The sequence below is a fragment of the Allobosea sp. GW821-FHT03A12 genome (assembly GCF_058986765.1).
The window spans coordinates 620,444-676,329 of sequence record NZ_JBYSVZ010000003.1; the positions used below are offsets into that span (position 1 = coordinate 620,444).

Here is a 55,886-nt window from a genome sequence, read left to right on the forward strand (position 1 = left end):
AAGTCCGAAGGCTGGATCAACATCAACGCCAAGAGCGGCCTCTTCGACCAGCAGAAGGAGAAGCTCAAGCTGGTCGACGACGTGAAGATCCGGACCGACTCCGGCTATGATGTCCGCATGCGCACCGCCGATGTCGACTTCAAGGCTGGAACCGTCAATTCGCGCGAGCCGGTGAAGGTCAATCTCGGCACGACGACGGTTGACGCGGACACGCTCGACGTGAAGGACAATGGCGCGCTCATCACCTTCGAGGGGCGCGTGCATGTCCTGATCGAGAATGCGCCGGCGCGCAGTCTGGCCGGGCCGGAGCGCGAGGGCAGTACGCCCAATCTCGAAGCCCTTCGTCCGGCTGCCAAGCCGTGAGGCCGTTGCATCGAGCCATGTGGAGCAATGACGGAACGCCGATGAAACCTCTCGTTTTTGCCCTTGCGGCCTTGATCGCGCCGGCGCTGTCCGTCGCGGCGCTGGCCCAGCAACAGCCGGCGCGATCCGGCTCGGCTCCCGCGGCTGCTCCGGCTGCTGCGAGCGCGACGCCGGCCAAGCCGGCCAAGCCGCGCGGCGGCGCCCCTGGTTCGCCCTTCGGCGGCATGGGCGGCGACAGCAAGGAGCCGATCAAGATCGATGCGAACAAGCTCGACGTGCTCGACAAGGACAACAAGGCGATCTTCTCGGGCAACGTCGTCGCCGTGCAGGGCGAGACGACCGTGCGTTGCTCGGTGATGACGGTGTTCTATGAGGGCCGCGGCCAGGGTGGTCAGGGCGCCGCGCCGAAGCCGGCACAGCCTGCTGCACAGCAGGGCCAGGGCACCAATGACGGCGCGATCAAGCGAATCGAATGCACCGGCCCGGTCACGGTGGTCTCGAAGACCCAGGCCGCGACCTCGGACAATGCCGTCTTCGACCGCGCCAACAATCAGGTGATCATGACCGGCAATGTCGCGCTGAACGACGGCCCGAACATCACCCGCGGCGACAAGCTCGTTTACAACACGCAGACCGGCATCGCCAACGTGACGTCGAGCGGGCGCGTCCAAGGCTTCTTCGTGCCGAACTCCGGCGAGGAAGGCAAAGACAAGAAGGACAAGGCGGGGGCCAAGCCGGCCGCCACGCCGACCAACTGATCTTCCCTTACGGCAAGGTTAGCCGCAGGAAGGCGTTGCCAGTTCGGCGCGCCTCGCATACCAGAGCGGACCCATGTCGAACGCCAGCGGATCGTACCTCTTCCTGTGACGATATCCATGTCCCCGCCCCCCGAGGCTGCCCAGCAGGCGCAGCCCAGCCAGACGCGGCCGGCCAAGGCGCCTGCGGCGCGTAGCGGGCTGTTCGGCCGGCTCGGCGGACTTTTCGGCCGAGGCAAGGGCAAGCCGGCGGCTGAGGAGGAGGTCCAATCCGGCCGCATCGCGAGCGCGGTCGGCGGCACCGGCATCCTCGCCGTCAGCGGGCTGCGCAAGACCTATGGCGCCCGCAATGTCGTCAGCGAGGCTTCGCTCTACGTCCGCAATGGCGAGGCGGTCGGCCTGCTCGGTCCGAACGGCGCCGGCAAGACCACGATCTTCTACATGATCACCGGCCTGGTCAGTGCCGATATGGGCGTGATCTCGCTCGAAGGGAACGACATCACCAATCTGCCGATGTACCAGCGCGCCCGGCTCGGCATCGGCTACCTGCCGCAGGAAGCTTCGATCTTCCGCGGCCTCTCGGTCGAGGACAATATCCGCGCTGTGCTCGAAGTGGTCGAGCCGAACCGCAAGAAGCGCGAGCGCGAGCTCGACAAGCTGCTCGACGAGTTCAACATCAGCCGTCTGCGCAAGGCGCCCTCGATCGCGCTGTCGGGCGGCGAGCGCCGCCGCTGCGAGATCGCCCGCGCGCTGGCCGGCCGTCCGTCCTTCATCCTGCTCGACGAGCCCTTCGCTGGCATCGACCCGATCGCGGTTGGCGACATCCAGGAACTGGTGCGGCAATTGACCGATCGCGGCATCGGCGTGCTGATCACCGACCACAATGTCCGCGAGACGCTCGGCCTGGTCGATCGCGCCTACATCATCCATTCCGGCCGGGTGTTGACCGAAGGCTCGCCCGCCGAGATCATCGCCAATGCCGATGTCCGCCGCGTCTATCTCGGCGAGGATTTCCGCCTCTGAGGCGGCAAGCCCAGCATCCTCGCGGGTGTTGCAGTGCATTAACTTCCCGGCGCAAAAGCCCGCTCGGGGCTTTGACGCGGCAGCGGTCGGCGGTTAGTCTGTTCCACAGGCAAGAACCGTGCCGAATTGCCGCAGGCTAAGGAGTCGGGATCGCGATGGCGATGATGCCACGCATGGAGCTGCGCCAGGGCCAGTCCCTGGTGATGACGCCGCAATTGCTGCAGGCGATCAAGCTGCTCCAGCTCTCCCATCTCGAATTGCAGAGCTTCGTCGAGGGCGAGCTGGAGCGCAATCCGCTGCTCGAGCGCAGCGACGAGGCTCCGGAGCCGGCCATGGCCAATGGCGCCGGCGAAAGCCCGCACGCCGCCGATGCGGAGACCTATGCCCGCGCCGAGAGCCTCAACACCCAGGAAGGCATCGAGGGCAGGCTCGGCACCGGGCTCGACAACGTCTTCCAGAACGAGCAGCCCAAGGCGGCGCGGCTGGAGGCGCAGGGCACCGATAGCCTGCCGATCATCGGCGGCGCCTATGGCGGTTCCGGCGGCTCCTTCGAGGATGGGCCCGACAGCTTTGAGAACGGGCTGACCAGCGAGCTCTCGCTGCATGAGCATCTCAGCGCCCAGCTCGACCTTGCCGTCACCGCGCCGGCCGAGCGGTTGATCGGTAGCCACATCATCGATGGCGTCGACGATTCCGGCTACCTGACCGAGCCGCTGGCCGACATCGCCGAGCGCCTCGGCGTCGATCTCCCGCGGGTGGAGAAGGTCCTCGCCATCGTCCAGGCGTTCGACCCCAGCGGCATTGCCGCGCGCGATGTCGGCGAGTGCCTGGCGATCCAGCTGCGCGATCGCAATCGCTATGATCCCGCCATGCAGGCGCTCGTTGCCAATCTGCCGCTGCTCGCCAAGCGCGACTATGCCGCCCTCCGCCGCATCTGCGGCGTCGACGACGAGGACATCGCCGACATGGTCGCCGAGATCCGGCGGCTCGATCCCAAGCCAGGGCGCGCCTTCGGCGGCTCGGCGGCCGAGACCGTGGTGCCGGATGTCTTCATCCGTGCCGCGCCGGACGGCTCCTGGCTGGTCGACCTCAACCCCGACACCTTGCCGCGCGTCTTGGTCAATCAGACCTATCATGCTCGCGTCTCGAAGGCGGCCCGCAGCGATACCGAGAAGGCCTTCATCGCCGAATGCCTGCAGACGGCGAACTGGCTGACCCGCTCGCTCGAGCAGCGCGCCCGCACCATCCTCAAGGTCGCCAGCGAGATCGTGCGCCAGCAGGACGGCTTCTTCGCCCATGGCGTCGAGCATCTGCGTCCGCTCAACCTCAAGACCGTCGCCGACGCGATCGGGATGCACGAATCGACGGTATCGCGCGTCACCTCGAACAAGTACCTCGCCTGCTCGCGCGGGGTCTTCGAGATGAAATACTTTTTCTCCGCCGCTATCGCGGCGACCGGTTATGGCGAGGCGCATTCGGCCGAAGCGGTGCGTCACCGCATCAAGCAGATGATCGATGACGAGCCGCCGAAGGACGTGCTCTCGGACGACGCCATCGTCACCAGGCTGAAGGAAAGCGGTATCGACATCGCCCGCCGTACCGTGGCGAAATATCGGGAATCGCTGCGTATTCCCTCTTCGATGGAACGCCGCCGCGAGAAGGCGGCGATGGCGCACGCCGGACGCTGACCCGCGCGCTTCGCGAGGGCGAGTTTGCGCTGCAGCACAACATGCGCGTCACCTCATGAGCCGCTCGCAGCTTCGCCCTGCTGCCCGTGCAACTGCGCGGGTCCGCACATTGACAACCCCATGAGGGCGTTCTTACCTCCTCAGGATGGTCGGCTACTGACCATGGCGACAAGAAGGGGAAGCACTCCATGAGCTTGCGAATCTCCGGCAAGAATCTCGATGTCGGCGAGGCCCTCCGCGGCCAGGCCGAAGCCAGGGTCGCCGCAGCGCTGGGCAAGTACTATGAGGGCGGCTATCAGGGCCACGTCACCGTCGGCAAGGATGGCACGGCCTTCAAGACCGACGGCGTCCTGCATCTTTCTTCCGGCATCACCCTCGAAGCCTCGGCCACTGCGCATGATCCCTATGCCAGCCTCGACAAGATGGCCGAGCGCATCGAGAAGCGCCTGCGCCGCTACAAGCGACGGCTGAAGGATCGCGCCGCTGCCGCCAATGGGCGTGAGCCCGCTCTGGAAATCCCCAGTTATGTGATCGCCGCTCCCGATGAGGATATCGAGGAGCACGAGGCGGATCATGCTGGCGAGAACCCGGTGATCGTGGCCGAATCGACCAAATCCCTGCACCAGATGACGGTTGGCGACGCGGTCGCCGAGCTCGATCTGACCGGCGCGCCTGTGGTTATCTTCCGCCATGCTGGCAATGGCCGCATGAACGTCGTATACCGCCGCCGCGACGGCAATATCGGCTGGATCGATCCGCCGGCTTCTCTTTCTTGAAGTCCCGCCGCTGATGGGATTCGGGTGCCGGCCGGGATGCCGGTGGCGCCCGCGTTCCGGCACGGGACATGCATGGATTGGCCTATGACGCTGACCGATCTTCTCCGGCCCGATGCGGTGATCTCGCCGTTGCGCGCCAACTCCAAGAAGCAGGCCCTGCAGGAGCTGGCGCAGCACGCTGCCGTGCTCACCGGCCTGCCCGAGCGCGAACTGTTCGAAGCCCTGCTCCAGCGCGAGCGCCTGGGCTCGACCGGCATCGGCGACGGTATCGCCATCCCGCACGGCCGCATGGCCGGCATCGATCGTCTCGTCGGCCTGTTCGCCCGCGCCGAGAAGGCGATCGATTTCGAGGCGCTGGACGGCCAGCCGGTCGACATCATCTTCGTACTGATCGCGCCGGAAGGGGCGGGGGCCGATCATCTCAAGGCGCTGGCCCGCGTCGCCCGCGTGCTGCGCAACCAGGCGGTGCTGGAGCAGGTGCGCCATGCGCATGACCCGGCCGCCATTTACGCCATCCTGGCGGAGACGGCTGCCAAGGCGGCCTGAAGGCAGGCCGCACCAGGCGGCGTCTTCCTTTGAATGATGACAGTCTAGGCTTGGAGGCCTTGCCCCGAGCGGCTATGACGCGGCCGAAGCTGTGAGGCGCCGTGCGCGGCGCCATCGAACCGCGGAGTGCCGCCGATGGCCTATACCCATGTCGATCTCTTCCCCCTCGGCGAGGACAAGACACCCTACCGTTCGCTCGGCAGCGACGGCGTCAGCGTCGAGACGGTCGGCGGCCGCGAGGTCCTGAGCGTCTCGCGCGAGGCGATCAAGCGGCTCTCCGAGCAGGCCTTCATCGACATCAACCATCTGCTGCGCCCGGGCCATCTCGCCCAGCTCGCCAAGATCCTCGACGACCCCGAGGCGACCTCGAACGACCGTTTCGTCGCCTATGACCTGCTCAAGAACGCCGGCATCGCCGCCGGCGGCGTGCTGCCGATGTGCCAGGACACCGGCACGGCGATCATCATGGGCAAGAAGGGCCGCAAGGTCTGGACCGATGGCGAGGACGAAGCGGCCCTCGGCGAGGGCGTCTACGACGCCTATCTCAAGCGCAATCTGCGCTATTCCCAGGTCGCGCCGCTCTCCATGTTCGAGGAGAAGAACACCGCGACCAACCTGCCGGCGCAGATCGACATCTATGCCGAGGGCGAGGACGCCTACAAATTCCTGTTCGTCGCCAAGGGCGGCGGCTCGGCCAACAAGACCTTCCTCTTCCAGGCGACGCCCTCGCTCCTGACCAAGGACCGGATGATGGCGTTCCTGAAGGAGAAGATCCTGACGCTCGGCACGGCGGCTTGCCCGCCCTATCACCTCGCCATCGTCATCGGTGGCACCTCGGCCGAGCAGAACCTCAAGACGGTCAAGCTCGCCTCGACCAAGTACCTCGATGCGCTACCGACCAAGGGATCGCCCTCCGGCCACGCCTTCCGCGATCTCGAGATGGAGGAGGAGGTCCACAAGCTGACGCAGGCGCTCGGCGTCGGCGCGCAGTTCGGCGGCAAGTATTTCTGCCATGATGTGCGCGTCATCCGCCTGCCGCGCCATGGCGCCTCGCTGCCGATCGGCCTCGGCGTCTCCTGCTCGGCCGACCGCCAGGCCAAGGGCAAGATCACCAGGGACGGCATCTTCCTGGAGGCGCTGGAGACCGATCCGTCGAAGTATCTGCCCGAGATCGACGAGGCCAAGCTCGGCGGCGACGTCGTCAAGGTCGACCTCAACCGGGCGATGAGCGAGATTCTCGCCACATTGACGCAATACCCGGTGAAGACCCGGCTCTCGCTGACGGGGACGATCATCGTCGCGCGCGACTCGGCCCATGCCAAGATCCGCGAGCGGCTGGAGAACGGCCAGGGCATGCCGGATTATCTGAAGAACCACCCGGTCTATTATGCCGGCCCGGCCAAGACGCCTGAGGGCTTCGCGTCCGGTTCCTTCGGCCCGACCACGGCCGGCCGCATGGATTCCTTCGTCGACCAGTTCCAGTCCTTCGGCGGCTCGATGGTGATGCTGGCCAAGGGCAACCGCTCGGCCCAGGTCCGCGAGGCCTGCAAGGCCCATGGCGGCTTCTATCTCGGTTCGATCGGCGGCCCGGCGGCGCGCCTCGCCCAGGACTGCATCCGCAAGGTCGAGCTGCTCGAATATCCCGAGCTCGGCATGGAGGCGGTCTGGCGCATCGAGGTCGAGGATTTCCCGGCCTTCATCGTCATCGACGACAAGGGCAACGACTTCTTCAAGGAGCTGAACCTCGGATGATCGCTCGCGCTGCCGTCGCCGTCCTGCTGACCCTGGCTCCTGCTCTCGCTTTGGCACAGCCGCGTCCCGTTCCGGCGACGTGCACGCGCGACCTGTTCCAGAACGAAGCGGCGATGCGCCAGCGCCAATACAAGATGCAGCAGGTGGCCACGGCCGACCAGGCGACGCAATGCGCCGCCTGGCGTGATCACGTGACCTTCATGCAGAAGGCGCGCTCTGTCTTCGCGACGTGCCAGACCGGTCGGCAGCGCGAGGAGAACGTCGCCCAGATGGACCAGTCGCTCGCCGACTACCGCGTGCTGCTCGCCAATCGCTGCGGGCGCCGATAGACAGCTCCGGCTCTCCTGACGAAAGGCGTGTGATGACCGACCAGACAGAAAGCCCGCTCGGCATCGCCGTCGTGCCGGTGACGCCGTTCCAGCAGAACTGCTCGATCGTCTGGTGCACGCGCACCAAGGAAGCCGCGATCGTCGATCCCGGCGGCGATGTCGAGCGCATCCGCGGCGCGCTGAAGGAGCTCGGCGTCACGCCGGTCGCGATCTGGCTGACCCATGGCCATATCGACCATGCCGGCGGCGCGACCGAGCTCGCTGGCGTCTTGAACCTGCCGATCATCGGCCCGCACGAGGCCGACAAGTTCCTGCTCGACGCCCTGCCGCAGCAGGGGCTGATGTTCGAGATGCGCGGCGTGCAGGCGGTGACGCCGACGCGTTGGCTCGCCGAGGGCGACAGCGTCTCGGTCGGCGATATCGAATTCGCCGTCCAGCATGTGCCGGGGCATACGCCCGGCCACGTCACGCTGTTCCAGAAGGATCTGCGCTTCCTGCTCGCCGGCGACACCGTCTTCGCCGGCTCGGTCGGCCGCACGGATTTCCCCTATGGCAACCACAAGGACCTGATCTCCGGGATCAAGGGCAAGCTGCTGCCGCTTGGCGATGACGTCCAGTTCCTGGCCGGCCATGGGCCCGCGAGCACGCTCGGCGAGGAGCGCAGGACCAATCCGTTCCTGCAGGGGAATTCGCATTAGGAGGCGTCATTCTCGGGCGGAGCGAAGCGCAGACCCGAGAAACTCTGGACGAGAGGGTGGGAAGCCTCTTTCGGACTGAGATGCTCGGGTCAGGCCCGAGCATGACGTTGAAGGCTCCAGAAACGCCAACGGCCATGTCCGGAAGGGCGCGCGTACATCCGGCGTCGCTACCTTGGGGCTCATGGCCGTCTTCAACGGGACGGAGGGCTGTGGAACGCCCTCGACATCCGCGTGACCAGGATATGGGATTATGATCCTGCGATTGCAAGGGGGGCCCGCCATGAAACTCGGCGCGTCTCGATAAGCGGCTGATCGCATTGCCGGTTTCGTGTCCCATGCGATAGTCGCGGGCATGTGGGAGATTCTCTCCGCCTATTGGCCGCATATCCTCGGCTTCGTCTCGCTGGCGCTGACCGTGGTCGCCGCCAGCCATGCCGCGATGACCAAGGACGAGGTCCGCGCCGCCATCGGCTGGGTCGGCGTCATCGTGCTCTCGCCGATCATCGGGCCATTGATCTATGCGGTCGGCGGCATCAACCGCATCCGCCGCGCCTCGATCGTATCGCAGCGCCGGCACGGATTCGGTGCCTTTTCCAAGGCGCAGACCTTCGAGGTCTCCGATGCCGAGGTCGCCGGCGATGTCGGGCGCCGCTTCGCCGCGCTGAAGACGCTGGGCGACAAGGCGACGCGGCGCCATCTCAAGACCGGCAACGCCATCACGGTGCTGAGGACCGGCGACGAGGCCTATGCCGCGATGATCGCGGCGATCGCGGCGGCCGAGCGCTCGATCATCCTGGAGACCTATATCTTCGACCGCGATCCCCTCGGCCTGCGCGTCGCCGATGCGTTGATCGCGGCCGTCCAGCGCGGCGTCGCAGTCCGCGTGCTGATCGATGCCGTCGGCGCGCGCTATTCGGTGCCGAGCATCGTCGGCTACCTGCAGAAAGGCGGCGTGCCGGTCGATGTCTTCAATGGCAACATCATCATCGGCCTCCGGCTGCCCTATGCGAACCTGCGCACCCACCGCAAGCTGCTGATCGTCGACGGGCGCATCGCCTTCGCCGGCGGCATGAACATCCGCCAGGGCTTCACCACCGAGTTCGCCGGCGAGGCCGCCGCGCATGATACGCATTTCCGTGTCGAGGGCCCGGTCGTCGAGGACCTGTTCGGTGTCGCCGCCGAGGATTGGCGCTTCGCCTCGCGCGAGGAACTCGCCGGCGAGACCTGGGCGATTACGCCCCGCGCTGCGGCGCAAGGCCCGACCGTGCTGATGCGCGCTGTCGCTTCGGGGCCCGATGCCAGCCTGGAGACCAACCACAAGCTGCTGATCGGCGCCTTCTCGGTGGCGCGCGAGTCGATCCGGATCATGTCGCCTTATTTCCTGCCGGATCGCGAACTGATCAGCGCGCTGGTCACGGCGGCCCGGCGGGGCGTCGCCATCGACATCGTCGTGCCCGACGTCAACAATCTCGTCCTGGTCGATCGTGCCATGCGGGCGCAGTTCGACCAGGTGCTGAAGGATGGCTGCAAGATCTGGCGCGCGACCGGCTCCTTCGACCATTCCAAGCTGCTGGCGATCGATGGAACCTGGGCCTATGTCGGCTCGTCCAATCTCGATGCCCGCTCGCTCAGGCTGAACTTCGAGATCGATCTCGAAGTGCTCGACGAAGGCTTTGCCCGCGGCATCGAGGAGCGCATCGATGCCGCGATCGTCGGAGCGCATCCGGTCACGTTGAAGGAGCTGCGGGCACGGCCCTTCCCCTTGCGCCTGCTCGACCGGATGCTCTGGCTCTGCTCGCCGTATTTGTGAGGCCGGCGGACTTGTGGGCGGGCCGAGCCGTCATGGTCGGGCTTGTCCCGACCATCCACGTCTTCCTTCGACAGATGCGGTGTTCAAGACGTGGATGCTCGCCACAAGGGCGAGCATGACGCTGTAGGCTTCACGCCTCGAACACGCCCTTCAAAAAGTCCTGCTTGCCGATCTGGAAGCCGTTCTCGCGCAGGATGTCGTAGGCCGTCGTGGCGTGGAAATAGAAGTTCGGCAAAGCGAAGCGCGTAAGGTAGTCGGCGCCCTTCATCGTCACGGTGGCAGAGGGGCCGCGCGGGAAGGTCACGTCCTTGTCGAGCCCGGCATCGAGCGCCGCCTTGTCGATCGAGGCGATGAAGTCGAGCGTCCTGGCGATCCGCGCCTTGAGCTCCTCGAAGCTCTTCTCCTCGTCGGGGAAGCGCGGATTCTCCGCTCCGCTCACCCGGGCTGCGGCATTCTTGGCGAAATCCGACATCAGCTGGATCTGCCGGGTGAAGGAGAGCATGTCCGGCGCGAGCCGGCTCGAGAGCAGCACCTCCACCTGGATTTTGCGTTGGGAGGCTTCGGCCGTGGCCTTGTCGAGGATGGCGTCGAGCGCCTTCAGGGTCTGGATGAAACCGGGAAAGACGGCGTCATAGGCGGAAAGCGGCATCGGGGAACCTCACCAACGAAAACGGGCCCGGAAAAGGGCCCGCTGTCATCATCGATATAAGGCTTCGCCGCCGCTGTCAGCGGGCGCCGAGGTCAATCCTTGGCGCGCTCGACATAGGAGCCGTCGGCGGTCATCACCACGATGCGGGTGCCGACGCCGACATGCGGCGGAACGGCGCTGCGCACGCCGTTGGAGAGGATCGCCGGCTTGTAGGAAGAGGAGGCCGTCTGGCCCTTGGTCACCGGCTCGGTCTCGGCGACTTCGAGCGTGACGCGCTGCGGCAGCTCGATCGCGACGGCACGATCGTCGAAGACCGAGAGCGTGACCTTCATGCCTTCCTGGAGATAGGGCGCCATGTCGCCGACCACGTCGCCATCGACCGGGAGCTGGTCGTAGGTCTCGGGGTTCATGAAGACGTACTGCGCGCCGTCCTGGTACAGATAGGTGAAGTCGCGATCCTCGACATAGGCGCGCTCGACCTGCTCGGTGGTCTTGTAGCGCTGCGTGACCTTCACGCCGTCGGCGATGCGGCGCATGTCGATCTGCGTCGTCGGCGTGCCCTTGCCCGGGAAGAAGCTCTCGGCCGAGAGCACGGAGCAGAGATGCCCGTCGACTTCGAGGACGTTGCCCTTGCGGACGGAAGAGGCGATGACCTTGACCACGTGACTATTTCCTTGGCTGGCGCGGGCGCTGTCCGCGCGCTATGCAAAATCCTGTGCCGCGCCACTACCGCATTCGGGGCGCGAACGGAAGCGTGCAGGCCGGTTTGCGCGGCTTTCTATAGAGAGATGTAATGAGCCAGACCTACCCGCCCTTCTGGCGGACGGACATCCATGCCGACCGGCGCCCGGCGCTGCTGGCGCGCGGGCGGATCAAGGCGGCGCTGCGACGCTGGTTCGAGGCGCGCGACTTCATCGAGGTCGAGGCGGCGATCCTGCAGCTCTCGCCGGGGAACGAGACGCATCTGCACGGGTTTGCCACCACGCTGATCGACGATGCCGGCGCCCACCATCCCTATTATCTGCACACCTCGCCGGAATTCGCTGCCAAGAAGCTGCTGGCGGCCGGCGAACCGCGCCTGTTCGATTTCGCTCGGGTCTTCCGCAATCGCGAGCGCACGGCGCTGCACCATCCGGAATTCACCATGCTGGAGTGGTATCGCGCCGGGGAGGATTACGAGGCGCTGATGGATGACTGCGCGGCCTTGCTGGCCGAGGCAGCACGCGCGGCAGGGGCAAGCGTGCTGCGTTGGCGCGGCGCCGAGGCCGATCCGTTTGCGGCACCAGAGCGGCTAACCGTGCAGGACGCCTTCCGTCGTCATGTGGGTATCGATCTCAAGCGCACGATCGCGGCTGACCTCTATCTTGATCGTCCGGCGCTCGCAGCCGATGCCACTGAAGCTGGCATCCGGGTTGCCGAAGACGACAGCTGGTCCGACATCTTCAGCCGCATCCTCTCTGAAAAAGTCGAGCCTGAGCTCGGCCGCGGCCGCGCCACCATCCTGTGCGAGTATCCGATCTCGGAGGCGGCGCTGGCCCGGCCCAAGCCCGGCGATCGGCGCGTCGCCGAGCGCTTCGAGCTCTACGCCTGCGGCGTCGAGCTCGCCAACGCCTTCGGCGAACTGACCGACCCGGCCGAGCAGCGCCGGCGTTTCGAGGCCGACATGGACGAGAAGCAGCGCATCTATGGCGAGCGCTATCCGATCGACGAGGATTTCCTCGCCGCGCTCAGTGTGATGCCCCAGGCCTCGGGCATTGCGCTCGGCTTCGATCGCCTCGTCATGCTCGCCACCGGGGCGCGCCGGGTCGAGGATGTGCTCTGGACGCCGGTCGCGGAACCGGGCAGGGGAGGGCGATGACGATCCACCAGCCGCCCGGCCAGCCGCTCAGGACGGTCGACGCCCTCGTCGAGCGGGGCCTCGTCGCGCCTGAACGGCGTGAGGCGCTGGCCGAGGTCGCCAAGCGCTATGCCGTCTCGGTGACGCCGGCGATCGCGGCGCTGATCGACCCCGCCGACGAAGCCGATCCGATCGCCCGCCAGTTCATTCCCGCCCCGGCCGAGCTGACGACCCTGCCGGAGGAACTCGCCGATCCGATCGGCGACGAGGCGCATTCGCCGGTCGAGGGTGTCGTCCATCGCTATCCCGACCGGGCTTTGCTCAAGCTGGTCCATGCCTGTCCGGTCTATTGCCGCTTCTGCTTCCGTCGCGAGATGGTCGGCCCCGGCGGCGATGCCTTGACCGGCGACAAGCTCGAGGCCGCGCTCGCCTATCTCACCTCCCGCCCGGAGATCTGGGAGGTGATCATGACCGGCGGCGACCCGCTGATCCTCTCGGCCCGCCGCGTGCGCGAGATGGCGAAGCGTCTTGCCGCGATCGCCCATATCAAGGTGGCGCGCTGGCATACGCGCGTGCCGATGGTCCAGCCCGAGCGCATCACCGAGGACTATGCCCGCGCGCTGCGCATCCCCGGCAAGGCGAGCTATATCGCCGTCCACGCCAACCATCCACGCGAGTTCACCGCGGACTCGCAGGCCGCGCTGGCGCGCCTCGCCGATGCCGGCCATGTCCTGATCAGCCAGAGCGTGCTGCTCAAGGGCGTCAACGCCGATGTCGCGACCTTGTCGGCGCTGATGCGCGCCTTCGTCGAGAACCGGGTGAAGCCCTATTACCTGCACCATCCCGACCTCGCGCCGGGAACCTCGCAGTTCCGGCTCTCGCTGGCGGAAGGGCAGGCCCTCGTCAAAAGCCTGCGCGGCAACCTTTCGGGCCTGTGCCAGCCGACCTATATCCTCGACATCCCAGGCGGGGCCGGCAAGATTCCGGTCGGGCCCGCCTTCCTTTCGGGCTGCGAGACGCCCGGCGCGCAAGGCTTCGCGGAGGATCGCCATGGCGAGCTCCACGCCTATCCGCCGGTCTGACGTAAGCCCCGTCGCGGCGCTCCGCGAAGGATTAAAAGGCCATGCTGACCCCCTCCGCGCCCGACAAGCTGCCGCTCGCGATCGTCTCCGACATCGCCTGCCCCTGGTGCTTCATCGGCAAGACCCGGCTCGAGACCGCGCTCGCCAACCACAATCTCACCGAGCGCGTCGCCATCACCTGGCTGCCCTATGAGCTCAATCCGGAGATGCCGGCCGACGGCATGGACCGCACCGCCTATCTCGACGGCAAGTTCGGCCCGGGCAAGCGCCGCGAGATCGAACTGCGCTTGTCCGAAGCAGCGCTGGAGAGCGGCGTCACCTTCAACTGGGCGAAGGTGACGAAGAGCGTCAACACCCGCATGGCGCATATGCTGGTCGCGGCCGCCGCGACCGTGCAGCGCGGCGGCGAGATGACCGCGGCGCTGTTTAAGGCCTATTGGCAGGATGGGCGCGATATCGGCGAACTCGAGACGCTGGTCGCGATCGCCGTCGAGCAGGGTTTCGACGAGCAGGCGGCCCGCGACGAACTCGCCAATGATGAATTGCGCGAGACCATCATCGGGCTGGAAGCCCACGCCCAGAAGGTCGGCGTCACCGGCGTGCCCTTCTTCATCGTCGACGGCAAGCTCGCCGTGTCCGGCGCCCAGCCGCCGGAGGTCTGGACGCAGGTGTTCGCGCAGGTGCTGGCGGGCCGGCAGCAGGGTGACGACGACGAGAGCTGACACGCTTGGCGCACTGCCTTTACGGTGAAGTGCTTGCCTTCCTGATCGAATCGTGCGCCATCCCCGCCGGGCAGCGAGGAGGGCAGGGCGATGACGCAGAAGATCAACGATCTCCGGGACCGCATGATCGTCGCGCTCGACGTGCCGACGGTCTGGGACGCCTATCGCATCGTCTCGACGCTCGGCGACGGCGCGAGCTTCTACAAGATCGGCTACCGGCTCGCCTTCGCCGGCGGGCTCGACCTCGCTCGCCAACTGGTGACCGAGGGCAAGAAGGTCTTCCTCGATCTCAAGCTGCACGATATCGGCAACACCGTCACCGAGGGCGTGGAATCGCTGACCAAGCTCGGCGTCACCTTCCTCACCGTGCATGCCTATCCGCAGACCATGCGCGGCGCGGTCGAGGGCCGCGGCGAGGCGGCGCTGAAGCTGCTCGCCGTCACCGCTTTGACCTCCTATGACGACGGCGACCTCAAGGATGCCGGCTACGGCCTCGCGGTGCGCGATCTCGTGCGCCTGCGCGCCCAGCAGGCCCGCAGCGCCGGCGTCGACGGTATCGTCTGCTCCGCCGCCGAGACCGAGTTGGTGCGCGACGTCATCGGGCCGGACATGGTGATCGTCACGCCCGGCATCCGCCCGGCCGGCAGCGCCGTCGGCGACCAGAAGCGCACGCTCACCCCGGCCGAGGCGATCCGCGCCGGCGCCGACCATCTCGTCGTCGGGCGTCCCATCATCCGCGCGGCTGACCCGCGTGCAGCGGCGGCCGCGGTCATGGACGAGATCGCGGGCGCCGCTTAGTCTGCCGCTCCTTTCCATCGGATACGGACACGGCAATGCCCAAGGGATATGTGATCGGTCGCGCCAAGGTGACCAATGCGACGCAATGGGCGGTCTACGCTGCCAAGGCCTCCGAGGTGATCAGGCAATATGGCGGCACGCCTCTGGTGCGCGGCGGCCAGATGTCGGTCGGCGAGGGCGAGGGCCGGGCTCGCAACGTCGTCCTCGAATTCCCCGATTACGCGGCGGCCAAGGCCTATCTGTTCTCGACTGAATATGCCGAGGCGCGCAAGCTGCGTGAAGGCGCCGGCGAGATCGACCTGATCGCCGTCGAGGGGGCGTGACCATGGCGAAAGGCTATTGGATCGCCCGCGTCGACGTGCAGAGCGAGTCGGAATACGCCACTTACCGCTCGCTCAACGCCATCGCCTTCGCCAAATACGGCGCCAAGTTCATCGTCCGCGGCGGCGAGTACAAGCTCGCCCGCGGCGAGGGCCGCAAGCACAACGTCGTCATCGAGTTCAAGGACATCGAGACGGCGCGCGCCTGCTACGAATCGCCGGAATACCAGGCGGCGGTGCAGCACCTCGCCAAGGTCGGCCCGGTCGATCTCGTCATCATCGAGGGCTATGAGGGCGCGCAGCCGGGCGATTGAGCCAGCTGCTTGGAAACACACAGCCTTTTCCGTCATGGTCGGGCTTGTCCCGACCATCCACGTCTTCGCTGGTCGAAGGTGGTGTTCAAGACGCAGATGCTCGCCACAAGGGCGAGCATGACAAACTGGAACAGTGTCGTGTTCATAGGTTCCGGGCTCGCCGCTATGCGGCGCCCCGGAATGACGGCGTGAGGCCGATTCAGCTCTCGAACAGCGTCCGGAAGCGGTTCGGCTGCGAGCGCAGATACTGCTTCGGCGCCTTGACGCTGGCGCCGAGATGAGCGGCGGCATGCCAGGGCCAGCGCGGCTCGTAGAGGATGCCGCGCGCCAGCGCGACCATGTCGGCATCGCCGCCGGCGACGACCGCCTCGGCATGCTCGTAATCGGTGATCAGGCCGACGGCGATGGTCGGCACGCGCGTCGCCGCCTTCACTGCACGGGCCAGCGGCACCTGGTAGCCAGGGGATAGTGCGATCTTCTGCGCTGCCGAGACGCCGCCGCTGGAGACGTGGATGAAGCTGACGCCGCGCGCCTTCAGCGCCTCCGAGAAGGTGACGGTCTGGCCGATGTCCCAGCCGCCCTCGACCCAGTCGGTCCCGGAGACGCGCACGCCGACCGGGATCGCGGCCGGCACCGCCTCGCGCACCGCCTCGAAGACCTCGAGCGGGAAGCGCATCCGGTTCTCCAGCGAGCCGCCATAGGCATCCTCGCGCTGGTTCGCCAGCGGCGACAGGAACTGGTGCAGCAGATAGCCATGGGCGCAATGCAGCTCGATCGCCTGCAGGCCGAGCCGCACCGCCCGGCGCGCCGTTGCGACGAAGGCCTCGCGGATCCGCTTCAACCCGGCTGAATCAAGCGGCAGCGGTAGCCGATCCTTGGCCTGCATCGGCAATGCGGAGGGAGCGAGCGTCTGCCAGCCGCGATCATCGAGCGGGCGCTGCCCGCCGCCGGTCCAGGGCGAGTACACCGAGGCCTTGCGCCCGGCATGGCTGAGCTGGATGCCGATCGGCATGTCGGAATGGCGCCGGACCGCTTCGAGCACGCGCGCCAGCGCCGCTTCGTTCGCATCGCTCCACAGGCCGAGATCGTCCGGACTGATCCGCCCTTCCGCCTCGACCGCCGTCGCCTCGATGATCAGGAGCGCGGCGCCCGACAGGGAGAGGTTCCCGAGATGGATCAGGTGCCAGTCGGTGGCCGAGCCCTCCTCGGCCGAATACTGGCACATCGGCGCGATCACGACCCGGTTCACCAGATGAAGGCCGCCGAGGTCGAAGGGCTGGAAGAGCTGGCTGGGCATGGATGTCTCCGGGCAGGCGATTTCGGACGCGTATGATGGCGGTTCAGGGCGAGATCAGCCAGATCGCTAGCGGGAAGGTGAGGGCTGCGGCGGCAGTCGAGATCACGATCGCCGCCGCGATCGGGCGGCTGCCGGTGTCGAAGCGTTCGGAAATGACGAAGACATTGGCCGCGATCGGCAGCGCCGCATAGAGCACGCCGGCCTGGACCCAGAACGCATCGAGCTTCAGCACCAGCGCCAGCACCACCCAGGTCAGCAGGGGATGCAGAACGAGCTTTCCGACGACCAGCGGCAGCACGCCGCGCAAGGGCAGCCTGCCCTGCCGGCTCCATTGGAAGGCGGCGATCCCCAGGGCGAAGACGCCGACCGGGGCGGCCGAGGCGCCGAGGAAGAGCAGGAATCGGTCGACCGGCTCCGGCAGCGCGACCCCGCTCAGCGACAGCGCGATGCCAGCCATGATCGAGAGCATGAACGGGTTGACGATCGTGCCGCGGACGAGTCTGAGCGCGATCACCAGCGGCGAGCCCTGGCCGCGCCCGGCCTCGATCAGCCCGATCGAGAGTGGCACGATCAGGGCGGTATCGCAGATCAGGCCGATCGCGATCGGCGCCGCGGCGCTGTCGCCGAGAAAGGCGAGCATCAGCGGGATGCCGAGGAAGGCGAAATTGCCGCCAACCAGCGCCTGGCCTCGCGACACGGCATTGGTGAAGGGCAGGCCGAGCAGGCGCCGCTGCAGCAGGATCGCGAGGGCGAGCACCGTGACCCCGATCAATGCCAGCGCCGCGAAGAAGACGCCGTTCCACAATTCCGCGATCGGCTGGCGCGACATCACTCGCAGCACCATCGCCGGCGTCGCCACCATGAACGCGAAGGTGTTGAACACCCTGACCGTGTCGGCCGCGAACATGCCGCGCCAGGCGGTGAAGGCACCGAGCGCGATCACCGCGAAGAAGGGCGTGCTGGTGGCGAGGAATTGCAGCATGGGCGGACCGATCGCCCGCGTGGCGGGCCTGTGCGATCGCGCTAGCAGATTTCAGCAATGCGTGCGGCTGCCATAGACGCATGGGGCCTGCGCTTGGGCGGCGTTTAATGCCGCTCAGCCTCTGCGGCGGCGGTCTTCGCGTCGCTGCCGCGCCGCGCCTTCAGCACCGGCTCGACGATGAAATGCATGCCGACGAGGCAGAGCCCGCCGACCGCGAGCCCGAACACCGCGGACGCGGCGGCGGTGGTCAGCCATTCCAGCAGAGCTGCGAGCGCCGGCCAAGCCTTCCCGACCACGACGGCGACGGCATGGATGGCGTGCTCGATCCCGGCGAGCCCGTAGCCGGCGAGGCCGTGGATGATGATTCCGCCGCCGACCCAGAGCATCGCTGCCGTGCCGACGGCGCTCAGCAGCTTGAGGAAGGGCGGCATGCCGGTGACGAGGCCACGTCCCAGCAGCCGGACCGGGAGGATGCGGCTACGCGCCAGCGCGACGCCGGCATCGTCCGCCTTCACGATCAGGGCGACGACGCCGTAGACCAGAACGGTCATGCCGAGGCCGACCACGGCCAGCACCAGCGCCTGCATCCAGAAGGACGAGGCGGTGATGGTGGAGAGCGTGATCGCCATGATCTCGGCCGAGAGGATGAAATCGGTCTTGATCGCGCCGGCGATCTTCTGGTCCTCGAGCTGCCTGGCGTCGAGGGCGTCGGTGCCGCCTTCGCCGGCCGCTTCGTCGCGATGCGCATGCGGCACCACGAGCTCGTAGACCTTCTCGAAGCCCTCGAAGCAGAGATAGGCGCCGCCCGCCATCAGCAGCGGCGTGATCGCCCAGGGCGCGACCAGGCTGAGCACCAGAGCCGCCGGCAGCAGGAAGATGAGCTTGTTCTTCAGCGAACCGAGCGCGATCTTCCAGATGATCGGCAATTCGCGCTCCGCCGCGAAGCCGACAGCATAGCGCGGTGTGACCGCCGCGTCGTCGATGACGATGCCGGCCGCCTTGGCGCCGGCCTTGGTCGCCTGCGCCGCGGCGTCGTCGAGCGCGGCCGCAGCGACCTTCGCCAAGGCTGCGACGTCGTCGAGAAGGGCGAACAGTCCCGAACTCATGGCGGTCTCCAGGCGAGGCCGCCGGGTGGGCGGCGCACAGCGGATAGGTGATCTGGTTTGCCCCGATATGACAGCAGCGAGCCGCCCGCAGGCAAGCCGGAGCGGATGCGGACTTGACTCCGGCACGTTTTGGAGTCGCTTTATGCATGGAACAAAAAGTGAACATGTATCTCCATGGCAGACGCCTCCACCCGATCCCTGACAGCCTTGCGGCAGAGCCTCGCTCTGGCGGGGCTGGCGCGTGAGCTTGCGCCGGTGGAGCGGGTTGCGTTCGGGACGCCCTCGCTGGATGAGCCGCTGGGGGGAGGGATCGCGCGCGCTGCCTTGCATGAGGTTTATGCCTCGGCCGGGGCCGACCTTCCCGCCGCCACGGGCTTCGCCGCGGCGCTGGCCCTGCGCGCTGCCGGATCGCGGCCCGTGCTCTGGGTCCGGCAGGATTTCCTCGATGCCGAAGCCGGGCGCCTGCATCCGCCGGGCCTGGCCGAGCTTGGGCTCGATCCCGCACAAATCCTCTTGGTCAGGGTCCGCGACGGCGAGGGGGCGCTGCGGGCCGGCGCGGAAGCGGCGCGCTGTGCCGCGCTCGGGGCGACGCTGATCGAACCCTGGGGCGCACCGCGCCAGTTCGACCTGACCGCCAGCCGCCGCCTGGCTCTGGCGGCGGAGACCTCCGGCGTCCTGACCCTGCTGCTGCGGGTGGCGGCTGAGCCGCAGCCCAGCGCCGCCAGCACGCGCTGGCAGGTGCATGCCTTGCCGTCGCGGGCGCGGGAGGCGCAGGCGCCGGGCGACCCCGCTTTCGGATTACGGCTGCTGCGCCATCGCGGCGGCCTTGGTGAGCGTGAGTGGCGTGTGGAGTGGAACCGTGACGAGCGATGTTTCCAGGACAGGATCGGGGGAGAGGGAGGCAGCAAAAATGGAGCGGGGGATGCAGCGCCGCTATCTCGCCCTCTGGTTTCCCTATCTGGCGAGCGAGCGCCTGCGCCGGCGGGGCTCCGCCGGGCCGGGTGAGCGTCCGCTCGTCCTAGTCGAGAAGGATCGCGGCGCGCTGCGCCTCGCCGATTGCGACAGCCAGGCCGTCGGGCTCGGCCTGACGCGCGGCCTGACCCTGGCCGACGCCCGCGCCCGCATCCCGGAGCTGACGGTGGTCGAGGCCGATCCGGCCGCCGATCAGCGCCTGATCGAATGGCTCGCCGCGCTCTGCGACCGCTTCACCCCGCTCGTCGCGCTCGATCCGCCGCATGGGCTGGTGCTCGACATCACCGGCTGCGCCCATCTCTTCGGCGGCGAGGCGGCCCTGCGCCAGCGCGTCGGCCGGAGCATGGATTGGCTCGGTCTCACCGTCTTCGCCAGCATCGCCGGCACGCCCGAAGCGGCCCGCGCCCTCTCCCGTTTCAGCCGCTGCGCCATCTCGTTACCGAGCGAGGATGAGCAACGGACGCTGCCGCTATCGGTCTCGGCATTGGAGGCTTCGGCCGAGACGGTGATCGCCTTGTCGCGTGCTGGGTTGAAGACGCTGGGCGATCTCGCTGGCCGGCCTTCGCACACGCTCGCCGCCCGCTTCGGCGAGGCGCTGGTCACGAAGCTGCGCCGCATTCTCGGCCATGAGGATGCCCGGATCACGCCCTTGCGTCCGCCGCCCGATTGCGTGGTCGAGCGGCATTTCCCCGATCCGCTGCAGGACACCGGGGGATTGGAGGAGATCGTCGCCCGCCTGCTCGGCGAGGCCGGGCGCCTGCTCGAGGCGCGCGGCGAGGGCGGGCGCGCCTTCGAGGTCAGTTTCTTCCGCAGCGACGGCGCCGTGCGAAGGCTTCAGCTGGAGACCGGCCGGCCTTCGCGCGATACCGCCGCGATCCTGCGCCTCTATCGCGAGCGCATCGACAGCCTGGCCGACCCGCTCGATCCCGGCTTCGGCTATGACGCGATCAGGCTTGCCGTCCCGGTCTGCGAACCGCTCGGCACGCCGCAAGCGAGCCTTGACGGACGCGCCGTCGAGGAGGAGGCGGTCGCCGATCTGGTCGACCGGCTGGTTGCTCGCTTCGGCCGTGAGCGTGTCTTGCGCTTCATCGCGCAGGACAGCCATCAGCCCGAGCGCGAGGCGGCGCTTGTCCCGGCCGCAGCTAGCGCACCGGAAGATGCTGCGCCCTGGCCCTTAGCCCAGCCGGACGAGCCGCCGGCCCGTCCGCTCCAGCTCTTCGAGCCGCCGCAGCCGGTCGAGACCCTGGCCGAGGTGCCTGATGGGCCGCCCTTGCGCTTCCGCTGGCGGCGCGTGCTGCACGAGATCGCCCGGGCCGAGGGGCCGGAGCGGATCGCGCCGGACTGGTGGCGCGATGGGCCGGGCGAACATACGCGCGACTATTACCGCGTCGAGGATGCGCAGGGGCGCCGCTTCTGGCTGTTCCGAGCTGGCCTCTATGGCCGCGAGACGACCGCGCCGCGCTGGTACCTTCACGGGCTGTTCGCATGACCGCCTACGCCGAACCCGTCGCTGCGAGCAATTTCTCCTTCCTGCGCGGCGCCTCGCCTGGGCCGAACCTGGTGATGACCGCGCTGCTGCTCGGCCAGAGCGGCCTCGGCATCGCCGACCGCAACACCGTCGCCGGCGTGGTGCGGGCCTGGAGCGCTTTGCGCGATCTACGCGAGGACGGCGTGCTGGCTCCCGAGAAAATCCGCGAGGGCGGCAGTCCCGGCGAATATATCTGGGTCGAGAACCCGACCTTCGCCGATCTGCCGTTCACCTTGCCGCAGCTCCAGGCGATGGCGAAAGGCTTCAAGCTCGCCACCGGCAGCCGCCTCGTCTTCGCCGACGGCACGCCGGACATTGTCGTCTATCCCGCCAACCGTGCCGGCTGGGGCCGGCTCTGCCGCTTGCTGACGTCAGGCAATCTGCGTGGCGCCAAGGGCGAATGCATCCTTTCCCTCGACGACCTCCTAAATGACGCTCGCGACCTCCTCTTGATCGTCATGCCGGAGCGCCGGCTCGACGGTCTCTCCGACACCCTCGCCCGGCTCGATGCCGCCGCGCCCGGCGCGGTCTGGCTCGCCGCGACCATGTCGCGCCGCGGCGATGATCGCCGCCGCCTCGCCCGGCTGAAGGCGATCGCGGCACCGACCTGCACCCCGCTGATCGCCACCAATGACGTGCTCTACGATGCGCCCGAGCAGCGCGACCTGCAGGACCTGCTGACCTGCATCCGCGAGGGCACCACGATCGACAAGGCCGGCCGCCTGCTCGAAGCCAATGCCGAGCGTCATTTGAAGGCGCCGCAGGAGATGGCCCGGCTTTTTAAGGAAGCGCCGGAGGCGATCGAGGAGATCCAGCATCTCTTTGGGCGCATCGAGTTCGATCTCAAGGAACTGAGATACGAATACCCTGACGAACCCATTCCGCCCGGCTGGAGCCCTCAAGCCTGGCTCGAAGACCTCGTCCAGAAGCGTGGTGAAATCCGCTATCCTGAAGGGGTGCCGGACAAGGTCCGCGATCTGCTGACCAAGGAGCTCGCCCTGATCGGCAAGCTCGATTACGCCCGTTATTTCCTTACCATCCGCCAGATCGTCGACTTTGCCGAGAACAGGGGCATCCTTTGCCAGGGGCGGGGCTCCGCCGCCAACTCCGCCGTCTGCTACGTGCTCGGGATCACAGCCGTGAACCCGGCCGAGAGCGATGTGCTGTTCGAGCGCTTCATCTCGACCGAGCGGCGCGAGCCGCCCGATATCGACGTCGATTTCGAGCATGAGCGACGCGAGGAGGTGATCCAGTGGATCTATGAGAAATACGGCCGTGAGCGCGCCGGCATCGCCGCGACCGTGATCCATTATCGGCCGCGCAGCGCCATGCGCGAGGCCGGGAAGGCGCTGGGGTTGACCGAGGACGTCACCGCCCGCCTCGCTTCGACGCAATGGGGCAGCTGGGGCTCCGACATCACCCGCAACCAGATCCGTCAAGCCGGACTCGATCCCGACAATCCGGTGATCGCGCAGGCAGTATGGTTCGCCGTGCGCCTGCTCGGTTTCCCCCGCCATCTCTCGCAGCATGTCGGCGGCTTCGTCCTGATGCGCGGCCGGCTCGACGAGACCGTGCCGATCGGCAATGCCGCGATGGACGATCGCACTTTCATCGAATGGGATCGCGACGACATCGACGCAGTCGGCCTGATGAAGGTCGACGTGCTGGCATTGGGCATGCTGACCTGCATCCGCAAGGCTTTCGACCTGCTGCGCGATAAAGAGGGCATCGATCTGGGCCTCGCCGACGTCCCACAGAACGATGTGGCGACCTACGACATGCTTTGCGAGGGCAAGTCGCTGGGCGTCTTCCAGGTCGAGAGCCGGGCGCAGATCAACATGCTGCCGCGGCTGAAGCCGCGAAAGCTCTACGATCTCGTCATTCAGGTCGCGATCGTCCGCCCCGGCCCGATCCAGGGCAACATGGTGCACCCCTATCTGAAGCGCCGCGCCAAGATCGAGGATGTCACCTACCCGTCTCCCTCGCCGGAGCACGGTCCGCACGACGAGCTCTTCGAGGTCCTCAACAAGACGGAGGGCGTGCCGCTCTTCCAGGAACAGGCCATGCGTCTCGCCATGGTCGCGGCGAAGTTCAGCGACATCGAGGCCAATGGTCTGCGCAAGGCGATGGCGACCTTCCGCAATGCCGGCACCATCGGCAATTACGAGGCGATGATGGTCGAGCGCATGGTCGCGCGCGGCTATGAGCGCGATTTCGCCCAGCGCTGCTTCGAGCAGATCAAGGGCTTCGGCAGCTACGGCTTCCCCGAAAGCCACGCCGCTTCCTTCGCCAAGCTGGTCTATGTCTCCTCCTGGCTGAAATGCCATCACCCGGCGATCTTCGCCGCGGCGCTGCTGAATTCGCAGCCCATGGGCTTCTACGCCCCGGCCCAGATCGTCCGCGAGGCGCAGGAGAATGGCGGCGTCGAGCCGCGGCCGATCGACGTCAATTCCAGCGCCTGGGACAATCTGCTGGAGGCGGGAACGCCGGGCTGGAAAAGCCCCTGGGCCCTGCGTCTCGGCCTGCGTCAGCTCGACGGCTTCAAGGAAGACTGGGCGAAGCGTCTCGTCGAGGCCCGCAGTGAAGGCTATCGCGATGTCGAGGAACTCGCTCGCCGCGCCCGCTTGCCGGCCCGCGCCATGCGCCTGCTCGCCGATGCCGACGCTTTCCGCTCGCTCGGGCTCGACCGGCGCGAGGCGCTCTGGGCGGTGCGCCGCCTGCCGGACGACGAAGCGTTGCCATTGTTCGAGGCGGCACAGGCGCGCGAGCTCGGAGCGGAGCGGGCGATGGCGCTGCCGGCGATGCCGCTCGCCGAGCATGTCGTCGCCGACTACCAGACCGCGCAGCTCTCGCTGAAGGGCCATCCGATGGGCCTGCTGCGGCCCCGTTTCGCCCGCGAGCGCGTCGCCAGCTGCGCACAGATCTCGGCGACGCGTGACGGCTCCTGGGCGAGCGTCGCCGGCGTCGTGCTGGTGCGCCAGCGTCCCGGCAAGGGCAATGCGATCTTCATCACGCTGGAGGACGAGACCGATATCACCAATGTCGTGCTCTGGGCCCGCGATTTCGAGCGCTTCCGCCGCGAGGTCATGGCGGCACGGCTGCTCCTGGTGGAGGGCAGGGTGCAGAAGAGCCCGGAGGGTGTCGTCCACCTGATGGCGAAGCGCGTCGTCGATCGCTCGGCCGAGTTGCTCAGCCTGTCCGAGACGCATCGCGCCGAGATCGTGCTGACCCGCGCCGACGAGTTCAAGCATCCGCAACATCCGCGGGCGCACCACCCCCGCAATGTCCGGATCCTGCCGAAGTCGCGCGATTTCCATTGAAGCCGGGAGCACAGCCGTCATTGCGAGGAGCGAAAGCGACGAAGCAATCCAGGAGAGCGTAGAGCTCTACGATGCTGGATTGCTTCGCTGCGCTCGCAATGACGGTGCAGCTTGAGCGAAAAGCGCCCTAGAATGCCAGGGTCGAATTCACTTTCGAACGCAGGCCTAAAGGAGACAGCCCATGGACATCATCCGCGCCGGTACCCGGCCCTCGGCGAAAGGCCCGGGCGACTGGTTCAGCGGCACCGTCCGCATCGATCCGCTGTTCAATCCGCATGCGCCCGAACGTGTGCAGGGCGCCAGCGTCACCTTCGAGCCGGGCGCCCGCACGGCCTGGCACACCCATCCGCTCGGCCAGACGCTGGTCGTCACCGCCGGCTTCGGCCGCGTGCAGCGCTGGGGCGGTCCGGTCGAGGAGATCAGGCCGGGCGACGTGGTCTGGTTCCCGCCGGGCGAGAAGCACTGGCACGGCGCCGGGCCGGAGACGGCGATGACCCATATCGCCGTGCAGGAGGCCAAGGACGGCAAGGTCGTCGACTGGCTGGAGAAGGTCACCGACGCCGAATATGACGGCCGCGGTCCGGCGGTGATGTGAGGCGCGGGAACCCCTCTCCCTTGTGGGGAGGGGAAGGGGGGGTGTAAAGCTGGAACGATCGGTCGGACTTTATGGCGCCGTCGCTGCCGCCATCCCATTCCCTGCCGCCGCTCGCCAAGCGGCACCACCCCCATCCCCATACCCTTCCCCACAAGGGGGAAGGGAGGCGCCCGGGCGATTGGCCTTGAGCAGAGGGGATTTGAAAAGAAAAGGCGGCCCTCAGGCCGCCTTCTTGCCCGCGTCGAACGGGATCTCGATGTCGACGGCGAGGGTCGAGACCTGGGCGCCGCGCTCCATCCGAACATTGACCTTGTCGCTGTCGACCTGCACGTGCTTGGCGATCACCTGCAGGATCTCGTCGCGCAATTTGGTGACGAGGTCGGAGCCGTCGGAAGACAGGCGCTCATGCGCAAGCAGAACCTGCAGGCGCTCGCGCGCGGCCGGGGCCGACTGCGGCCGGAAGAAGAGACGACGCAGGTTCATGCCGCTTTCCTTCCGAAGAACTTGCCGAAAAAGCCGCGCTTCTCGCCGGGGACGGTGACAGGAAGGCTCTCGCCCTTGAGCCGGCGCACCGCGTCGAAATAGGCGAGGGCCGGGGCGCTGCGCTCATCCGCAAGGGTGACCGGCGAGCCGATATTGGAGGCGCGCAGTACGTCCATGCTCTCGGGGATGATGCCGAGCAGCGGGATCGACAGGATCTCCAGGACGTCGTCGACCTTCAGCATGTCGCCGCGCTCGGCGCGGGCGGGGTCGTAGCGGGTGAGGAGCAGGTGCTTCTCCATGCGCTCGCCGGCCTCGGCCTTCACCGTCTTGGAATCGAGCAGACCGATGATACGGTCGGAATCGCGCACCGAGGAGACTTCCGGATTGGTCACGACGATCGCGACGTCGGCATGGCGCATGGCGAGGGTGGCGCCGCGCTCGATGCCGGCCGGGCTGTCGCAGATGACCCAGTCGAAATGGGTCCTGAGCGCGCCGACGACCTTTTCGACACCCTCGGCGGTGAGGTTGTCCTTGTCGCGCGTCTGCGAGGCCGGCAGCAGATAGAGCGACTCCAGGCGTTTGTCGCGGATCAGCGCCTGCGTCAGCTTGGCCTCGCCCTGGATCACGTTGACGAGGTCGTAGACCACCCGCCGCTCGGCGCCCATGACCAGGTCGAGATTGCGCAGGCCGACGTCGAAGTCGACGACCACGACCTTGTCGCCGGTCCGCGCCAGGGCTGCGCCGAGGGCGGCGGACGAGGTCGTCTTGCCGACGCCGCCCTTGCCCGATGTGACCACGATGACCTTGCCCATTGACCTCTCCTAGTTCCTGGGGACGCGCCGTCTGTCGATTTGGAGGCTCTAAGCCATTGATCCGGCGGTGAAGGTCTCGCCTTCCAGCCAGAATTGCGCGGGCTTGCCGCGCAGGCCGGGCTCGAGCTCCTCGGCCGTCTTGTAGAAGCCGTCGATGGCGACCATCTCGGCCTCGAGCTTGCGGCAGAAAATGCGCGCGGTGCCATTGCCGAGCGTGCCGGCCATCGCCCGGCCGCGCAGCGTGCCGTAGATATGGATCGAGCCGCCGGCGATGACCTCGGCGCCGGAGGCGACCGAGCCGAGAATGGTGATGTCACCTTCGGTGAAGATGGATTGCCCGGAGCGCACCGGCTGCGTGACGACCAGCGAGGCCGGGACGCCGGTGGTGGGCGGCGGCGCCGCGGGCATCTCTGCCGGGCTCTCGACCGGGGTGGGGGCAGGGGCCTCGTTGACCGGAGCGGCGGCGGCCGGCTCCTCGATGTCGCCGGTGGCCTTGCCGCCCGACATGGCCGGCGGCAGGTCGGCCCCGAGCATGGAGGGGCGTGCACCCTCGATCCCCATGATGCGGACATTGCGGGTGCCGAGCTTGCCGACGAGATCGCGCAATTGGGCGCGGTCGATCTCCAGCCCTTCGACGTCCAGCACCACCGGCCGCCGCAGGAAGAAACCGGCGGAACGGCCGGCGAGATCGTCGAGCCGCACCAGCCAGTCCTCGAAGGGCAGCTCGGGTGTCAGCGTCAACGCGAGATAGGAGCGCCCCTTGAGGCGGATCGGCCGGGGTTGGGTTAACACGGCGGTCATCTTGGTAAATTTTCGGTTCCCCAGATGTAGGAATCGAATGGTTAACGAGCGGTAAACCTTTCGCGCGCTTCCCGGGGAAAAGCCGGGCGGGAACTCCGATGTTGAAAAAGAAAAACGTTATTCTCCAATAAGATGAGTTGCGCTGTGTCCTGGGCGCAGCGGACGGGGAGTTCCCGTCGACGGGTGGCGCCGGGCGAATCTCCGCAAGGCGTGAGAGGCGCAGCCAGCGACGACTTTCGTAGGTTCGGGTGGGCCGATATCCCCTGCGGACAAGGCGCTATCGGCGGCCGATGAACGGCATTGGAAGGCCGTGGCCTGCCAGAAAAAGCGCTGACCGAATCGCCTGATTCGATCAGCGCCTCTGCTCAGGCGAGCAACTGCTCGCGGCTGAGACCACCCTTCATCAGCTCGGGCAGGATGTCGTTGTCCTCGGCAAGATCGCGCCCGTAAAGCGCCGAGAAGATCGCCAGGCCCGCCTGGTGCAACGGCATCGCCACGCCGGCGAGGCGCCCGAGCTCGGCGAGCGGCAGCAGCCCGAACGGTACGTCCTCCAGCGTATAGCGGGTGTCGATGGTTGCCGGCCCCAGCGTCGTCGGCTGGCTCTCCGCCAGCATCCGGGAGGTCTCGCCGAGTGGGGCGTCCGGCACGCCATAGGTCAGCGAGTAATGCTCGCGCATGGTCCTGACCGTCAGGCCGAACGCAGCGGCGAGCGCAAGCCGCTCGGCATCGATGGCTTCGAGCAGGCGGCCGACCGCGATGGTCAGGTTCTCGCTCTGGCCCCAGGCCTCGCCCTTCTCCATCCGGGTGAAGTTGGCCAGCGCCAGCGCCATATGGCTCTGCGGGTTGACGTTGCTGAGCGACACCGCGAGGAGGCCATCGACGCTGCGGAAACGGTCGCCGAACAGCGCGCGGCAGAGAGCAAGCCCTTCGTCGGCGAGCCGCCGTGGCAAGGTGGCGATGTCGACCTTGCTGCGGATGGTCGCGATCTTGACCGTGCTCGGCCCGGTGCGGCGCGAACGCAGGATCGTCGTGCTGAGCGCAATGATCGGTACCTCGACGCCGCGCGCGGCGAGCAGCCGCGACAGATAGAAGGCGCCGAGCGAGGCATGCGAGGAGATGATGACCGGTTGTCCCGGGGAGAGCAGCGGCGCCATCGCATCCATGACGTGCTTGTGCCCGTTCGCCGGCAGGGCGATCAGGACGGCGTCCGCGCCAGCGAGGGCGGCCTCGCAGCTTGGTGCCACGCCGGGCCGGAATTCCCCGACGATCTTGCCTTCGCTCACGAGCGGGGCGCCGGCGGCGAGCGCCTCCGTGCTCATGCCCGAAGGCGACCAGAGCACGGCCTCATGCCCGTTCTCGGCGAGAAAGGCGGCGGCGGCGAAGGCGGCTGCCCCCGCGCCCATGGTGGCGACACGCATCGGATCGTCCTCAGTTGAAGAAGCGGCTCGGGCGGAACTCGGCGAGCTCGCCGCGCTCGCGCCCATGGACGAGCTCGTCGGCGACGACCTCGCCGAGGAAGGCGCCGAGTGTCACGCCGCTATGGCTGACCACGGCATAGTAGCCGGACAGGCCGGGCACCGGGCCGACGGCCGAATAGGAATCCCTCGGGATCGGCCGCGTCGCGATCCGGACCGCCTCGACGTTGATGTTCTTCAGCGCCGGAACCGTCTTGATGGCGCGGCGCATCAGCTCCTGCGCCTGCGGATGCGCCGGCACGGCGCCTTCATCGCTCGCCAGCAGGCGGTCGAGCTCGTTCGAGCGCAGCAGGAAGCGCCCGCCGCCGTCGGGACGCATGTTGACCAGGGGCGTGCGCAGCGCACTCCGGAGCGGCGTGCCTGCCGGCGGGGTATAGGCTACGATGCCGAGCGTCGGCGCCAGCGGAATGCGATGCTGGGGCGTCTGGACGAGGTCGTTGAGCCAGCGGCCGGCGCAGTTCACCACGACGTCTGCCTCGATCGCCCGGCCATCGGCCAGCACGACGCCGGTGCAGCGCTCGCCGGTCAATGCCAGCCGGTCGACGCGGCCTTCGACCAGCGTCGCGCCATGCCGCTCCAGGGCGGCAGCGATCAGGGCGCCGGAATAGGGCACCGGATCGAGCCAGCCGTCGCGGGGATAGTGGATCACCGGGGCGTTGCCGATCGCGCCGGGATTGATCTCGGGCTCGAGCTTGCGGACGTCGTCGAGGCAGAGGACCTCGACCGGATAGCCCCAGGCGATCAATTGCTGCAGCTTGGCGAGCGGGTCGGTGCCGTCGCGGCCGCCGGCTTCGGCTTCCGCATCCTGCCATTGCAGCACGCCGGGGCGATGGTACCAGTCCGCGCCCGGAAACTCGGCGAGGATGTCCTCATGCGCCTGGCGTCCGGCGAAGTTCAGCCGGAAATAGGCCTCCGAGGTCAGCTTCTCGCAGGCATTGACCCAGGCATAGGTCACGCTGGAGGTGCCGCCGCCCGGCCTCCGCTCCTCGACGATGGTGACCTCGGCGCCGGCCTGCGCCAGGCGATAGGCCACCGATGAGCCGACAACGCCGGCTCCCACAACGATCGCTTTCATTGTCCAATCCTCGAAAGGTCAGGATCGGCCGGCCGGGCGCTCAGCCCTTGCCGACCAGGATGCGGTCCAGCCCGTAGATGCGGTCCACGATGGCCATGAGCAGGAAGGTGAGGAGGATGACGACGGTCGAGACCGAGGCCACCAGCGGATCGATCGACTCCTCGATGTAGTGGTACATGCGCACCGGCAGCGTCATCGAGGACGGGGTCGCGACGAACACGGTCATCGTCACCTCGTCGAAGCTCTGGATGAAGGAGATGACCCAGCCGCCGGCGACGCCGGGGATCATCAGCGGGAAGAGCACCCGCCGGAACACCGTCCACTGCGAGGCCCCGAGCGAGATCGCCGCCCGCTCGATCGCCGGATCGCTCGTCGTCAGCGCCGCCAAGACGAGGCGCAGGCCATAGGGGAAGATCACCAGCACATGGGCGCCGAGCAGCCCGATGAAGGTCCCGGTCGTGCCGATCTGCGTGAAGAAGCGCAGGAAGGCGACGCCGAGCACGACATGCGGGATGATCAATGGCGACAGGAAGAGCGCGACGAAGCCGTCCCGCCCCGGAAAGCGATGGCGGGCCAGAGCGAGCGCGGCCGGCACGGCCAGCACCATCGCCAGGCTCGCCGAGAGGAAGCCGAGCAGGATGCTGAACCAGAAGGCGTCGATGAACTGGCTATGGCGCAGGATCGCCCAGAACCAGCGCAGCGAGAACGAGGTCGTAGGCAGCGACAAGAGGTTCGAGGGCGTCAGCGACATCCAGATCACCACCACCAGCGGCGCCAGCATGAAGGCGACGAACAGCGTATGGAAGGCGACCGCGAAGGCTCCGTTGCGGCTCATTGCGCGAACCTCTGATAGCGCCGCTCGACGATGCGGTTGTAGGTCAGCATGATCGCGGCGTTGACGATCAGCAGGACGATCGCGATGGCGGCGCCGAGCGGCCAGTTCAGCGTGCCCAGGAACTCGTCATAGGTCGCGGTCGCCACCACCTTGAGCTGGCGCCCGCCGATGATCGCCGGTGTCGCGAAGGCGCTGGCAGCGAGGGCGAAGACGATCAGCGAGCCCGAGAGGATGCCGGGAATGACCTGCGGCAGCACGATGCGCCGGAAGATCGTGAACTCGCTCGCCCCGAGCGAGCTCGCGGCGCGGATCACCTTGGGATCGAGGCGCTGCAGCGCGGCCCAGACCGAGATCACCATGAACGGCACCGCGACATGGACCAGTGCGATGACGACGCCCTGCACGGTGTAGAGCATCGGGATCGGACCCGAGGCGAGGCCGAGCGCGCCGAGGACCTGGTTGATCACGCCGTTGCGGCCGAACAGCAGGGCCCAGCCCAGCGTGCGCACCACCACCGAGATCAAGAGCGGGCTCAAGGTCACGATCAGGAAGATCGAGCGCCAGGGCGCGCGCATGCGCGACAGGAAATAGGCCTCCGGCGCGCCGATCAGGATGCAGATCGCCGTCGTCGCCAGCGCGATGCCGACCGTGCGCAGGAAGATCGTGTGATAATAGGGATCGCCCAGCGTGTCGGCGTAGTTGCCGAGGGTGAAGCCGCCGATCTGGCCGGTGTTCAGGTCGAAGGCCTGGAAGCTGAGGCCTGCGATCATCGCGAGCGGCGTCACCAGCAGTGCCGCGAAGACGAGCAGCGCCGGCAGGCTCAGCCAATAGGGCGCACGGCGCTTCGCACTAGCCACAGGCGGCCTCCGACACCACGGCGGCGTCCTCGGGCGTCCAGGCGATCGAGACGGTATCGCCTTCCTGGAAACGTGGGGCGCCGCGATGCGGTTCGGAGACCAGCACGCTGCCGACACTCGTCTGCACCGAAAACAGCCAGGAGCTGCCCTGGAACACCCGCGACTGCAGGCGGCCATCGACCGCGCCCGTTCCGGGAACTCCGAGCAGGACCTTTTCCGGCCGCAGCGCGATCAGCACGGCTTCGCCCACTGGCACGGGGTGATGCAGCCGCCCACCGACCTCGGCCGGCAGACCCTCGATGCGCAGGCGCGCGATCGACCCGTCGACGGCGGTGACCATGGCCGGCAATTGCGAGGAGCGCCCGACGAAGGCCGCGGCGAAGCGGCTCGCGGGCGCATCGTAGAGCGTCAGCGGGTCGGCGAGCTGGACGATGCGCCCGGCATCCATCACCGCGATCTTGTCGCAGGTCGCGAGCGCCTCGGCCTGGTCGTGCGTGACCATGATCGTGGTCGTGCCGACGCGGCGCTGGATCGCGCGGATCTCGACCTGCATCTCCTCGCGCAGCTTGGCGTCGAGATTGGACAAGGGCTCGTCGAGCAGGAGCAGCGCCGGCTCGATGGCGAGCGCCCGCGCCAGGGCGACGCGCTGCTGCTGGCCGCCGGAGAGCTGGCGCGGATAGCGCTCGCTCATGGCCGAGAGATGCACGAGATCGAGTGCCTGGCGGATCGCCTTGTCCCGCTGGGCACGGCCCATCCCGCGCATCTCCAGCCCGAAGGAGATGTTCTCCGCCACGGTCATGTGCGGAAACAGCGCATAGCTCTGGAAGACGATGCCCATGCCGCGCCGGTTCGCCGGCACGCCCGCAAGGTCGCGGCCGTCGAGCAGGACGCGCCCGCCACTCGGCTCCTCGAAGCCGGCGACGATGTTGAGCGTCGTGGTCTTGCCGCAGCCGGAGGGGCCGAGCAGTCCGACGAATTCGCCCGGCTCGATCGAAAGGTCGATCCCCGCGAGCGCGGTGAAGTTGGCGAAGCGCTTGGTCAGCGCCTCGAGCGCGATCTTGGCCATGGGCTTGGAAGGCTCGTTCGGGAGAGGACAGGCCGGGGCAACCGGCCTGTCGGGATGGTCTTAGCGCTCGACTTCGCGGTTCCAGCGCTGCGTCCAGGCAGCGCGGTTCTGGTTGACGACCGGCCAGTCGATCTTTGCGAGCTTGCCGACGGCCTCGTCGCCGACGGCGAGGCCTTCCTTCTCCTCCTCGGTCAGCTCGGTCTTGCGATTGACCGGGCCATAGCCTGCCTTGGCGAAGACCTTCTGGATCTCGGGCGAGAGCATGTGCTGGATGAACTTCTGCGCCTGCGCTGGCACGTCGCTGTCGACGACCGGGCACATCGTCACCATCAGCGCCGCGGCGCCTTCCTTGGGCTCGACCGCCTGCAGCGGCAACCCTTCCTTCTTCAGCGCGACGGCGCGCGAGCGCGCCACCACCGTCATCGCGATCTCGCCGCTCTGCAGCAATTCCTCCAGCTTCGGCGCGGAGGGGGCGAAGGTCACGATGTTCGGGCGGATTTCGTCCTTGAAGGCCTTGAAGCCGGGATCGATATTGGCCTCGCCGCCGCCCTTGGCGCGCGCGACCATGATTAGGCCGTGCAGGCCAGTGGTGCTGGCGGCACCCAGAAGAGCGAGCTGGCCCTTATAGGCGCTGTTGCCGAGATCGCCCCAGGAGGTCGGGACAGGCAGGCCTTTCTCCTTGAAGATCTTGGTGTTGTAGACCGGCGCGGTGACGCCGATGCCGAAGGCGATCGCCTGGTCGGCGAGCTTCGCGATCGGATAGATGTCGTCCAGCACCGGCGCCTTCTGGATCGGCGCGCAGAAGCCGAACTGCACCGCCTGGTACATCGGCCCATCGTCGACGATCGCGATGTCGATCTCCTGCTTGCTGCGCTGGGCCTGCAACTTCGCCAGCGTCGCGGTCGACTGCCCGGCGACGTACTCGATCTTGACGCTGTTGGCCTTCTCGAAGGGCGGGATCACCGAATCCCGCATCAGACGCTCGAACGAGCCGCCATAGCCGGCGATGTACATGGTGTCCTGCGCAAGGGCGCCGGACGAGGCCCAGCCGGTGGCAGACAGCGCCATTCCGAGCGCGAGTGAACAGATTCCGTGACGCGGAGAATTCATGCCGGCAGCCCCTCTTTCTTGCCTGATTGCCGTCAGGGTTTCGGTCGCAGGGGTATCTGTCAATTGACGAAATATGGATCGATCGATCCGGATTTGATATGGGCATACCAAGGCGCGCGCAGATTGCAGCGCGACGGGGACGGGGGGCCTTGATTTGACGCAAATCGGTCACAAGCACTGGGAAGCCTTCAATGCTGTGCTGCATGTCGGCAGCTTCACTCAGGCTGCACGGCTGCTGCGGACCTCGCAGCCCTCGATCTCCCGCCTGTTGAAGGAATTGCAGGAGCGCCTGGGCTTTGCCCTGTTCACGCGGGCGGATGGGCGCAGCTGGCCGACGGCGGAGGCGCTCGCCTTGCATGACGAGGTCGAGCGCAGCTTCGTCGGGCTGGAGCGCATCGCCGAGCGGGCGGCGCAGATCAAGGAGCGACGCGTCGAGCAGCTCAGGATCGTCAGCATGCCGGCCCTGGCCCACCAGTTCCTGCCGGCCGCGCTCGCCCGCTTCCTCGGGGAGCATGAAGGGGTCGCGGCGGCGCTTCAGGTCCAGCGCTCGGAGACGATCGCCTCATGGGTCTCGACTCGTCAGTTCGACATCGGCTTCGCCATGCTGCCGATGGAGAAGCCGGGGGTCGAGATCGAGCTGTTCGACCCCGCCATCGGGGTCTGCGTGATGCTGCCTGATCATCCGCTCGCGGCGCGCGAGGTGATCACGCCGCGCGACCTGCATGGACAGGCCTTCGTCGGCAAGGGGCGCGACAGCTTCACGCATCTGCCGTTCCAGCAGGCGCTTGACGATGCCGGCTCCGTGCCGGACATCCGCGTCGATACGCCGATCGCCGCCGTGGCCTGTGAGCTCGTGGCCAGTGGCGTCGGCGTCACCGTCACCGACCGGTTCACCGCCAACGCCTTCGCCTCCAGGGGCCTCGTCTGGCGCCGCTTCGAGCCGGACGTGCCCTATAACTTCGGGGTGCTGTTCCCTTCGCACAGCCAGCGCACCCGCCTGGTCGAGGAGTTCATCCGCTTTTTGCGAAGCGAGAGCCTGGCGGCGCAGCAGCAATAGGAGCTGCCAGGACGACAGCCCCATCTCGGCAGGCCATGGCCAGGCATGAGGCTTGGGACGTCATACCCTAAAACCAGTGGTGCTCGGTCAAGCGATGGGTTGACTCGCCCGATCGTTCATCCCAGGATCGTGCACGATCCAAGATGCAGGATGCCAAGTCTTGAACGGTGCACGCAAGATCGAGCGGGTCGTGCTCGGCGACCAGGTCTACGAGGCGATCAAGGAACGTATCCTCGACCAGGCCTATGCGCCGGGCGAGAAGCTCAATGTCGACGGGTTGGCGCGCGAGCTTCAGGTCTCGTCGACGCCGATTCGCGAGGCGCTGGCGCGGCTCGTCGCCGAGGGGCTGGTCAAGGCCGAGCCCTTCATCGGCTTCGCCACGGCGCCGCTGCCGGACAGGCGCTATTACGAGGACGTCTACAATTTTCGCGGCGTGATCGAGCCCTGGGCGGCGGCCGAGGCTGCCAGGCGCAAGCCCGGCCCGGATGTCATCGCGGCGCTGCGCGACGAGGTCGCGGCCATGATGGCCGGCGAGCCGTCGCGCGAATATCGCAGCCATCGTGGCTTCACCGAGGGCGACGACCGCTTCCACCGCATCATCCTGCAGGCCGCCGGCAACCAGGTCGCGCTCAAGAGCTATGACGACCTGCGCTTCCACCTGCACATCTCGCGGCTCTACCTGACGCGCGAGCAGGATGTCGGCCTGACCCATCAGGAACATTTCCGCATCGTCGACGCGCTCGAGGCAGGCGATCCCGACGCCGCAGCGCAGGCCATGCGCCTGCATCTCGAAGGCTCCTACGAGCGGCTGATCAAGTAGCCGAAACGCCCCCGAGGCCGAAAACGGCCCGGTTCAACATCAGGGAGGATCAACATGATCTTGAAACGCATCGCCGCCGCGGCCTTGATCGCCGGCAGCTTCATCGCAAGCGTGGCGCAGGCACAGACCCTGCGCTTCGGCCACGCCAACACCACCGCCGAGATCGCCGGCGAGCTCTTCCAGGAATTCGCCGAGCGCGTGAACAAGGGCACGGGCGGCGCGGTCACCATCCGCGTCTTCCCGGCCGAGCAGCTCGGCAAGGAGGTCGATCTCTTCAAGCAGGTCAAGGAAGGCGCGCTCGACCTCTCCGCGCCCTCGATGGCGGCCGCGTCCTCGCTGGTGCCGGCGCTGGAGATCCCGAGCGCGCCCTTCCTCTGGAAGGACTGGAGCGAGGCGGAAGCGATTATCCGCTCCGACGCCTTCGATCCGGTGTTCGACGAGCTGCGCGACAAGCACAACATCGTGCCGGTCAGCCGCATCTGGTACTGGGGCTGGCGCAACATGACGACGCTCGATCGCGCCGTGAAGAAGCCGGAGGATCTGCAAGGCCTGAAGATCCGCGTGCCGGAGAGTCCGGTCTGGGTCGAGATGATCAAGGCCTATGGCGGAGCGCCGACGCCGGTCCCCTTCGGCGAGGTCTACACCGCGCTCCAGCAGAAGACGGTCGACGGCCAGGAAAACCCGATCCCGACGATCTTCTCGCGCAAGTTCTATGAGGTGCAGGGCTTCGTCGCGATGACCAAGCACATGCTCCAGAACAACATGATCGTCATCAACAAGGACAGCCTTGCCAGGCTGAAGCCCGAGCATCGCGAGGTCCTGTTCGCGGAAGCGGCCCGCGCCTCGGCGATGAACACCTATCTCCAGCAGAAGCGCGAGGCCTCGATGCTGGAGGACATCCGCAAGTCCGGCCGCTCCAAGATCGTCGAGGACGTCGATCGCGACGCCTTCGCCGCCAAGTCGAAGGTCGTCGCAACCGCGATGGAAGGCCGCTGGGGCAAGGCCCATCTCGACCGCGTGCTCGCGGCGATCGACAAGCAGCGCCAGCGTTAGTCCGTAGCGATGACCGGCCTCACCTTGATCCGGCGGCTCGACGACTGGTCGAGCCGCGTGGAGGATGCTGCCCTGGTGGTCCTCCACGCCGCCATCGCGACGCTGGTCTGCGCCGCCGTCGTCTTCCGCTATGTGTTGAGCGACCCGCTGACCTGGTCGGAGGAGCTCATCCTGCTGCTCTTCGCCTGGATGGTCTTCCTCGGCATCGCCAGTGCCTTCCACGTCCGCACGCACATCATCATCGACGTCATCGTGATGTTCGCGCCGCGCTGGCTCGCCCGCGCCTTCGGCCTGCTCGCCTTCCTGGCGACGGCAGTGGTGCTGGGCACGCTGACCTATTTCTCCTGGCGCTATCTCCAGCGCGAGATGCCGAACATCACACCTATGCTCGGCATCTCCGCCGGCTGGATGATCGCGCCGCTCTTCGTCGGCAGTGTGCTCTCGCTGCTGCACCTGCTGCGCAACCTGCTGGATGAGGGGCCCGCAGGGGCGCTCTGGTCCGACATCACGACGCGCGAGTAGCGGCCATGGTGACCTTGCTTCTCGGCGCCTTCGCGCTGCTCATCGTCGTCGGCACGCCGATCTGGATCGCCATGGCCGGCTCGGCCCTGCTGGTGATCTTCATGGAGGGCATCCCGCTCACCGTGGCGGCGCAGCGCATCGTCGCCGGCGTGCAGTCCTTCCCGCTGCTGGCGATCCCGCTCTTCACACTCGCCGGCTCGCTGATGAACGCGTCCGGCATCTCCGAGCGCCTGTTCAGCTTCACCAAGGCGCTGGTCGGCCATATCCGCGGCGGCCCGGCCCATACGCTGGTCGTTGGTGAGGTCTTCCTCTCCGGCATCTCCGGCTCCTCGGTCGCCGATACCGCGGCGGCCGCCCGGGTCTTTGTGCCGCAGCTCGAGAAAATGGGCTATCCGCGCGCCTTTGGCGCGGCGCTCTCGGCCGTCGCGGGCACGCTCGGGCCGATCATCCCGCCCTCGATCCTGATGGTGGTCTACGCCTGGCAGGCCAACATCTCGCTGGGCAGCCTGTTCGTCGCCGGTATCATCCCCGGCCTCGTCATGGCCGGCTGCATCATGGCGACCATCGCCATCATGGCGCTGAAGCGGGATTTCCGCCCGGCTGGCGCCTTCTCCTTCGCCAATCTCTGGAAGGAGTTCAGATACGCTTCGCTGGCGCTGCTGATGCCGGTGCTGATCATTGTCGGCTTCCGCGCCGGGCTCTTCACCGCGACCGAGATCGCCGGCGTCGCCGCCGCCTATTCGCTGGTCGTCGGCATGCTGGTCTACCGCACGATCCGCCTCGCCGACCTGCCGGCGATCCTGGTCGGCACGGCGCGCGAGACGGCGGTCATCCTCGCCATTGTCGCTGCCGCCTCGCCCTTCAGCTGGATCCTCGCCGTCGATCAGGCGCCCCAGCTCGTCACCGACTTCATGAAGTCGATCTCGACCGACCCGCTGGTCGTGCTGCTGATCCTGAACATCGCCCTGCTGATCGCCGGCATGTTCATGGAGACGATCGCCATCATGATCATCCTGGTGCCGATCCTCTTGCCGCTGCTGACGGCGCTGCAGATCGACCTCGTGCATTTCGGCATCGTGCTGCTGGTCAACCTCGTCATCGGCCAGGTCACGCCGCCGGTTGGGGTGCTCTGCTTCGTCGCCATGGCGATCACCCGCGAGAAGCTCGGGCCGCTCTTCCGCGAGCTCTGGCCCTTCCTGATCGCGCTGATCGTTGCCCTCGCCATCATCACCTATGTGCCCGCGCTCAGCCTGTGGCTGCCGCGTGTCGCCGGCTTCTAAGGAAAACCCATGACCAGGATCAGCGAAGTCGAGATCGTCGAGTTCTCGTTCAAGGCGAGGAACATCGGCCGCTCGGCCGAGAACGCCCGCGCCATCTACAATATCGGCTACAAGCCCAATTCCGAGCTGGAGCTGACCAAGTTCGCCGTGGTCATCCGCAGCGAGGACGGCGCCGAGGGCCAGTACGTCATGCACTGGGGCGGCACCCGCGCCACCATGGCGCAGACGCTCTCGCTCGCGCCCAATATCCTCGGCCGCAATCCCGATCACCGCGAGGAGATCTGGAACGACATGAAGCGCGAGCTGCGCCAGCATGACGGCATGGGCATCGGGCCGATCGACATCGCGCTCTGGGACCTCGCCGGCAAGCGCTTCGGCGCCTCGGTCTCGCAGCTCCTCGGCGGTTTCCGCAGCAAGCTCAAGACCTATGCCTCGACCTATCACGGCGACCGCAATGGTGGGCTCGACAGCAAGGAGGCCTTCGTCGACTTCGCCGAGGCCTGCTACGACCTCGGCTACCGCGCCTTCAAGGTCCATGGCTGGCATGATGGCGATGCGCGCGAGGAGGCGGCCAACGTCCTGCATGTCGCCAAGGCGGTCGGCGACCGCATGACCCTGATGCTCGACCCCGCCAATGAGCTCCGCACCTTCGCCGATGCGCTCTATGTCGGGCGCGCCTGCGACGAGGGCAACTACTTCTGGTACGAGGACCCGATGCGCGATTGCGGCGTCTCGGCCTTCGCCCACAAGAAGCTGCGCGAGATGCTGAAGACGCCGATCCTGCAGACCGAGTACCTGCGCGGCTTCGAGCCGAAGGCCGATTTCCTGATCAATGGCGGCACCGACGCGCTACGCTCCGACCCGGAATACGATCTCGGCATCACCGGCGCGATGAAGATCGCCCATCTCGCCGAGGCCTTCGGCGTCGATGTCGAGATCCATGCCTGCGGCCCGGCCCATCGCCACTGCATGGCCGTGACCCGCAACACCAATTTCTACGAATTGGCGCTGGTCGGGCCCGATTGCCCGAACGCGGTGCCGCCGGTCTATGCCTGCGGCTACAGCGACCAGCTCGACGGCGTCGACAAGGACGGCTGCTTCCCGGTGCCGACCGGCCCCGGCCTCGGCGTGACCTATGATTGGGACTACATCCGCGCCCATGAGACGGCGCGGGAGGTGTTCAAGCTGTAGGTCGTTGCGGGTCGCAGTCTTTCGCGCCTGCCATTCGATGATATCACTGCCGCGGGGAGGGGTTTTGCGCCCCGCCCGTTCCGCATCTGGCTTCGTCGATCCCCGCTATGAACTTCGCCTCGCGACAGGACCACGGCATCGTCGTTGCTCCCGGGGATGCCGCCGGGCCGATCATCATCCTCGGCGAGCCCCTGAGCTTCTGGGGCGGCGTCGATCCGGCAACGGGCACCGTCATCGATGTCCACCATCCGGCGCATGGCGTCTCGCTCGCCGGCGCGATCGTGCTGATGCCGACCAGCCGCGGCTCCTGCTCCGGCTCGGGCGTGCTGCTGGAGCTTGCGCTCTCCGGCAAGAATCCTGCCGCTTTGGTCTTTTCCGGTCCCGAGGACACGCTGACGCTCGGAGCGATCGCCGCGTCGGAGATGTTCGGGCGTCCTGTCCCGGTCATCCGTCTCGCGGACGAGGCCTTCGCCGCCTTGTCCCGCGCGAAGGAGGCGACGATCACGCCGGACGGCATCGCGGCCGATGGCGGACGCATTCGGATTCCTCTGGCTACGGCGGCGCCTGAGGAGCTGGCGCTGACGCCTGCCGATCGTCGCATGCTCGACGGAGGCGACGGGATCGCTGCGCAGCAGGCCATGCGCATCCTCGTCGCCATGGCGAGCCAGCAGGGCGCGCGGTCGCTCATCAACGTGACCCGGGCTCATGTCGACGGCTGCATCTATGCCGGCCCGGCCAATCTCGTCTTCGCCGAGACGATGGAGGAGCTGGGCGCGCGCGTCCGCATCCCGACGACGATGAACGCGATCTCGGTCGATCATGCGAACTGGCGTCGCCAGGGCGTCGCGCCCGCATTCGGCGAGCCGGCCGCGCGCCTCGCCAATACCTATGTCCGCATGGGCTGCCAGGCGAGCTTCACCTGCGCGCCCTATATGCTGCCTGAGCCGCCTAGTTTCGGCGAGCCGATCGGCTGGTCGGAATCGAATGCGGTGATCTTCGCCAACTCCGTGCTCGGCGCCCGCACCGCCAAGCATCCGGATTTCCTCGACTTCTGCATCGCGGTCACCGGTCGTGCTCCGCGCGCCGGCGCTTTTCTCGACGAAGGACGGCGAGCGCGCCGTGCGGTCCGGGTCGAGCTGCCGGTCGGCGCGGATAGCGCAGCCTGGCCCTTGATCGGCTATCTCGTTGGCCTCGCTTCGCCTGATCGGATCCCGTTGATCAAGGGCCTGGTGAACACCCGGCCGACGCAGGACGATCTCAAGGCGCTCTGCGCCGCCTTCGGCACGACCTCGGCTGCGGCGATGCTGCATGTCGAGGGCATCACGCCGGAGGCGCAGGCGCTCGGTGGCAGCCCCGATGATGAAGTCGTCATCACCCGCGAAGACCTCATCGCCGGCTGGCGCAAGCTGAGCGAGGGGCCGGCCGGCGTCGATCTCGTCGCCATCGGCAGCCCGCACGCCTCGCTCGACGAATGCCGGGCGTTTGCGGAGCGGCTTGACGGTCGCCCTGTCGCCGCGACCCTCTCAGTCATCATCACGGCGGGACGGGATGTGATTGCGGCGGCGCAAGCCGACGGCACGATGGCCACGCTTGCGCAGAGCGGCGTCGCGCTCATCCCCGATCTCTGCTGGTGCTCGATCACCCGCCCGGTCTTTCCGGAGCAGGCCAAGGTCGTCCTGACCAATTCCGGAAAATACGCCCATTACGGACCGGGACTCTCCGGCTGCACCGTCAGGTTGGGAACGCTCGACGACTGCATCGAGGCGGCCCTGACGGGAGTCGCTCCCGCACGGCTTCCCGCCTGGCTCGCCTGAGGCCTGAAACCAGGAGGCGCTGGCGCTTCCGGTTCCAGGCCCGGGTTCAGAGCGTCAGCCCCATGACCATTCGTGAACGTTCCAGGCGGCGTCGACCACGTACTGGTTGGGCTTGATGCCCTGCAGCGATTTGTGGGCGATCTGACCCTGGAAGACGCCGCCCTGCGGCCCGAACGGCACTTCCTCCAGCAGGATCTCCTGGATGCGGGCATAGGTCTTCTTGCGCTCGGCCTGGTCGGTCTGCTTGACCCCGTCCTCGAGCAGCTTGTCGACCTCGGCGTTCTCGTACTGGGTGTAGTTCGAGCCGCTGCCGGTCTTGACCGGGATCATCTTGGAATGGGCCCGGGCGGTGTAGTCGGGGTCCATGCCGACGGTCGGCTCCCAGGAGACCAGCAGCGTGTCGAACTGCGACTTGGTGGTGTACTCGCCCCAGACCACCGAGGCCGGCATGTTCTTGATCTCCATCTCGACGCCGATCGCCTTCCAGTTCTGCTGGAAGATCGCCTGTGTCGCCTGGCGCGCCGGGAAGCCGGCTGTCGTCGACATCGAGAACTTCATCTTGACGCCGTCCTTCTCGCGGACGCCGTCGGCGCCGACCTTCCAGCCGGCCTCGTCGAGCATCTTCGCCGCGAGCTGCGGATTGGGGCCGGTGTCCTTGAGATCGTGGTTGTAGGCCCAGTGGCTGGTGTGCAGGTAGGAGAGGGTGCGCTTGTAGGCGCCGAAGAAGACATCATCGATCGTCTTCTGCATTTCGAGCGCGATATAGAGCGCGCGTCGGACCTTGGGATCCTTGAACTGCGGCTTGCCGCAATTGAAGTAGACGAACTGCACCCAGGGCTGCGCCAGCGGGAAGAAGGTCCGGTCCGGTAGCTTGGCGGCCTCGCCCCAGCGGTCGAAGGGCACGCCGGAGACGCCGAGATAGTCGATCTCGCCGGTGCGGGCCTGGCCATACGCGACGAGCTGATCCGGCACGAACTTATGGATGAACTGCCGGATCTTGGGCGCGCCACGGTGATAGTTCGGGTTGGCCTCGTAGACCATGTGGCTGCCGGCGGTGCGCGATTTCAGGAGATAGGCGCCGGTGCCAACCGGCTGGGCGTTGAAGCCCGAAGTGTTGATGTTCTCCTCCTTGGAGAGCAGGTGATGCGGCACGATGTGCATGTTCTGCCAGGCCCACATGAAGGGCACGAAGGGGCGCGACAGCACGATCTCGACGGTGTGGTCGTCGACCCGCTTGAAGCTCTCGATCAGGTCGAAGCCGCTGCGCGAGCGCACCGCGACCTTGGGATTGACGATGGTCTGATAGGTGAACTCGACGTCGCGGGCGGTGAAGGGCTGGCCGTCGCTCCATTTGACGTCGCGCTTCAGGCTGATGCGCCAGGTCTTGCCGTCGGCCGAGATGTCGCCGTTCTCGCGGGTCGGGATGCGCGCGGCGAGATTGGGCACGAACTCGCCCTTCTCGTTGACGTCCCAGAGCGCGTCGAACAGGCAGGCCTCCGGAATGTTCTCGGCGCCGGCATTGACATAGAGCAGCGGATTGAACTGCACCGGTTCCTGGGTGGTGCCGAGGATGATGCGGTCGCGGCGCTGCGCGATCGCCGGGCTGAAGATGGCGCCGGTGGGCAGGATCAGGCTCGATGCCGCTGCGGCCTTGAGCAGCGAGCGCCGGGTCGTTGATGTCGTCGTGGACATGCTGGTCTCCCCTCTGGTTGTTGGCTTTGGACTACGGATCGATCTTCAGCCTGGCGTCGACGGCGTCCCGCAGGCCGTCGCCCAGGAAGTTGAAGCCCATGACGGTGAAGGTGATCAGGATGCCGGGCAGGATTGCCAGGAAGGGCACGGTGTCGAAATAGCCCTGGGCATTGGTCAGCATGTTGCCCCAGCTCGCCATCGGCGGCTGCACGCCGTAGCCGAGGAAGCTGATATAGGATTCCATCAGCACGGCGGTCGCGACCTTGAGCGTCGCCGCGACCAGCACTGGCGCGGCGATGTTCGGCAAGAGCTCGACCAGCATGATTCGCCAGTTCGAGGCGCCGAAGCCGCGCGAAGCCTGGACGAAATCCATCTCCTTCAGCGTGGAGACCTGGGCCCGGACGATGCGCGAGACCTCCATCCAGGAGGTCAGGCCGATGATCAGCGAGATCGACAGGATGGTCGGCGGCACGAAGGCGGCGACGACCAGCAGCAGGAAGACCTGCGGAAAGCACAGTAGCGTGTCGACGAACCGCATAAGCAGGTTGTCGATGATGCCGCCGTAATAGCCGGCGGCGAGCCCAACCAGCGTGCCGGTCAGCATCGTCGTCAGCATCGCAACGATGCCGACCGTGAGCGAGACCTGGCCGCCATAGAGCAGCCGGCTCAGCGTGTCGCGGCCGAGATCGTCGGTGCCGAGCGGATAGCTCCAGGAGGCGAGGGGCGGTAGGAAGCGCTTCGCCGTGTCGATCGCCGTCGGGTCGTGCGGCGCGACGAACTGCGCGAACAGGGCCGACGAACAGAGCAGCACCACCAGCACCGCGCCGGCGACCGCCATGCGATGGCTGACGAAGCGCCGCGCGATCATCTGCGCATAGGTGCGGGTCGGGACCGTGGCGGGGGCGGAGGCCGAGGCGGGGATGTCGGTCATGGCCTTGCCCTCAGCCCAGCTTCACGCGCGGATCGATCAGCGCGATCGCGATGTCCGCGATCAGGTTGCCGACCACGACGAAGAGCGCCGTGAACATGATCATCCCCATCAGGATCGGGTATTCCTTCATGTTGAGCGCATCGACGAAGAGGCGGCCCATGCCGGGCCAGCTGAAGATCGTCTCGGCGACGAGCGCGCCGGAGAACAGCGTCGGCAACTGCACGCCGAACAGGGCGACCAGCGGGATCACCGCATTGCGGAAGGCGTGGCCGAACAGGACGGCGCGCGTGCTCAGCCCCTTGGAGCGGGCGGTGCGGATGTAGTCCTGCTGGATCACGTCGAGGAAGCTGGAGCGGGCATAGCGGCTCCATTGCGCGACCAGCACCAAGGTGAGCACCATCGCCGGCAGGACGAGATGGCGCAGCAGGTCCCAGGGGTTGCCCTCCTCGCCGAGCTCGTACATGCCGCCGGAGGGCAGCCAGCCGAGCTTGATCGCGAAGATGTAGATCGCCATCAGCCCGAACCAGAAGGTCGGGAAGGACAGCGCCAGCATGGCGCCGGTGGTGGCGAGATAGTCGAAGATCGAATTGCGCCGGATCGCGCCGAGCATGCCGATCGCCGTGCCGATCAGCATGGCGAGCGCCATCGAGGTGCCCATCAGGATCATCGTCGCCGGCAGCCGCTCGACGATCACCTCCAGCACCGGCCGGCCGCCGAAGAAGGTGAAGCCCCAGGTGCCGGTCAGCATCGCCTTGGCCCAGGTCAGGTACTGGATATGGATGGGCTGATCGAGGCCGAGCGCGACCTTGATGCGCTCGATGTCGGTGACTGTGATGGTCGGGTTCAGCGTGTAGACCGCCAGCGGTCCGCCCGGCGCCAGGTGCATGATGCCGAAGCCGATGATGGAGACGCCGATGACGAGCGGGATCGAGTGGATGATCCGCCAGAACGCATAGCTCAGCACGTCCCCGCCCATCGCATCAGCCTCCGTCGAGTGCCTGTTTGAGGTCGTCGATCAGGTCCTCGGCGTCTTCCAGGCCGATCGACAGGCGCATCAGGTCCATGGTCACGCCGGTGCCGAGCCTGGCCTCCGGATAGACCTTGCGGCGCGCCTGCAGCAGGCCGCCGGGATGCATGATCAGGGATTCGACATCGCCGAGGCTGACGGCGCGGGCGATCAGCTTGAGCTTGTCCATCATCGCCATGGCGCCGTCGTATCCGGCATGCAGCTCGAACGACATCATGCCGCTGCCGCCGGCCATCTGTTTGCGGGCGATGACGTTACGCGGATATCTCTCCAGGAAGGGATAGCGCACGATCCTGACCGCCGGGTGCGCATCGAGCATCTGCGCGACGGCGAGTCCGTTCTCGCTGTGCTGGCGCATTCGGACTTTCAGCGTCTTCAAGCCGCGCAGCACCAGGAAGCAGGCCATCGGCGACAGCGTCGCGCCGGTGAGATAGCGCAGGCCGAGGCCGCGCACCTTGTGCATCGTCTCGGCATCGCCCAGCACGATGCCGCCGAGCAGGTCGCCATGGCCGTTGATGTACTTGGTCAGTGAATGCACGACGATGTCGGCCCCATGCTCCAGCGGTCGCTGGAGAGCCGGCGAGGCGAAGGTCGAGTCGACCACGACGCGCAGGCCCGCCTGGTGCGCGATCGCAGCGATCGCCGCGATGTCGAGCACTTCGCCGGTCGGGTTGATCGGCGTCTCGAAATAGACGAGCCGGGTCTTGCCGGTGACGGCGGCGGTCAGGTTGGACGGCTCGGAGAGGTCGACCTTGACGACCTTGATGCCGAAGCGCGGCAGGCCCTCGCCGGTGAGGGCAGTGGTGTTGTTGTAGAGCGTCTCGTGGACGATGATTTCGTCGCCGGGCGAGAGCAGCGAAAAGAAGAGCGAGCTGATCGCGGCCATGCCTGAGGCGGCGGCGACGCCGGCTTCCGCTCCTTCCAGCGAGGCGACGCGCTGCTCCAGCAGCGCCTGCGTCGGATTGTGCTCGCGCCCATAGAGGAAGCCCTCGACCTCGTCCGCGACCACCGCATCGGCTGCGGCCACGTTCGGGAAGGCGAAGGTCGAGGTCATGTAGATCGGCGGCGAGACGGAGCCGCGTTCAAGCAGCGGGTCATAACCCTGGTGGATCGAGCGCGTCTGGAAGCCGAGCTGGCGATTGGGCCGGTGGGTGGTCATGGCGCGGTGATCCCGGTCCTGTCTTGATAATTCGTCATGCCGCGGCCTCACGCGTAGGGGTGAAGCTCCAGCCCTGGCTCGCGGCCGCAGCGGTGATCTCGTCGAGCAGCCATTCGGCGAAGGTCGAGCCGACCAGCAGCCGGAAGCACGGCGTTTCGCCGTCCACGCGGTGGATCAGGCAGGAGACGTGGCCGATCAGGGTCGCGGCGCTGTGCCCGGGCGCGAAGACCCGCTCATGCAGATCGAGCCGGCAGAGCCGGGCGAGCACGGCGCGGGCCTCGGCGCCGGAGATCTCGATGACGCAGCGGCCATGGCTCTGGTCGACCACGGCGGCGATGCCCGTCAGTGCTTGCGCGAGGGCGCCGGGCAACTCGCCGCGCTGCTCGGCCGGCGCTTCGATCAGCCAGCATCCGGGCTGGAGCCAGAGGGCGGCCTTGTCCGAGGTCGTCGCGACTTGGCCGGGCTCGGGCAGGTCGAGGCCAAGCGTCCTGGCGATGGCCGCGGCAAGCTCGGCCTGCCGGCCCTTGCACGTGGTCACCTGCACCAGCGTCGCCGGCCGCTCGACGATCGCGAGCGGCGCATCGCCGGCACGGCCACCCTGGCGAGCCTGCGAAGCCGGAAAGCGCGAGCGGCGGTCAGGCGCGGACACGGGCGTTCTCCGGATCGACATGGTGCGGGCTGGTGATCGTCACCGCGACGCTTTCGTCGTGCAGCGGCGACACCGCGAAGAGACGCTGCCCCTTCAGGCTCTCGCCATTCTCCACCAGCGCGAGGCCGATCCAGCATGAGTGCTCGATCGACTGGGTGACGCTGCTGACCCAGCCCAGGCTCGTGCCAGAGCCGGACTCGCCGACGATATGGGCGCCGCCGCGCAGGCGCTGTCCGGGATCGAGCGGGCGGATGCCGACAAGGCGCGGCCGGCCGGGATCGGCAAGGCCGGGGCGGCCGGCGAGGACGCGGCCGATCACGTCGCCGGCCTTCTTCATCATCCGGCCCATGCCGAGATCGGCCGCGGTGGTCTGGCCGTTCAGTTCGGGGCCGGCGGCGTGGCCCTTCTCGATCCGCATCAGGCTCATCGCCTCCAGACCGTAGGGCACGATGCCGAAAGGCTTGCCCGCGGCGAGGATCGCCTCCCAGACCGTCTCGGCCTCGCTGGACGGCACCGCGACCTCATAGGCAAGCTCGCCCGAGAAGCTGATCCGGAACAGGCGGACCGGCACGCCGGCGATCTTGCCTTCGCCGACCGCCATGAACGGGAAGGCCTCATTGGCAAGGTCGAGCCCCTCGATCGCGGCGGCTAGCGTCTCGCGCGCTTTCGGGCCTGCGACCGCGATCTGCGCCCACTGGTCGGTCACGGAGCAGAACTGCACGTCGAGCTCGGGCCAGACCGTCTGGGCGTGGAACTCCATATGCTCCAGCACCGGCGCGGCATTGCCGGTGGTGGTCGTCACCAGGAAATGTTCCTCGCCGAGCCGCGAGGTGGTGCCGTCGTCGAAGACGATGCCGTCCTCGCGCAGCATCACGCCATAGCGGCATTTGCCGACCGCCAGCGTCGAGAAGCTGTTGATGTAGAGCCGGTCGAGGAAGATCGCGGCGTCCGGCCCCTGCACGTCGATCTTGCCGAGGGTCGAGACGTCGCAGATGCCGACGGCCGAGCGCACCGCCCGCGCCTCGCGGAAGATCGGCTCCCAGCCGGTCTCGCCGGGCTTGGGATAGTAGAACGGCCGCAGCCAGGCTCCGGTTGGCTGCATCGCCGCGCCATTGCGCAGGTGCCAGTCATGCAGCGCGGTGCGCCGGATCGGTTGGAAATGCGCGCCCGAGGCGTGTCCCGCGAGAGCACCGACCGCGACCGGCATCGTATAGGGCCGATGCGTCGGCACGCCGACCGCCTCGACCGGCTCGCCGCGCGCCTCCGCCAGGATCGCCGCGCCGACCAGGCTGCCGAGCTTGCCCTGGTCGGTCGCCATGGCGTGTGTCGTATAGCGCTTGGCGTGCTCGATATGGGCATAGCCCTCGCGATGGGCGAGGCGGATGTCCTCGGCGGTCACGTCGTGCTGCAGGTCGACGAAACTCTTGCCGGGCGCCTTGACCTCCCAGAGCGGCGCGAGCGGCTGCTCGCTTCGGCCAAGCTCTGGCAAGGCGAAGCCGGGCTTGCCTTCAAAGCCGGCCGCGGCCGCTGCGGCTTCTCCTGCGCCGGCGCCATCATGCGCGGCCGGGCCGATGCCGAAGACGCCGCGTGCCGCGCCGGCGGAGCGCTCCGCCTGCACCGGCTCGCCCGGCACATGGCTCGCCAGCGCGGCGTTCCACTGTGTCCTGGCGCCGGACTGGCTGGCGAGCTGGACGTTGGGATTCCAGCCGCCGGACAGGCAGAGCAGGTCGGCGACGACGGGTTCACCGAGCCTGCCGCCGCGCGGGCGCAGCAGCGCGGTCTTGCTGTCGAAACCGGCGACCTCGGTGCCGAGCCGGACCTCGACGCCGCGCGCCGCGACCACGCCGGCAAGCTCGCTCTGCGGCCTGACATCGGCGAGCGTCACCCGGCGTAGACCGACCTCCGCCAGGGCGAGGGCGGTCTCATAGGCGCTGTCGTTGTTGGTGAAGACGACGGCGTTCTCGCCCGGCACGACGCCGAAACGGCGCAGATAGGTCAAGGCCGCGCCGGCCATCATCACGCCCGGCCGGTCATTGCCGGGCAGGGCGATCAATCGCTCGCTCGCGCCGGTCGCCAGCACGACCTGCTTGGCCCGGAACGTGCGATAGCGCTGGCGGACTTCGTGCTCGTCCGGCTGGAAGCGGTGGTCCGCGACCTGCTCCAGCGCACCGAGCAGATTGTGGTCGTAATAGCCGAAGACATTGGTGCGCGGCAGGATCTCGACGTTCGGCAGCGCCTTCAGCGCAGCGAGCATCTCGGCACGCCAGGCCTGGTGCTGTGGGCAGATCAGCAGCCCGCCGCCGAGCAGGGCATCGCGCTCGCACAGGACGACGCGCGCTCCGGCTTCACCCGCGATGCGCGCAGCCGCGAGACCGGCAGCGCCCGAGCCGACGACCAGCACATCGCAATGGCCGTGCATCGCCTCGTAATGGTCCGGATCGGCTTCGGTCGCGGCCCGGCCGAGGCCGGCGGCGCGCCGGATCAGCGGCTCGTAGAGCTTCTCCCAGAAGCGTTTCGGCCACATGAAGGTCTTGTAGTAGAAGCCGGCCGAGAGCGCCTTGCCGGCCAGCGCGTTGAGCGCCATCACGTCGAAGGCGAGCGAGGGCCAGCGGTTCTGGCTGCGGCTGACCAGCCCGTCATGCAGCTCGATCTCGGTCGCCTTGCTGTTCGGCTCGCGGCGGGCGCCCTCGCGCAATTCGACCAGCGCGTTCGGCTCGTCGGGGCCGGCGGTCATGATCCCGCGCGGCCGGTGGTATTTGAAGCTGCGACCGACCAGGCGCACGCCATTGGCGAGCAGGGCCGATGCCAGGGTGTCGCCGGGATGGCCGGTGAGCTCGCGGCCGTCGAAGCTGAAGCGGATGGTTTTGCTGCGGTCGATCAGGCCGCCGCTGGGAAGGCGCCGCGAGGTCATGGCGTCGCCTCCGGCAGTGCGTCCGCTGGCCCGACTGACGCTGCGACCGCATGGGTCAGCGTGTTGCGCCGGACCTTCACCCATTGCCGGCAGCCGGCATAGTGATGCCACCACTCGTCATGCCAGCCGCGCGGATTCTCCCGGGTGTAGACGTAGTCGTAGAAGGCCTGCTCGCCGGCGCCCGGCGCCGGGCGCTTCACGGTGGCGTCGCCGCGATAGTGAAACTCGTCCTGGGGGCGTTCGCCGCAATAGGGACAGGGGATCAGGTGCATCGCCGCCGCCTCACTGCGCCCAGGGATTGGGGCCGGCGCCCCGCTCGTCGATCATGCGCCCGTCGCGGAAGCGCTCGATCGTCAAATCGGCGTTGAAGGCGTGCGGCGCGTCGTTGGCGATGGTGTGGGCGAAGCACCAGCCCGAGCCGGGCGTGGCCTTGAAGCCGCCATAGCACCAGCCGCCGTTGAAATAGAGCCCGTCGATCGGCGTCTTGCAGATGAAGGGCGAGGAATCCATCGTCATGTCCATGATCCCCGCCCATTGCCGGAGCACGCGCAGGCGCGACATCGCCGGGATCATCGAGACGGCTGCGCCCATCAGGTGCTCGACCAGCGGCAGGTTTCCGCGCTGCGAATAGGAGTTGTAGCCGTCGAGGTCGCCGCCGAAGACGAGCCCGCCCTTGTCGGACTGGCTGATGTAGAAATGCCCGGCGCCGAAGGTGACGACGCCATCGATCATCGGCTTGATCGCCTCGGAGACGAAGGCCTGCAGCAGATGCGACTCGACCGGCAGCTTGAGCCCGGCCATCGTCGCCAGCCGCGAGGTGTTGCCGGCGACGGCGACGCCGACCTTCTTCGCCCCGATGAAGCCGCGCGTCGTCTCGACGCCGGTGACGCGCCCGCCTTCGCGGCGGATGCCGGTGACCTCGCAATGCTCGATGATGTCGACGCCGCGCCGGTCGGCGGCACGGGCGAAACCCCAGACCACGGCATCGTGCCGGGCGGTGCCGCCGCGCCGCTGCAGCAGCCCGCCGAAGATCGGGAACATCGGATTGTCCATCGCGATGAACGGCGCCATCGCCCTGACCTGCTCGCGGTCGAGCAGCTCGGCATCGACGCCTTGCAGCAGCATCGAGTTGCCGCGCCTTGCGGTGGCGTCGCGCTGCGAGTCCGAATGGAACAGGTTGAGCACGCCGCGCTGGCTCATCATGACGTTGTAGTTCAGGTCCTGCTCCAGCCCCTCCCACAGCTTCAGTGACCACTCGTAGAAGCGCGTATTGCTCGGCAAACCGTAGTTCGAGCGCACGATCGTGGTGTTACGGCCGGCATTGCCCAGGCCGATCGGCCCCTTCTCGACCACCGCGACATTGGTGATCCCGTGCACGCTGGCGAGGTAATGTGCGGTCGCCAGCCCATGGCCGCCGCCACCGACGATGATCACGTCATAAGACGACTTCGGCTCGGGCTTGCGCCAGGCCGGCTTCCAGCCGCGATTGCCGGAAAGGCTCTCCGTCAGCAGCCGCCAGGCCGAATAGCGGTCGGCGATCGGTTCAGGCCGCGCGGGCATCGTCATCATCCGTTTGTGGGGGCACCCAGCCGCGCTCCTCGCGCCAGTCCGGGCTGAGATTCCCGAAGCGCGACAGGCGGAAGCTCGACAGATCGGCGAAATCGCAGCGGCCATCGAGCACGAGTTGCGAAATGGCGCGCCCCGTAGCCGGCGAGAGGCCGAAGCCGACGCTCGACATCGTCGCGGCGATGACGTTGCCGGCGGTCGGCAGCCGATCGATCACCGGCCGCCCATCCGGCGTGTTCTCGATCACGCCGGCCCAGCTGCGGATGACGCGGATATGCGCGGCCTTGGGGAAGAGCTCGGCCAGGCGCTTGGCGACATTGCGGGCGAGGGGGCTCGACGGGCGCGCCGCGATGGTGTCGTCGTCCGGTGTCAGCCATTCATGCGGGCCGCCGCCATAGGCGAGGTTGCCGCGCAAGGTCTGGCGGCCATAGAGATGGTTGCCGTCGACGCCGCCGATCGGCATCAGCGGCAGCGGCTCGGTGACGATCATCTCGGCCCGTGCCGGGGTCACCGGTACCTCGCTGTCGAGCAGGGCCGTGAGGACGCCGGTCTGCGGTCCGGCCGCCAGCACCAGCGTCTTGCAGGCAAAGCTGCCGGCGCTGGTCTCGACCGCGACGACCTTGTCGCCGCGCCGCTCGAAGCCGGTCACCGCGGTATGCTGCAGGATGCGCCCGCCGAGATCCTGCAACGCCCAGGCATAGGCCTGAACCGTCCGCTGCGGATTGGCGTGACCACCGCGCTCGTAATAGACGCCGCCGACCACATTGCTACCGGCGAGCGGGACGAGATCACGGACCTGGCCGGCATCCAACCACTCGGCCGGAAAGCCCTGGCCGCGGGTATTGTCGACGCCGATCCTGAACTCGTCCATCTGCGCATCGCTCAAGGCCATGCGAATGCGCTTCGGCTGGTATTCGGTCGGATATCCCAGCATTTCGTCCATCAGCGGCCAGAGTCGCTGCTCCTCGGCGAAGAGCGGACTTTGATGATGCGTCGCCCCGCCGCCATTGCGGCCCGAAGCGCCCCAGCCGACGATGCCCTTCTCGATCAGCAGCACGTCGACGCCGGCCCGAGCCAGCCACCAGGCGGTGCTCAGCCCCGTCACGCCGCCGCCGACAATGATGACATCAGCGCCCTTCTGTCCCTCGCCGGCAGTCATGGCCGCTCCTCCGTGCCGGCGGCATCCGAGGACAAGGTCCAGTACGGCACCCATTGGCTGGCGATGCCGAACCAGCCTTCCCAGTTCTGCGCGAGGACATCAGGCTCGCGATCCTCGGCAAAGGCCGAGAGCGGTAGTGGCCGGACCGGGGCGCGATGGCTCGGCAAGGGCATCCGGGCGAGCGGCGTGCCGGTGGCCTTTGCCAACACCGCGCCGACCTGCTCGCGGCAGCGCCGGCCCTGGCAGGGGCCCATGCCGGCACGGGTGAGGCGCTTGATCTGGTCCTGGCTGACCTGTCCGTCCGCGGCGAGTGCTGCCAGATCGTGCGACTTCAGTGCGCCGTCGTCGCCCGACAGGTAGCGTGGCGGGCGGACGCCGAGCAGGTCAGCCAGATTGACCTCCTCGCACTGACAGAGATGCGTGCCGGCGTCGGCGACGGCCATCGACGCGGCCGCCCAGACGGAGCGTACGTCCTCGACATTCTCGTCGGCCGGGCCCGGCTCGGCCGCAGGTGCAGGTTGCCACGCCTTTACAGTGCCGGCGGCAAGCTCGTCGCAGGCTGCTACCGCGGCGCGAACTCCTTCCGCCGCGGCGATCGCGGAATCGATCGTCTTGCCGGAAGAGATGCCGGCGCAGTCTCCGGCGGCGAAGAGCCCGGGCACCGAGGTTCGGCCGTCGGCGTCGAGCACCGGAACATAGCCGCCGCGATGCGGCGCAAAGCCGATCTCGGCGCTGGCGACGTCGAGCAGCTCGATCACGGGCGCGGCGCCCGTGGCGAGAACGACGGTATCGCAGGCAAGCTGGCCCGCATCCACGTCCTCGGTCCCCAAAGACCGCAGGAGCACATGCTCGACGCCGCTATGACCGCCGCTAGCGCGCGAGATCATAGTCTGCGTCAGCACGGGCACGCCCCGCTGGGCGAGTTCTGCGCAGCCGACGGGATCGCGCGGCGTCTCTCCCGCTTCGATCAGCCCGACGATCTTCCGCCCGGCTGCTAGGGCCGCTTTCGCGAACTCAGTCGCTTCCACGCCGGAGCCGAGGATTGCCAGCGCCCGGCCGTCGAAGGCCTCGTAGCGTTGCAGCAGGGCGCTCGCGGCGGTCACGCCCATCACGCCAGGGAGTTCCCAGCCAGGGAAGGCGAGGCCGACATCGCGGCGCCCGGTCGCGACGATCGCCGCATCGAAGGAAAGGAACCAGCTGCTCTCACCATCGCTGAGGCCGGCGACATGCCCGCGCAGCCAGCGCAGGCCGGGGCGTGGCGAGAACAGGCCCCAGACGGAAAGGCCGAGCCTGACGTCGACGCCCGCTTCGAAGGCTTCCGCGATCCGCTCGTCCGCAGCGGCGATGGTCTCGATCATCCGCGCCTTGTTGCGGGTGGAGCCGCCCATGCGCTGACCGAAATGGAAGGGCACGTCGAGCCCCATCAGGGTGTGATCGACGGGATGCTCGTCGATCAGCACGACCGCGATGCCGCGCCTAGCGGCTTCGAGCGCTGCGGACAGCCCGGCGGGCCCGGCTCCGATGACCAACAGACGTGCGTGCTCGCGGACGGGCAACGGCTTGCCGGCCGTCGACCGCTCATCCAGGCGGGTCATTCTGGCAGTCTCCCGGCGCCCTCTCGACGGGCGGCGTTTGAGAGGAGGCTAAGGAACGACTGGGGCTACGACTTGCGGAAAAGCGACATCTTTTCCCGATAAGCGACATAGCTTTCGCGGCGTTGCAACATCGACTGATCGAGCCGGCCCGTCATCTGTGGGCATGGAGCCGGTAGCGTAGCGGCGGCTTGCCGAAAGCGGTCCGGAAACGCGTCGCGAACTGCGCCTGGGACGGGTAGCCGCATTGCACTGCGACGTCCGAGAGCGGGACGTCGGTTTCGACGAGGAGCTTGCGGGCATGGCGCAGGCGCACGCCGTCATAATAGCGCTTGGGCGACATGCCGAACGCCTCGGCAAAAAGGCGTTCGAGCTGGCGGGTGGAGCAGCCGATCTCGCAGGCGATCGCGGTAACGGGGAGCGTCGCCTCGATATTGCGCTCCATCAGGGTCACCGCCCTGCGGACGGTCCGCGGCGTTGCCTGCGGGCTGCCGGCGGTGCCGCGCTGTTTCTCGTCGGAGGAGCGGATTCGGGCGTGGATCAAGAGGTCCGCGACGCTGTCGGCTTGGGCGATGCCGAATTGCACCGCGACGAGATAGAGGACCATGTCGATCACCGCGACGCCGCCTGAACAGGTGAGCCGGCGTCGGTCATGTACGAAGATCTCGGAGCGGACCTCCACCAGCGGAAAGGTCGCGGAGAAGGACGGCAGGTCGTCCCAGTGGACGGCGCAGCGATAGGTGTCGAGCAGGCCGGCGCGGGCCACCTGCCAGATGCCGGTCGAGATCGCGCCGATGATCGCGCCGCGGCTGTCGAGATCCCGCAACCACGCCCGCAAATGGCGCTCATTGTAGAGATGGCCGCCGATCCCGCCGCAGACGATGGCGATGTCGGCCTCGTCGTCATGCACGCCCGCCAGCAGCCTGTCGGGGACGATGCCGACATGGCTCGAGGCCGCCACGGTGTCCTGCAGCCCGTAGACGGTCCAGCTGTAGGCCTCGCGTCCCAGCGCCCGATTCGCCAGCCGGAGCGTGTCGACGACACTGGACAGGGCGAGCAGGGTGAAGTTCGGCAGCACGACAATGGCGACGCGGTATTCGCTCTGCATGCCTCACCCCTTGGCCTGGCCCTACCTTAGCAAGCCTTGAGGCGGTGGCCATCGCTGCAAGGCTGCGGACGGGCTTGACGGTGCAGCGCGGCCTTATAGGGTGGCCGCGATCGAGGTTCTCCGGATCGCATCCGGAGCTAAGAGGGAATTCGGTGAGGCGTATTCCGCCAAAGCCGAGGCTGCCCCCGCAACTGTAAGCGGCGAGCTCTCCGTCCATCGTCCACTGGCGCCGACAGCGCCGGGAAGGCCGGGCGGAAGCGGCACTGACCCGCGAGCCAGGAGACCTGCCCCGGTCGTCGAAGACGTCTTTCGGACGGGGTGTTCCGGAGCTGTGTGTCGATGGCGGCCATGCCTCCATCCATCCACGCCCCTGCGCAGCTCCCCGCCTGCCATCTCGGGGAGCGATGAGACCCATGTTCGTGAACACCGCCCGCGCTGTCGCGCAGAGCTTGACGGCTGCGCGCCGTCCCTTCTATCAGAAATGCAACATTGTTACATTCAAGGCTTGTCCCGTGCCGGCTACGCGATACATCACCCGCCTGCCGCTGGCGCCCGTCGCGGCGCTCCTCGGCACCCTAG

Annotated in this window: 53 protein-coding genes and 1 riboswitch (2 of these 54 running past the window's edge); of the genes, 28 read left to right on the forward strand and 25 right to left on the reverse strand. The window is 67.5% G+C overall.

Going from position 1 to position 55,886, the window contains the following annotated elements; translation table 11 throughout:
• The 10 genes from lptC to AC3WLC_RS10580 form a co-directional block, all read left to right on the forward strand.
• On the forward strand, positions 1-363 hold the 3' portion of the coding sequence (lptC, locus tag AC3WLC_RS10535) for an LPS export ABC transporter periplasmic protein LptC (RefSeq protein WP_346357070.1). It extends 318 nt beyond the left edge of the window; the window shows 363 of its 681 coding nt (coding positions 319-681); the start codon falls outside the window, past its left edge; the stop codon is at positions 361-363.
• A gap of 41 nt (positions 364-404) precedes the next feature.
• Positions 405-1,121 carry an LptA/OstA family protein gene (locus AC3WLC_RS10540; protein ID WP_493683881.1) on the forward strand — a complete coding sequence of 239 codons (717 nt, stop codon included), beginning with the start codon at positions 405-407 and terminating at the stop codon, positions 1,119-1,121.
• 117 nt (positions 1,122-1,238) lie between these two features.
• Positions 1,239-2,141, forward strand: a complete 903-nt coding sequence (gene lptB / locus AC3WLC_RS10545; RefSeq protein ID WP_493683882.1) for an LPS export ABC transporter ATP-binding protein — start codon at positions 1,239-1,241, stop codon at positions 2,139-2,141.
• 155 nt (positions 2,142-2,296) lie between these two features.
• The gene (gene rpoN, locus AC3WLC_RS10550; RefSeq protein ID WP_493683883.1) at positions 2,297-3,829 is read left to right on the forward strand and encodes an RNA polymerase factor sigma-54; all 1,533 of its coding nucleotides are present in this window, start codon (positions 2,297-2,299) and stop codon (positions 3,827-3,829) included.
• 188 nt (positions 3,830-4,017) lie between these two features.
• Positions 4,018-4,605 carry a ribosome hibernation-promoting factor, HPF/YfiA family gene (gene hpf, locus AC3WLC_RS10555; protein WP_152016571.1) on the forward strand — a complete coding sequence of 196 codons (588 nt, stop codon included), beginning with the start codon at positions 4,018-4,020 and terminating at the stop codon, positions 4,603-4,605.
• Between the two features lie 84 nt (positions 4,606-4,689).
• Entirely contained in the window at positions 4,690-5,151 is a 462-nt protein-coding gene (gene ptsN, locus AC3WLC_RS10560) for a PTS IIA-like nitrogen regulatory protein PtsN (RefSeq protein WP_152016572.1), read from the forward strand.
• A gap of 135 nt (positions 5,152-5,286) precedes the next feature.
• Positions 5,287-6,903: a fumarate hydratase gene (locus AC3WLC_RS10565; RefSeq protein ID WP_493683884.1), complete on the forward strand. Its 1,617-nt coding sequence runs from the start codon at positions 5,287-5,289 to the stop codon at positions 6,901-6,903.
• Positions 6,900-7,232 carry a hypothetical protein gene (locus tag AC3WLC_RS10570; protein ID WP_493683885.1) on the forward strand — a complete coding sequence of 111 codons (333 nt, stop codon included), beginning with the start codon at positions 6,900-6,902 and terminating at the stop codon, positions 7,230-7,232. Before AC3WLC_RS10565 ends, AC3WLC_RS10570 begins: the two co-directional genes overlap by 4 nt.
• Positions 7,233-7,264: 32 nt before the next feature.
• On the forward strand, positions 7,265-7,930 hold the full coding sequence (locus AC3WLC_RS10575) for an MBL fold metallo-hydrolase (protein ID WP_493683886.1): 666 nt from the start codon (positions 7,265-7,267) through the stop codon (positions 7,928-7,930).
• A gap of 352 nt (positions 7,931-8,282) precedes the next feature.
• Positions 8,283-9,740: a phospholipase D-like domain-containing protein gene (locus AC3WLC_RS10580; protein ID WP_493683887.1), complete on the forward strand. Its 1,458-nt coding sequence runs from the start codon at positions 8,283-8,285 to the stop codon at positions 9,738-9,740.
• A 130-nt stretch (positions 9,741-9,870) separates the two neighbouring features.
• Here the strand turns inward: AC3WLC_RS10580 and AC3WLC_RS10585 are convergent, their stop codons facing one another.
• The gene (locus AC3WLC_RS10585) at positions 9,871-10,389 is read right to left on the reverse strand and encodes a DUF1993 domain-containing protein (RefSeq protein ID WP_493683888.1); all 519 of its coding nucleotides are present in this window, start codon (positions 10,387-10,389) and stop codon (positions 9,871-9,873) included.
• 92 nt (positions 10,390-10,481) lie between these two features.
• The gene (gene efp, locus AC3WLC_RS10590; protein ID WP_326872901.1) at positions 10,482-11,051 is read right to left on the reverse strand and encodes an elongation factor P; all 570 of its coding nucleotides are present in this window, start codon (positions 11,049-11,051) and stop codon (positions 10,482-10,484) included.
• Positions 11,052-11,182: 131 nt separating this feature from the next.
• Here efp and epmA point away from each other — a divergent pair, with 131 nt between their 5' ends.
• The 6 genes from epmA (at position 11,183) to AC3WLC_RS10620 (ending at position 15,462) form a co-directional block, all read left to right on the forward strand.
• Positions 11,183-12,247: an EF-P lysine aminoacylase EpmA gene (gene epmA / locus AC3WLC_RS10595; protein ID WP_493683889.1), complete on the forward strand. Its 1,065-nt coding sequence runs from the start codon at positions 11,183-11,185 to the stop codon at positions 12,245-12,247.
• Positions 12,244-13,308 carry a lysine-2,3-aminomutase-like protein gene (locus AC3WLC_RS10600; RefSeq protein ID WP_493683890.1) on the forward strand — a complete coding sequence of 355 codons (1,065 nt, stop codon included), beginning with the start codon at positions 12,244-12,246 and terminating at the stop codon, positions 13,306-13,308. Before epmA ends, AC3WLC_RS10600 begins: the two co-directional genes overlap by 4 nt.
• A gap of 41 nt (positions 13,309-13,349) precedes the next feature.
• Positions 13,350-14,030, forward strand: a complete 681-nt coding sequence (locus AC3WLC_RS10605; RefSeq protein WP_493683891.1) for a DsbA family oxidoreductase — start codon at positions 13,350-13,352, stop codon at positions 14,028-14,030.
• A 90-nt stretch (positions 14,031-14,120) separates the two neighbouring features.
• On the forward strand, positions 14,121-14,828 hold the full coding sequence (gene pyrF / locus AC3WLC_RS10610) for an orotidine-5'-phosphate decarboxylase (protein WP_377005758.1): 708 nt from the start codon (positions 14,121-14,123) through the stop codon (positions 14,826-14,828).
• Positions 14,829-14,863: 35 nt separating this feature from the next.
• The gene (locus AC3WLC_RS10615; protein ID WP_152016586.1) at positions 14,864-15,151 is read left to right on the forward strand and encodes a DUF1330 domain-containing protein; all 288 of its coding nucleotides are present in this window, start codon (positions 14,864-14,866) and stop codon (positions 15,149-15,151) included.
• A gap of 2 nt (positions 15,152-15,153) precedes the next feature.
• On the forward strand, positions 15,154-15,462 hold the full coding sequence (locus tag AC3WLC_RS10620; RefSeq protein WP_493683892.1) for a DUF1330 domain-containing protein: 309 nt from the start codon (positions 15,154-15,156) through the stop codon (positions 15,460-15,462).
• A gap of 199 nt (positions 15,463-15,661) precedes the next feature.
• Here AC3WLC_RS10620 and AC3WLC_RS10625 read toward each other — a convergent pair whose 3' ends face one another.
• From AC3WLC_RS10625 to AC3WLC_RS10635, 3 genes are all read right to left on the reverse strand, one after another.
• Positions 15,662-16,759, reverse strand: coding sequence for an NADH:flavin oxidoreductase/NADH oxidase (locus tag AC3WLC_RS10625; protein WP_493683893.1), 1,098 nt, complete (start codon positions 16,757-16,759; stop codon positions 15,662-15,664).
• Between the two features lie 43 nt (positions 16,760-16,802).
• Positions 16,803-17,741 carry an AEC family transporter gene (locus AC3WLC_RS10630; protein ID WP_493683894.1) on the reverse strand — a complete coding sequence of 313 codons (939 nt, stop codon included), beginning with the start codon at positions 17,739-17,741 and terminating at the stop codon, positions 16,803-16,805.
• A gap of 104 nt (positions 17,742-17,845) precedes the next feature.
• On the reverse strand, positions 17,846-18,847 hold the full coding sequence (locus tag AC3WLC_RS10635; protein ID WP_493683895.1) for a DUF808 domain-containing protein: 1,002 nt from the start codon (positions 18,845-18,847) through the stop codon (positions 17,846-17,848).
• A 174-nt stretch (positions 18,848-19,021) separates the two neighbouring features.
• On the opposite strand from AC3WLC_RS10635, the gene AC3WLC_RS10640 reads away from it, so the two are divergent.
• The 4 genes from AC3WLC_RS10640 (at position 19,022) to AC3WLC_RS10655 (ending at position 25,262) form a co-directional block, all read left to right on the forward strand.
• The gene (locus AC3WLC_RS10640; protein ID WP_493683896.1) at positions 19,022-19,852 is read left to right on the forward strand and encodes an ImuA family protein; all 831 of its coding nucleotides are present in this window, start codon (positions 19,022-19,024) and stop codon (positions 19,850-19,852) included.
• Positions 19,770-21,308: a Y-family DNA polymerase gene (locus tag AC3WLC_RS10645; protein ID WP_493683897.1), complete on the forward strand. Its 1,539-nt coding sequence runs from the start codon at positions 19,770-19,772 to the stop codon at positions 21,306-21,308. Before AC3WLC_RS10640 ends, AC3WLC_RS10645 begins: the two co-directional genes overlap by 83 nt.
• On the forward strand, positions 21,305-24,667 hold the full coding sequence (locus AC3WLC_RS10650) for an error-prone DNA polymerase (protein ID WP_493683898.1): 3,363 nt from the start codon (positions 21,305-21,307) through the stop codon (positions 24,665-24,667). The genes AC3WLC_RS10645 and AC3WLC_RS10650 overlap by 4 nt, the downstream gene beginning before the upstream one ends.
• A gap of 181 nt (positions 24,668-24,848) precedes the next feature.
• Complete coding sequence (locus AC3WLC_RS10655) at positions 24,849-25,262, forward strand: (R)-mandelonitrile lyase (protein WP_346357095.1); 414 nt, start codon at positions 24,849-24,851, stop codon at positions 25,260-25,262.
• A 219-nt stretch (positions 25,263-25,481) separates the two neighbouring features.
• Here AC3WLC_RS10655 and minE read toward each other — a convergent pair whose 3' ends face one another.
• The 9 genes from minE to AC3WLC_RS10700 form a co-directional block, all read right to left on the reverse strand.
• Positions 25,482-25,745: a cell division topological specificity factor MinE gene (gene minE, locus AC3WLC_RS10660; RefSeq protein ID WP_346357096.1), complete on the reverse strand. Its 264-nt coding sequence runs from the start codon at positions 25,743-25,745 to the stop codon at positions 25,482-25,484.
• A complete protein-coding gene (minD, locus tag AC3WLC_RS10665; protein WP_493683899.1) occupies positions 25,742-26,557 on the reverse strand; it encodes a septum site-determining protein MinD in 816 nt (271 codons plus the stop codon). The genes minE and minD overlap by 4 nt, the downstream gene beginning before the upstream one ends.
• A gap of 48 nt (positions 26,558-26,605) precedes the next feature.
• Complete coding sequence (gene minC / locus AC3WLC_RS10670) at positions 26,606-27,358, reverse strand: septum site-determining protein MinC (RefSeq protein ID WP_493683900.1); 753 nt, start codon at positions 27,356-27,358, stop codon at positions 26,606-26,608.
• Positions 27,359-27,723: 365 nt separating this feature from the next.
• Positions 27,724-28,776, reverse strand: coding sequence for an NAD/NADP octopine/nopaline dehydrogenase family protein (locus tag AC3WLC_RS10675; RefSeq protein ID WP_493683901.1), 1,053 nt, complete (start codon positions 28,774-28,776; stop codon positions 27,724-27,726).
• 10 nt (positions 28,777-28,786) lie between these two features.
• Positions 28,787-29,908, reverse strand: coding sequence for an NAD(P)/FAD-dependent oxidoreductase (locus AC3WLC_RS10680; protein WP_493683902.1), 1,122 nt, complete (start codon positions 29,906-29,908; stop codon positions 28,787-28,789).
• Between the two features lie 40 nt (positions 29,909-29,948).
• Positions 29,949-30,743 carry an ABC transporter permease gene (locus AC3WLC_RS10685; RefSeq protein ID WP_493683903.1) on the reverse strand — a complete coding sequence of 265 codons (795 nt, stop codon included), beginning with the start codon at positions 30,741-30,743 and terminating at the stop codon, positions 29,949-29,951.
• Positions 30,740-31,600, reverse strand: a complete 861-nt coding sequence (locus AC3WLC_RS10690) for an ABC transporter permease (protein WP_493683904.1) — start codon at positions 31,598-31,600, stop codon at positions 30,740-30,742. Before AC3WLC_RS10690 ends, AC3WLC_RS10685 begins: the two co-directional genes overlap by 4 nt.
• Entirely contained in the window at positions 31,593-32,666 is a 1,074-nt protein-coding gene (locus AC3WLC_RS10695) for an ABC transporter ATP-binding protein (RefSeq protein WP_493683905.1), read from the reverse strand. Before AC3WLC_RS10695 ends, AC3WLC_RS10690 begins: the two co-directional genes overlap by 8 nt.
• Before the next feature lie 60 nt (positions 32,667-32,726).
• The gene (locus tag AC3WLC_RS10700; RefSeq protein WP_493683906.1) at positions 32,727-33,734 is read right to left on the reverse strand and encodes an ABC transporter substrate-binding protein; all 1,008 of its coding nucleotides are present in this window, start codon (positions 33,732-33,734) and stop codon (positions 32,727-32,729) included.
• A 196-nt stretch (positions 33,735-33,930) separates the two neighbouring features.
• Between AC3WLC_RS10700 and AC3WLC_RS10705 the strand changes: the two genes are divergently transcribed.
• From AC3WLC_RS10705 to lhpI, 7 genes are all read left to right on the forward strand, one after another.
• Positions 33,931-34,833: a LysR substrate-binding domain-containing protein gene (locus tag AC3WLC_RS10705; protein ID WP_493683907.1), complete on the forward strand. Its 903-nt coding sequence runs from the start codon at positions 33,931-33,933 to the stop codon at positions 34,831-34,833.
• A gap of 160 nt (positions 34,834-34,993) precedes the next feature.
• Entirely contained in the window at positions 34,994-35,653 is a 660-nt protein-coding gene (locus tag AC3WLC_RS10710) for a GntR family transcriptional regulator (RefSeq protein WP_493683908.1), read from the forward strand.
• Between the two features lie 54 nt (positions 35,654-35,707).
• Positions 35,708-36,706 (forward strand): TRAP transporter substrate-binding protein, encoded by a 999-nt coding sequence (locus AC3WLC_RS10715; RefSeq protein WP_152016598.1) that lies wholly within the window; start codon positions 35,708-35,710, stop codon positions 36,704-36,706.
• A 9-nt stretch (positions 36,707-36,715) separates the two neighbouring features.
• Positions 36,716-37,228: a TRAP transporter small permease gene (locus AC3WLC_RS10720; RefSeq protein ID WP_493683909.1), complete on the forward strand. Its 513-nt coding sequence runs from the start codon at positions 36,716-36,718 to the stop codon at positions 37,226-37,228.
• Between the two features lie 5 nt (positions 37,229-37,233).
• Positions 37,234-38,508 (forward strand): TRAP transporter large permease, encoded by a 1,275-nt coding sequence (locus tag AC3WLC_RS10725; RefSeq protein WP_493683910.1) that lies wholly within the window; start codon positions 37,234-37,236, stop codon positions 38,506-38,508.
• Positions 38,509-38,517: 9 nt separating this feature from the next.
• Positions 38,518-39,699: an enolase C-terminal domain-like protein gene (locus AC3WLC_RS10730; protein ID WP_493683911.1), complete on the forward strand. Its 1,182-nt coding sequence runs from the start codon at positions 38,518-38,520 to the stop codon at positions 39,697-39,699.
• A 107-nt stretch (positions 39,700-39,806) separates the two neighbouring features.
• A complete protein-coding gene (gene lhpI, locus AC3WLC_RS10735; RefSeq protein WP_493683912.1) occupies positions 39,807-41,513 on the forward strand; it encodes a cis-3-hydroxy-L-proline dehydratase in 1,707 nt (568 codons plus the stop codon).
• A 54-nt stretch (positions 41,514-41,567) separates the two neighbouring features.
• On the opposite strand, the gene AC3WLC_RS10740 is transcribed toward lhpI, so the two are convergent.
• The 11 genes from AC3WLC_RS10740 to AC3WLC_RS10790 all read right to left on the reverse strand — a co-directional run bounded on the left by AC3WLC_RS10740 (position 41,568) and on the right by AC3WLC_RS10790 (position 55,307).
• The gene (locus AC3WLC_RS10740) at positions 41,568-43,205 is read right to left on the reverse strand and encodes a peptide ABC transporter substrate-binding protein (protein WP_493683913.1); all 1,638 of its coding nucleotides are present in this window, start codon (positions 43,203-43,205) and stop codon (positions 41,568-41,570) included.
• 31 nt (positions 43,206-43,236) lie between these two features.
• A complete protein-coding gene (locus AC3WLC_RS10745) occupies positions 43,237-44,136 on the reverse strand; it encodes an ABC transporter permease (protein WP_493683914.1) in 900 nt (299 codons plus the stop codon).
• Positions 44,137-44,146: 10 nt separating this feature from the next.
• Positions 44,147-45,100, reverse strand: a complete 954-nt coding sequence (locus AC3WLC_RS10750; RefSeq protein WP_493684537.1) for an ABC transporter permease — start codon at positions 45,098-45,100, stop codon at positions 44,147-44,149.
• 16 nt (positions 45,101-45,116) lie between these two features.
• Positions 45,117-46,322, reverse strand: a complete 1,206-nt coding sequence (locus tag AC3WLC_RS10755) for a trans-sulfuration enzyme family protein (protein ID WP_493683915.1) — start codon at positions 46,320-46,322, stop codon at positions 45,117-45,119.
• 34 nt (positions 46,323-46,356) lie between these two features.
• A complete protein-coding gene (locus tag AC3WLC_RS10760) occupies positions 46,357-46,971 on the reverse strand; it encodes a sarcosine oxidase subunit gamma (RefSeq protein ID WP_493683916.1) in 615 nt (204 codons plus the stop codon).
• Positions 46,958-49,882 (reverse strand): sarcosine oxidase subunit alpha family protein, encoded by a 2,925-nt coding sequence (locus AC3WLC_RS10765; protein WP_493683917.1) that lies wholly within the window; start codon positions 49,880-49,882, stop codon positions 46,958-46,960. The genes AC3WLC_RS10760 and AC3WLC_RS10765 overlap by 14 nt, the downstream gene beginning before the upstream one ends.
• Positions 49,879-50,154, reverse strand: coding sequence for a sarcosine oxidase subunit delta (locus AC3WLC_RS10770; RefSeq protein ID WP_493683918.1), 276 nt, complete (start codon positions 50,152-50,154; stop codon positions 49,879-49,881). The genes AC3WLC_RS10765 and AC3WLC_RS10770 overlap by 4 nt, the downstream gene beginning before the upstream one ends.
• Before the next feature lie 10 nt (positions 50,155-50,164).
• Positions 50,165-51,442 (reverse strand): sarcosine oxidase subunit beta family protein, encoded by a 1,278-nt coding sequence (locus AC3WLC_RS10775; protein WP_493683919.1) that lies wholly within the window; start codon positions 51,440-51,442, stop codon positions 50,165-50,167.
• On the reverse strand, positions 51,426-52,607 hold the full coding sequence (locus AC3WLC_RS10780; RefSeq protein WP_493683920.1) for an NAD(P)/FAD-dependent oxidoreductase: 1,182 nt from the start codon (positions 52,605-52,607) through the stop codon (positions 51,426-51,428). The genes AC3WLC_RS10775 and AC3WLC_RS10780 overlap by 17 nt, the downstream gene beginning before the upstream one ends.
• On the reverse strand, positions 52,604-54,202 hold the full coding sequence (locus AC3WLC_RS10785) for an FAD-dependent oxidoreductase (protein ID WP_493683921.1): 1,599 nt from the start codon (positions 54,200-54,202) through the stop codon (positions 52,604-52,606). The genes AC3WLC_RS10780 and AC3WLC_RS10785 overlap by 4 nt, the downstream gene beginning before the upstream one ends.
• Positions 54,203-54,353: 151 nt before the next feature.
• Positions 54,354-55,307 (reverse strand): GlxA family transcriptional regulator, encoded by a 954-nt coding sequence (locus AC3WLC_RS10790; protein ID WP_493683922.1) that lies wholly within the window; start codon positions 55,305-55,307, stop codon positions 54,354-54,356.
• Positions 55,308-55,403: 96 nt separating this feature from the next.
• Positions 55,404-55,613, forward strand: a riboswitch (cobalamin riboswitch).
• Positions 55,614-55,819: 206 nt separating this feature from the next.
• Between AC3WLC_RS10790 and AC3WLC_RS10795 the strand changes: the two genes are divergently transcribed.
• A protein-coding gene (locus AC3WLC_RS10795; RefSeq protein WP_493683923.1) for an ABC transporter substrate-binding protein crosses the window boundary here: on the forward strand, positions 55,820-55,886 show its start. It continues 971 nt past the right edge of the window; 67 of the gene's 1,038 nt are visible here — the first part of the coding sequence; it begins with the start codon at positions 55,820-55,822; its stop codon lies beyond the right edge, outside the window.

Excerpts from the sequence above, each read along its gene's own strand:
- AC3WLC_RS10540 (WP_493683881.1), top strand. The coding sequence starts at position 405 with ATGAAACCTCTCGTTTTTGCCCTTGCGGCCTTGATCGCGCCGGCGCTG.
- lptB (WP_493683882.1), top strand. The coding sequence starts at position 1,239 with ATGTCCCCGCCCCCCGAGGCTGCCCAGCAGGCGCAGCCCAGCCAGACG.
- rpoN (WP_493683883.1), top strand. The coding sequence starts at position 2,297 with ATGGCGATGATGCCACGCATGGAGCTGCGCCAGGGCCAGTCCCTGGTG.
- hpf (WP_152016571.1), top strand. The coding sequence starts at position 4,018 with ATGAGCTTGCGAATCTCCGGCAAGAATCTCGATGTCGGCGAGGCCCTC.
- ptsN (WP_152016572.1), top strand. The coding sequence starts at position 4,690 with ATGACGCTGACCGATCTTCTCCGGCCCGATGCGGTGATCTCGCCGTTG.
- AC3WLC_RS10565 (WP_493683884.1), top strand. The coding sequence starts at position 5,287 with ATGGCCTATACCCATGTCGATCTCTTCCCCCTCGGCGAGGACAAGACA.
- AC3WLC_RS10570 (WP_493683885.1), top strand. The coding sequence starts at position 6,900 with ATGATCGCTCGCGCTGCCGTCGCCGTCCTGCTGACCCTGGCTCCTGCT.
- AC3WLC_RS10575 (WP_493683886.1), top strand. The coding sequence starts at position 7,265 with ATGACCGACCAGACAGAAAGCCCGCTCGGCATCGCCGTCGTGCCGGTG.
- AC3WLC_RS10580 (WP_493683887.1), top strand. The coding sequence starts at position 8,283 with ATGTGGGAGATTCTCTCCGCCTATTGGCCGCATATCCTCGGCTTCGTC.
- AC3WLC_RS10585 (WP_493683888.1), bottom strand. The coding sequence starts at position 10,389 with ATGCCGCTTTCCGCCTATGACGCCGTCTTTCCCGGTTTCATCCAGACC.
- epmA (WP_493683889.1), top strand. The coding sequence starts at position 11,183 with ATGAGCCAGACCTACCCGCCCTTCTGGCGGACGGACATCCATGCCGAC.
- AC3WLC_RS10600 (WP_493683890.1), top strand. The coding sequence starts at position 12,244 with ATGACGATCCACCAGCCGCCCGGCCAGCCGCTCAGGACGGTCGACGCC.
- AC3WLC_RS10605 (WP_493683891.1), top strand. The coding sequence starts at position 13,350 with ATGCTGACCCCCTCCGCGCCCGACAAGCTGCCGCTCGCGATCGTCTCC.
- pyrF (WP_377005758.1), top strand. The coding sequence starts at position 14,121 with ATGACGCAGAAGATCAACGATCTCCGGGACCGCATGATCGTCGCGCTC.
- AC3WLC_RS10615 (WP_152016586.1), top strand. The coding sequence starts at position 14,864 with ATGCCCAAGGGATATGTGATCGGTCGCGCCAAGGTGACCAATGCGACG.
- AC3WLC_RS10620 (WP_493683892.1), top strand. The coding sequence starts at position 15,154 with ATGGCGAAAGGCTATTGGATCGCCCGCGTCGACGTGCAGAGCGAGTCG.
- AC3WLC_RS10625 (WP_493683893.1), bottom strand. The coding sequence starts at position 16,759 with ATGCCCAGCCAGCTCTTCCAGCCCTTCGACCTCGGCGGCCTTCATCTG.
- AC3WLC_RS10630 (WP_493683894.1), bottom strand. The coding sequence starts at position 17,741 with ATGCTGCAATTCCTCGCCACCAGCACGCCCTTCTTCGCGGTGATCGCG.
- AC3WLC_RS10635 (WP_493683895.1), bottom strand. The coding sequence starts at position 18,847 with ATGAGTTCGGGACTGTTCGCCCTTCTCGACGACGTCGCAGCCTTGGCG.
- AC3WLC_RS10640 (WP_493683896.1), top strand. The coding sequence starts at position 19,022 with ATGGCAGACGCCTCCACCCGATCCCTGACAGCCTTGCGGCAGAGCCTC.
- AC3WLC_RS10645 (WP_493683897.1), top strand. The coding sequence starts at position 19,770 with ATGCAGCGCCGCTATCTCGCCCTCTGGTTTCCCTATCTGGCGAGCGAG.
- AC3WLC_RS10650 (WP_493683898.1), top strand. The coding sequence starts at position 21,305 with ATGACCGCCTACGCCGAACCCGTCGCTGCGAGCAATTTCTCCTTCCTG.
- AC3WLC_RS10655 (WP_346357095.1), top strand. The coding sequence starts at position 24,849 with ATGGACATCATCCGCGCCGGTACCCGGCCCTCGGCGAAAGGCCCGGGC.
- minE (WP_346357096.1), bottom strand. The coding sequence starts at position 25,745 with ATGAACCTGCGTCGTCTCTTCTTCCGGCCGCAGTCGGCCCCGGCCGCG.
- minD (WP_493683899.1), bottom strand. The coding sequence starts at position 26,557 with ATGGGCAAGGTCATCGTGGTCACATCGGGCAAGGGCGGCGTCGGCAAG.
- minC (WP_493683900.1), bottom strand. The coding sequence starts at position 27,358 with ATGACCGCCGTGTTAACCCAACCCCGGCCGATCCGCCTCAAGGGGCGC.
- AC3WLC_RS10675 (WP_493683901.1), bottom strand. The coding sequence starts at position 28,776 with ATGCGTGTCGCCACCATGGGCGCGGGGGCAGCCGCCTTCGCCGCCGCC.
- AC3WLC_RS10680 (WP_493683902.1), bottom strand. The coding sequence starts at position 29,908 with ATGAAAGCGATCGTTGTGGGAGCCGGCGTTGTCGGCTCATCGGTGGCC.
- AC3WLC_RS10685 (WP_493683903.1), bottom strand. The coding sequence starts at position 30,743 with ATGAGCCGCAACGGAGCCTTCGCGGTCGCCTTCCATACGCTGTTCGTC.
- AC3WLC_RS10695 (WP_493683905.1), bottom strand. The coding sequence starts at position 32,666 with ATGGCCAAGATCGCGCTCGAGGCGCTGACCAAGCGCTTCGCCAACTTC.
- AC3WLC_RS10700 (WP_493683906.1), bottom strand. The coding sequence starts at position 33,734 with ATGGCGCTGTCTGCCACCGGCTGGGCCTCGTCCGGCGCCCTTGCGCAG.
- AC3WLC_RS10715 (WP_152016598.1), top strand. The coding sequence starts at position 35,708 with ATGATCTTGAAACGCATCGCCGCCGCGGCCTTGATCGCCGGCAGCTTC.
- AC3WLC_RS10720 (WP_493683909.1), top strand. The coding sequence starts at position 36,716 with ATGACCGGCCTCACCTTGATCCGGCGGCTCGACGACTGGTCGAGCCGC.
- AC3WLC_RS10725 (WP_493683910.1), top strand. The coding sequence starts at position 37,234 with ATGGTGACCTTGCTTCTCGGCGCCTTCGCGCTGCTCATCGTCGTCGGC.
- AC3WLC_RS10730 (WP_493683911.1), top strand. The coding sequence starts at position 38,518 with ATGACCAGGATCAGCGAAGTCGAGATCGTCGAGTTCTCGTTCAAGGCG.
- lhpI (WP_493683912.1), top strand. The coding sequence starts at position 39,807 with ATGAACTTCGCCTCGCGACAGGACCACGGCATCGTCGTTGCTCCCGGG.
- AC3WLC_RS10740 (WP_493683913.1), bottom strand. The coding sequence starts at position 43,205 with ATGTCCACGACGACATCAACGACCCGGCGCTCGCTGCTCAAGGCCGCA.
- AC3WLC_RS10745 (WP_493683914.1), bottom strand. The coding sequence starts at position 44,136 with ATGACCGACATCCCCGCCTCGGCCTCCGCCCCCGCCACGGTCCCGACC.
- AC3WLC_RS10755 (WP_493683915.1), bottom strand. The coding sequence starts at position 46,322 with ATGACCACCCACCGGCCCAATCGCCAGCTCGGCTTCCAGACGCGCTCG.
- AC3WLC_RS10765 (WP_493683917.1), bottom strand. The coding sequence starts at position 49,882 with ATGACCTCGCGGCGCCTTCCCAGCGGCGGCCTGATCGACCGCAGCAAA.
- AC3WLC_RS10770 (WP_493683918.1), bottom strand. The coding sequence starts at position 50,154 with ATGCACCTGATCCCCTGTCCCTATTGCGGCGAACGCCCCCAGGACGAG.
- AC3WLC_RS10775 (WP_493683919.1), bottom strand. The coding sequence starts at position 51,442 with ATGCCCGCGCGGCCTGAACCGATCGCCGACCGCTATTCGGCCTGGCGG.
- AC3WLC_RS10780 (WP_493683920.1), bottom strand. The coding sequence starts at position 52,607 with ATGACTGCCGGCGAGGGACAGAAGGGCGCTGATGTCATCATTGTCGGC.
- AC3WLC_RS10785 (WP_493683921.1), bottom strand. The coding sequence starts at position 54,202 with ATGACCCGCCTGGATGAGCGGTCGACGGCCGGCAAGCCGTTGCCCGTC.
- AC3WLC_RS10790 (WP_493683922.1), bottom strand. The coding sequence starts at position 55,307 with ATGCAGAGCGAATACCGCGTCGCCATTGTCGTGCTGCCGAACTTCACC.